At 39.0% G+C, this 57,671-nt stretch carries 60 protein-coding genes and 1 pseudogene (1 of these 61 running past the window's edge); 30 read left to right on the forward strand and 31 right to left on the reverse strand.

The genetic code is table 11. From position 1 onward, the window contains the following. Positions 1-216: 216 nt before the first annotated feature. Positions 217-702: a GNAT family N-acetyltransferase gene (locus C9J42_RS15315; RefSeq protein WP_199189329.1), complete on the reverse strand. Its 486-nt coding sequence runs from the start codon at positions 700-702 to the stop codon at positions 217-219. Positions 703-1,127: 425 nt separating this feature from the next. On the opposite strand from C9J42_RS15315, the gene C9J42_RS15320 reads away from it, so the two are divergent. Both C9J42_RS15320 and C9J42_RS15325 read left to right on the forward strand, forming a co-directional pair. After that, a complete protein-coding gene (locus C9J42_RS15320) occupies positions 1,128-2,378 on the forward strand; it encodes an MFS transporter (RefSeq protein WP_107302123.1) in 1,251 nt (416 codons plus the stop codon). Beyond that, positions 2,375-3,061 (forward strand): peptidoglycan DD-metalloendopeptidase family protein, encoded by a 687-nt coding sequence (locus C9J42_RS15325; protein ID WP_107288121.1) that lies wholly within the window; start codon positions 2,375-2,377, stop codon positions 3,059-3,061. The genes C9J42_RS15320 and C9J42_RS15325 overlap by 4 nt, the downstream gene beginning before the upstream one ends. Before the next feature lie 52 nt (positions 3,062-3,113). On the opposite strand, the gene C9J42_RS15330 is transcribed toward C9J42_RS15325, so the two are convergent. The 4 genes from C9J42_RS15330 to C9J42_RS15345 form a co-directional block, all read right to left on the reverse strand. Continuing rightward, positions 3,114-4,298 (reverse strand): MFS transporter, encoded by a 1,185-nt coding sequence (locus tag C9J42_RS15330; RefSeq protein WP_107302124.1) that lies wholly within the window; start codon positions 4,296-4,298, stop codon positions 3,114-3,116. A 45-nt stretch (positions 4,299-4,343) separates the two neighbouring features. Next, positions 4,344-5,132, reverse strand: coding sequence for a helix-turn-helix domain-containing protein (locus C9J42_RS15335; RefSeq protein WP_107208720.1), 789 nt, complete (start codon positions 5,130-5,132; stop codon positions 4,344-4,346). 39 nt (positions 5,133-5,171) lie between these two features. Further along, positions 5,172-6,347 carry a PcfJ domain-containing protein gene (locus tag C9J42_RS15340; protein ID WP_107208721.1) on the reverse strand — a complete coding sequence of 392 codons (1,176 nt, stop codon included), beginning with the start codon at positions 6,345-6,347 and terminating at the stop codon, positions 5,172-5,174. 346 nt (positions 6,348-6,693) lie between these two features. Beyond that, positions 6,694-7,470, reverse strand: coding sequence for a helix-turn-helix domain-containing protein (locus C9J42_RS15345; protein WP_107208722.1), 777 nt, complete (start codon positions 7,468-7,470; stop codon positions 6,694-6,696). A gap of 212 nt (positions 7,471-7,682) precedes the next feature. Here C9J42_RS15345 and C9J42_RS15350 point away from each other — a divergent pair, with 212 nt between their 5' ends. After that, positions 7,683-8,855 carry an MFS transporter gene (locus C9J42_RS15350; RefSeq protein ID WP_107208723.1) on the forward strand — a complete coding sequence of 391 codons (1,173 nt, stop codon included), beginning with the start codon at positions 7,683-7,685 and terminating at the stop codon, positions 8,853-8,855. Between the two features lie 112 nt (positions 8,856-8,967). Here C9J42_RS15350 and C9J42_RS15355 read toward each other — a convergent pair whose 3' ends face one another. The 4 genes from C9J42_RS15355 to C9J42_RS15370 all read right to left on the reverse strand — a co-directional run bounded on the left by C9J42_RS15355 (position 8,968) and on the right by C9J42_RS15370 (position 12,567). Further along, complete coding sequence (locus tag C9J42_RS15355) at positions 8,968-9,621, reverse strand: DUF2913 family protein (RefSeq protein WP_107208724.1); 654 nt, start codon at positions 9,619-9,621, stop codon at positions 8,968-8,970. Between the two features lie 346 nt (positions 9,622-9,967). Further along, positions 9,968-11,158 carry a Bcr/CflA family multidrug efflux MFS transporter gene (locus C9J42_RS15360; protein WP_107302125.1) on the reverse strand — a complete coding sequence of 397 codons (1,191 nt, stop codon included), beginning with the start codon at positions 11,156-11,158 and terminating at the stop codon, positions 9,968-9,970. Between the two features lie 235 nt (positions 11,159-11,393). Then, complete coding sequence (gene rsuA, locus C9J42_RS15365; protein WP_107247922.1) at positions 11,394-12,089, reverse strand: 16S rRNA pseudouridine(516) synthase RsuA; 696 nt, start codon at positions 12,087-12,089, stop codon at positions 11,394-11,396. Positions 12,090-12,201: 112 nt separating this feature from the next. Further along, entirely contained in the window at positions 12,202-12,567 is a 366-nt protein-coding gene (locus C9J42_RS15370; protein ID WP_107294657.1) for a hypothetical protein, read from the reverse strand. Positions 12,568-12,797: 230 nt separating this feature from the next. Here C9J42_RS15370 and C9J42_RS15375 point away from each other — a divergent pair, with 230 nt between their 5' ends. From C9J42_RS15375 to C9J42_RS21800, 5 genes are all read left to right on the forward strand, one after another. After that, positions 12,798-13,637, forward strand: a complete 840-nt coding sequence (locus C9J42_RS15375) for an isopenicillin N synthase family oxygenase (RefSeq protein ID WP_107247924.1) — start codon at positions 12,798-12,800, stop codon at positions 13,635-13,637. A 310-nt stretch (positions 13,638-13,947) separates the two neighbouring features. Next, on the forward strand, positions 13,948-14,442 hold the full coding sequence (locus C9J42_RS15380; protein WP_107247925.1) for an N-acetyltransferase: 495 nt from the start codon (positions 13,948-13,950) through the stop codon (positions 14,440-14,442). Between the two features lie 165 nt (positions 14,443-14,607). Next, the gene (locus C9J42_RS15385) at positions 14,608-15,171 is read left to right on the forward strand and encodes a LemA family protein (RefSeq protein ID WP_107302126.1); all 564 of its coding nucleotides are present in this window, start codon (positions 14,608-14,610) and stop codon (positions 15,169-15,171) included. 20 nt (positions 15,172-15,191) lie between these two features. Then, complete coding sequence (locus C9J42_RS15390) at positions 15,192-16,148, forward strand: DUF3137 domain-containing protein (RefSeq protein WP_107302127.1); 957 nt, start codon at positions 15,192-15,194, stop codon at positions 16,146-16,148. Between the two features lie 33 nt (positions 16,149-16,181). Continuing rightward, on the forward strand, positions 16,182-16,304 hold the full coding sequence (locus C9J42_RS21800) for a hypothetical protein (RefSeq protein ID WP_255418318.1): 123 nt from the start codon (positions 16,182-16,184) through the stop codon (positions 16,302-16,304). A 126-nt stretch (positions 16,305-16,430) separates the two neighbouring features. On the opposite strand, the gene C9J42_RS15395 is transcribed toward C9J42_RS21800, so the two are convergent. Continuing rightward, on the reverse strand, positions 16,431-16,844 hold the full coding sequence (locus C9J42_RS15395; protein WP_233217923.1) for a GNAT family N-acetyltransferase: 414 nt from the start codon (positions 16,842-16,844) through the stop codon (positions 16,431-16,433). Between the two features lie 226 nt (positions 16,845-17,070). Then, entirely contained in the window at positions 17,071-18,141 is a 1,071-nt protein-coding gene (locus tag C9J42_RS15400) for an FAD:protein FMN transferase (RefSeq protein WP_107302128.1), read from the reverse strand. A 175-nt stretch (positions 18,142-18,316) separates the two neighbouring features. On the opposite strand from C9J42_RS15400, the gene C9J42_RS15405 reads away from it, so the two are divergent. Then, positions 18,317-20,062 (forward strand): DEAD/DEAH box helicase, encoded by a 1,746-nt coding sequence (locus C9J42_RS15405; RefSeq protein ID WP_107262114.1) that lies wholly within the window; start codon positions 18,317-18,319, stop codon positions 20,060-20,062. 309 nt (positions 20,063-20,371) lie between these two features. Here the strand turns inward: C9J42_RS15405 and sugE are convergent, their stop codons facing one another. Beyond that, positions 20,372-20,704: a quaternary ammonium compound efflux SMR transporter SugE gene (gene sugE / locus C9J42_RS15410; protein WP_107302129.1), complete on the reverse strand. Its 333-nt coding sequence runs from the start codon at positions 20,702-20,704 to the stop codon at positions 20,372-20,374. A gap of 221 nt (positions 20,705-20,925) precedes the next feature. On the opposite strand from sugE, the gene C9J42_RS15420 reads away from it, so the two are divergent. Both C9J42_RS15420 and C9J42_RS15425 read left to right on the forward strand, forming a co-directional pair. Beyond that, positions 20,926-21,711 carry a site-specific integrase gene (locus C9J42_RS15420; protein ID WP_233220749.1) on the forward strand — a complete coding sequence of 262 codons (786 nt, stop codon included), beginning with the start codon at positions 20,926-20,928 and terminating at the stop codon, positions 21,709-21,711. Positions 21,712-21,718: 7 nt separating this feature from the next. Beyond that, entirely contained in the window at positions 21,719-22,603 is an 885-nt protein-coding gene (locus C9J42_RS15425; protein WP_370445024.1) for a transposase, read from the forward strand. Positions 22,604-22,836: 233 nt separating this feature from the next. On the opposite strand, the gene C9J42_RS15430 is transcribed toward C9J42_RS15425, so the two are convergent. Both C9J42_RS15430 and C9J42_RS21805 read right to left on the reverse strand, forming a co-directional pair. After that, the gene (locus C9J42_RS15430; protein ID WP_005530754.1) at positions 22,837-23,361 is read right to left on the reverse strand and encodes a GNAT family N-acetyltransferase; all 525 of its coding nucleotides are present in this window, start codon (positions 23,359-23,361) and stop codon (positions 22,837-22,839) included. A gap of 528 nt (positions 23,362-23,889) precedes the next feature. After that, the gene (locus C9J42_RS21805) at positions 23,890-24,015 is read right to left on the reverse strand and encodes a hypothetical protein (RefSeq protein ID WP_255419064.1); all 126 of its coding nucleotides are present in this window, start codon (positions 24,013-24,015) and stop codon (positions 23,890-23,892) included. A gap of 459 nt (positions 24,016-24,474) precedes the next feature. Between C9J42_RS21805 and C9J42_RS15435 the strand changes: the two genes are divergently transcribed. Beyond that, on the forward strand, positions 24,475-25,266 hold the full coding sequence (locus C9J42_RS15435; protein ID WP_107206890.1) for a nitroreductase family protein: 792 nt from the start codon (positions 24,475-24,477) through the stop codon (positions 25,264-25,266). A 360-nt stretch (positions 25,267-25,626) separates the two neighbouring features. Here the strand turns inward: C9J42_RS15435 and C9J42_RS15440 are convergent, their stop codons facing one another. Next, the gene (locus tag C9J42_RS15440; RefSeq protein ID WP_107247275.1) at positions 25,627-26,265 is read right to left on the reverse strand and encodes a glutathione S-transferase family protein; all 639 of its coding nucleotides are present in this window, start codon (positions 26,263-26,265) and stop codon (positions 25,627-25,629) included. Positions 26,266-26,700: 435 nt separating this feature from the next. Beyond that, entirely contained in the window at positions 26,701-27,156 is a 456-nt protein-coding gene (locus C9J42_RS15445; RefSeq protein ID WP_107302130.1) for an Ivy family c-type lysozyme inhibitor, read from the reverse strand. 265 nt (positions 27,157-27,421) lie between these two features. On the opposite strand from C9J42_RS15445, the gene C9J42_RS15450 reads away from it, so the two are divergent. The 3 genes from C9J42_RS15450 (at position 27,422) to C9J42_RS15460 (ending at position 30,372) form a co-directional block, all read left to right on the forward strand. Beyond that, entirely contained in the window at positions 27,422-27,943 is a 522-nt protein-coding gene (locus C9J42_RS15450) for a hypothetical protein (RefSeq protein WP_107206887.1), read from the forward strand. A gap of 162 nt (positions 27,944-28,105) precedes the next feature. Beyond that, positions 28,106-28,642: a heme NO-binding domain-containing protein gene (locus C9J42_RS15455; protein WP_107247274.1), complete on the forward strand. Its 537-nt coding sequence runs from the start codon at positions 28,106-28,108 to the stop codon at positions 28,640-28,642. Further along, positions 28,642-30,372: an ATP-binding protein gene (locus tag C9J42_RS15460; protein ID WP_107206885.1), complete on the forward strand. Its 1,731-nt coding sequence runs from the start codon at positions 28,642-28,644 to the stop codon at positions 30,370-30,372. Before C9J42_RS15455 ends, C9J42_RS15460 begins: the two co-directional genes overlap by 1 nt. 111 nt (positions 30,373-30,483) lie before the next feature. Here C9J42_RS15460 and mrdA read toward each other — a convergent pair whose 3' ends face one another. Beyond that, on the reverse strand, positions 30,484-32,469 hold the full coding sequence (gene mrdA / locus C9J42_RS15465; protein WP_107206884.1) for a penicillin-binding protein 2: 1,986 nt from the start codon (positions 32,467-32,469) through the stop codon (positions 30,484-30,486). Between the two features lie 219 nt (positions 32,470-32,688). Here mrdA and C9J42_RS15470 point away from each other — a divergent pair, with 219 nt between their 5' ends. Then, entirely contained in the window at positions 32,689-33,312 is a 624-nt protein-coding gene (locus C9J42_RS15470) for a PolC-type DNA polymerase III (protein ID WP_107247273.1), read from the forward strand. Positions 33,313-33,390: 78 nt separating this feature from the next. Further along, positions 33,391-34,449: an endonuclease/exonuclease/phosphatase family protein gene (locus C9J42_RS15475; RefSeq protein ID WP_107292219.1), complete on the forward strand. Its 1,059-nt coding sequence runs from the start codon at positions 33,391-33,393 to the stop codon at positions 34,447-34,449. A 136-nt stretch (positions 34,450-34,585) separates the two neighbouring features. On the opposite strand, the gene C9J42_RS15480 is transcribed toward C9J42_RS15475, so the two are convergent. Beyond that, positions 34,586-36,079 (reverse strand): DEAD/DEAH box helicase, encoded by a 1,494-nt coding sequence (locus tag C9J42_RS15480; RefSeq protein WP_107206881.1) that lies wholly within the window; start codon positions 36,077-36,079, stop codon positions 34,586-34,588. A 147-nt stretch (positions 36,080-36,226) separates the two neighbouring features. Continuing rightward, positions 36,227-36,433, reverse strand: a complete 207-nt coding sequence (locus C9J42_RS15485; RefSeq protein WP_039871979.1) for a DUF2986 domain-containing protein — start codon at positions 36,431-36,433, stop codon at positions 36,227-36,229. A gap of 177 nt (positions 36,434-36,610) precedes the next feature. Here C9J42_RS15485 and C9J42_RS15490 point away from each other — a divergent pair, with 177 nt between their 5' ends. Next, positions 36,611-37,228: a DJ-1/PfpI family protein gene (locus C9J42_RS15490; protein ID WP_107302131.1), complete on the forward strand. Its 618-nt coding sequence runs from the start codon at positions 36,611-36,613 to the stop codon at positions 37,226-37,228. 4 nt (positions 37,229-37,232) lie between these two features. Here C9J42_RS15490 and C9J42_RS15495 read toward each other — a convergent pair whose 3' ends face one another. From C9J42_RS15495 to C9J42_RS15515, 5 genes and pseudogenes are all read right to left on the reverse strand, one after another. Further along, positions 37,233-37,580 carry a DUF1840 domain-containing protein gene (locus C9J42_RS15495; protein ID WP_107206879.1) on the reverse strand — a complete coding sequence of 116 codons (348 nt, stop codon included), beginning with the start codon at positions 37,578-37,580 and terminating at the stop codon, positions 37,233-37,235. Between the two features lie 50 nt (positions 37,581-37,630). After that, entirely contained in the window at positions 37,631-38,224 is a 594-nt protein-coding gene (locus C9J42_RS15500) for a rhomboid family intramembrane serine protease (protein WP_107292217.1), read from the reverse strand. A gap of 219 nt (positions 38,225-38,443) precedes the next feature. Then, positions 38,444-39,922 (reverse strand): aerolysin family beta-barrel pore-forming toxin, encoded by a 1,479-nt coding sequence (locus C9J42_RS15505; RefSeq protein ID WP_107206877.1) that lies wholly within the window; start codon positions 39,920-39,922, stop codon positions 38,444-38,446. Between the two features lie 475 nt (positions 39,923-40,397). Further along, a pseudogene (locus C9J42_RS21740) lies at positions 40,398-40,691 on the reverse strand (transcriptional regulator); the annotation flags it as partial. Between the two features lie 452 nt (positions 40,692-41,143). Then, positions 41,144-41,617, reverse strand: coding sequence for a hypothetical protein (locus C9J42_RS15515; protein ID WP_107206875.1), 474 nt, complete (start codon positions 41,615-41,617; stop codon positions 41,144-41,146). A gap of 278 nt (positions 41,618-41,895) precedes the next feature. Between C9J42_RS15515 and C9J42_RS15520 the strand changes: the two genes are divergently transcribed. Next, on the forward strand, positions 41,896-42,084 hold the full coding sequence (locus C9J42_RS15520; RefSeq protein WP_045082326.1) for a hypothetical protein: 189 nt from the start codon (positions 41,896-41,898) through the stop codon (positions 42,082-42,084). Between the two features lie 95 nt (positions 42,085-42,179). On the opposite strand, the gene aroG is transcribed toward C9J42_RS15520, so the two are convergent. Beyond that, positions 42,180-43,232, reverse strand: coding sequence for a 3-deoxy-7-phosphoheptulonate synthase AroG (gene aroG / locus C9J42_RS15525; protein ID WP_107206874.1), 1,053 nt, complete (start codon positions 43,230-43,232; stop codon positions 42,180-42,182). Positions 43,233-43,683: 451 nt separating this feature from the next. Between aroG and C9J42_RS15530 the strand changes: the two genes are divergently transcribed. From C9J42_RS15530 to C9J42_RS15550, 5 genes are all read left to right on the forward strand, one after another. Next, a complete protein-coding gene (locus C9J42_RS15530) occupies positions 43,684-44,424 on the forward strand; it encodes an amino acid ABC transporter ATP-binding protein (protein ID WP_369917496.1) in 741 nt (246 codons plus the stop codon). 7 nt (positions 44,425-44,431) lie between these two features. Then, positions 44,432-45,250, forward strand: a complete 819-nt coding sequence (locus tag C9J42_RS15535) for an amino acid ABC transporter permease (RefSeq protein WP_107206872.1) — start codon at positions 44,432-44,434, stop codon at positions 45,248-45,250. 29 nt (positions 45,251-45,279) lie between these two features. After that, positions 45,280-46,092, forward strand: a complete 813-nt coding sequence (locus tag C9J42_RS15540; protein ID WP_107206871.1) for a transporter substrate-binding domain-containing protein — start codon at positions 45,280-45,282, stop codon at positions 46,090-46,092. Positions 46,093-46,096: 4 nt separating this feature from the next. Continuing rightward, the gene (locus C9J42_RS15545) at positions 46,097-47,032 is read left to right on the forward strand and encodes an amino acid ABC transporter permease (protein ID WP_107206870.1); all 936 of its coding nucleotides are present in this window, start codon (positions 46,097-46,099) and stop codon (positions 47,030-47,032) included. Positions 47,033-47,451: 419 nt separating this feature from the next. Then, complete coding sequence (locus C9J42_RS15550; protein ID WP_199187113.1) at positions 47,452-47,784, forward strand: SMR family transporter; 333 nt, start codon at positions 47,452-47,454, stop codon at positions 47,782-47,784. A 73-nt stretch (positions 47,785-47,857) separates the two neighbouring features. Here the strand turns inward: C9J42_RS15550 and C9J42_RS15555 are convergent, their stop codons facing one another. Next, on the reverse strand, positions 47,858-48,361 hold the full coding sequence (locus C9J42_RS15555) for a GNAT family N-acetyltransferase (protein ID WP_107247266.1): 504 nt from the start codon (positions 48,359-48,361) through the stop codon (positions 47,858-47,860). A gap of 27 nt (positions 48,362-48,388) precedes the next feature. Beyond that, complete coding sequence (locus tag C9J42_RS15560; protein WP_107302133.1) at positions 48,389-49,078, reverse strand: SDR family oxidoreductase; 690 nt, start codon at positions 49,076-49,078, stop codon at positions 48,389-48,391. Positions 49,079-49,272: 194 nt separating this feature from the next. Between C9J42_RS15560 and C9J42_RS15565 the strand changes: the two genes are divergently transcribed. From C9J42_RS15565 to C9J42_RS15580, 4 genes are read left to right on the forward strand one after another with little or no spacing between them, the layout of a single operon-like run. Further along, positions 49,273-50,184: a metal ABC transporter substrate-binding protein gene (locus C9J42_RS15565; protein WP_107302134.1), complete on the forward strand. Its 912-nt coding sequence runs from the start codon at positions 49,273-49,275 to the stop codon at positions 50,182-50,184. After that, complete coding sequence (locus C9J42_RS15570) at positions 50,184-51,041, forward strand: manganese/iron ABC transporter ATP-binding protein (protein WP_107287822.1); 858 nt, start codon at positions 50,184-50,186, stop codon at positions 51,039-51,041. The genes C9J42_RS15565 and C9J42_RS15570 overlap by 1 nt, the downstream gene beginning before the upstream one ends. A gap of 17 nt (positions 51,042-51,058) precedes the next feature. Further along, positions 51,059-51,949: a metal ABC transporter permease gene (locus C9J42_RS15575; protein ID WP_107247262.1), complete on the forward strand. Its 891-nt coding sequence runs from the start codon at positions 51,059-51,061 to the stop codon at positions 51,947-51,949. Continuing rightward, entirely contained in the window at positions 51,942-52,799 is an 858-nt protein-coding gene (locus tag C9J42_RS15580; RefSeq protein ID WP_107302135.1) for a metal ABC transporter permease, read from the forward strand. The genes C9J42_RS15575 and C9J42_RS15580 overlap by 8 nt, the downstream gene beginning before the upstream one ends. Positions 52,800-52,920: 121 nt before the next feature. Here C9J42_RS15580 and C9J42_RS15585 read toward each other — a convergent pair whose 3' ends face one another. After that, entirely contained in the window at positions 52,921-53,286 is a 366-nt protein-coding gene (locus tag C9J42_RS15585; protein ID WP_107287820.1) for a DUF3703 domain-containing protein, read from the reverse strand. A gap of 276 nt (positions 53,287-53,562) precedes the next feature. Here C9J42_RS15585 and C9J42_RS15590 point away from each other — a divergent pair, with 276 nt between their 5' ends. Beyond that, positions 53,563-54,375, forward strand: coding sequence for a DUF2797 domain-containing protein (locus tag C9J42_RS15590; protein ID WP_107206861.1), 813 nt, complete (start codon positions 53,563-53,565; stop codon positions 54,373-54,375). A gap of 53 nt (positions 54,376-54,428) precedes the next feature. Here C9J42_RS15590 and C9J42_RS15595 read toward each other — a convergent pair whose 3' ends face one another. The 3 genes from C9J42_RS15595 to C9J42_RS15605 all read right to left on the reverse strand — a co-directional run bounded on the left by C9J42_RS15595 (position 54,429) and on the right by C9J42_RS15605 (position 56,898). Continuing rightward, positions 54,429-55,064, reverse strand: coding sequence for a RimK/LysX family protein (locus tag C9J42_RS15595; RefSeq protein ID WP_233218491.1), 636 nt, complete (start codon positions 55,062-55,064; stop codon positions 54,429-54,431). 87 nt (positions 55,065-55,151) lie between these two features. After that, positions 55,152-56,048: a phosphotransferase gene (locus C9J42_RS15600; protein ID WP_107302136.1), complete on the reverse strand. Its 897-nt coding sequence runs from the start codon at positions 56,046-56,048 to the stop codon at positions 55,152-55,154. A gap of 382 nt (positions 56,049-56,430) precedes the next feature. After that, a complete protein-coding gene (locus C9J42_RS15605) occupies positions 56,431-56,898 on the reverse strand; it encodes a GNAT family N-acetyltransferase (protein ID WP_107206859.1) in 468 nt (155 codons plus the stop codon). A gap of 148 nt (positions 56,899-57,046) precedes the next feature. Between C9J42_RS15605 and C9J42_RS15610 the strand changes: the two genes are divergently transcribed. Further along, positions 57,047-57,671, forward strand: partial view of a S9 family peptidase gene (locus tag C9J42_RS15610; protein ID WP_107302137.1) — the beginning only. Its footprint extends 1,304 nt past the window's final position; only the first 625 of its 1,929 coding nucleotides appear in the window; its start codon is at positions 57,047-57,049; its stop codon lies off the right edge, out of view.

The raw sequence follows: 57,671 nt of genomic DNA on the forward strand, positions 1-57,671 counted from the left end.
GTAGGTGCGCAAACATCAAAGGCTAGGAGGTAGCTCCTCCAATAAGAAGCCGAATATACGTACGCATCTTAACTTTTACTGATTTTTCACTTTGTAAATACGTGGATTCCATATACGTTTTGGGGCAAATATGAGTTAGCCTAGTAGCTAACTCAGTTGTGATCACCAAGCGATTCTGTCAGATTATGAAAGGTATTTTGATTTCTTGACCGTTTGTTAGTCGTACATTGCCCAACGGAAATACGGACGCTGACCATCCATCCGTTCAACTTCTGCGCCTAGCTTCTTATAGAAATTATGGGCTTTGGTGTTGTAGGGGCTAGCTGTCCATGAAATGTGAGAAGCTAACGACTTTCCTGCTTCAATTTTCAAAGCATGCATAAGTTCGGCACCATACCCCTTTGACCTATGCCGACCAACAACTAGCAAGTCATCAAGCCAAATAGATGGCTCACCTCGGAAGGAAGAATAGCGATAATGAAATAAGGCGAAACCCAGAACTTTGCCGTCGACTTCCAATAGCAAAGCGTGAGCAAACGGAACGTCGCCAAATAAGGTTCGTTCAATCTTGCCTTTATTTGTGGAGATTTCGCCGTTAAACCCTTTCATACTTCGGTCAAACTCAGCTTTATACCCAATAAGTTCTAGCAACTTACCGGAGTCTTTTTTGTTCGCTTTCCTTACGTTCACTCTGTTCTCCATAACTCAAATTTCGGGTTATCGGCTAACGCTTTATACGACTTTTAGCCGCCTTTAAAACACCTATCATGCAGCCTTTTCGATTACAGTTAAATTTTCCATCAATAAGTTAATGAAAGGTAATGAATATTAGATTGTATAAGGACACATATTTTTAAAACTTACTTCGAAACTCCCTCAGGTAACTATAGCTAAGGGAAACTTTCCGCCAAAAGAAGCTAACTCACTTAGCTTCTTACTAATGTAGACAGTAGATAACTCAAAACAAAACGGAGTTAATGGCAAGTGTCTGAATACGAATTACTTTCAGTTGCATGAGTTTGCTTTTTACCAATAATTGTTAAAAATTAATTTCAAAACTTAACGATAGTGTTTGCCAATTACCCCAAGAGAATTAGAATAGCGCGCATATTCACTGGGAGAATAAGATGCACAACCAACACCGCACCGCTCAACAGCTGCCCTTATTTACGCTTATAACGCTATACATCATTATCTTTCTTGGATCTGCCGGATTTTTTATTACGATCCCCGCATACGTCAGCTTATTTTTAACTGATCATTCGTTGGAATTTGCCAAGAGTATGCCAATTGAACAGCGTCGTATGTTGTTTGGTACAGTAATGTCTGCCGCCCCATTTATTTCGATGTTCTTTACCCCTTTTATTGCGCGTTTTGCCGATAAGTTCAGTCGTAAGACCGTGATTGCCATTTGTTTGATTATTGCAGCTATTGGTTTCGCCTTACCGATTTATGCGATTGTGGTTAGCTCGGTGATCATTTTGTTTGTCGGTAATATTATCAACAGCTTAGGCTCGGCAAGCCAACCTATTGCACAAGCGATTTTGGCTGATAACAGCAAAGGGAAAAACAAAGCAACATTGATGAGTTTAGTTGCTGTTGTTATGACAGCAGCCATGTCATTTGGCCCAGCACTTGGCAGTAAATTATCATCTAGTTATGGCGCTCAAGCACCATTTTATGCCTGCCTCGTCATTGCACTTATTAGTTTAATCTTGATGTTTGTGGTGCGTTTACCTGTTCAACACATTGTAAAAACAGAAAACCCTTTCTCGTTTGTAAAGCCGTTAAAACGTAGTCAAAAAGGCTTAATGAACTGTTTGTTTATCGTTTTTATTTGCCAATTTAGCTGGAGCCTCTATTTCCAAAACATTGCGTTTATCTTCCCGCAGAAATGGAATATTTCGGTAGAAAGTGCGTTCTACCAATACTTTATGATGGGAATTGGTGTCGTAATGATCCTTTCACTATTACTATTGCCACGTCTGATCTTATCGCGTTTTTCAGTTAATTCGGCACTACGTACAACAACAGCATTATCTGCCATTGGCATGTTATTACTTGCGATCACTCCAACCCCGACCTCTCATGTGGTTGCGATGATCTTTGCAGCATCCATGGTTGCGTTATGTTTTCCTCTTTACATCACTGCCCTTTCAGATCGCGCGAGTGATATCGATCAAGGTTGGGCTATGGCGCTTTCTAGTGCAATGGTTGGCTTAGCGTGGACATTAACTGGTTATTTGACTGCTATGATGGTCAATGTGCACTTATTATTACCAACGGGGATTGCTGTCATCGGCTATCTTGCCGCAATGGTGGTGGTACCAACGAAGAGCACGAATAAAAACACACAATCAGATTTGGAAGCAGCATGACACAAACGAAAACCCCTTTCGAAAATGTACTCAGTGCACATGAGTTTCATCCTGTGATACCCAAAGAATTACAATTCGGTACAGGATACGTTGTCGATTTAACACCAAGTAGTCATTTATGGCAGCAAGTAACTGACGAGCATACTTTCGCTGATGAAATCGTAAAACAAGCCATTGCCACCAATGCACAAATAGTCATTGGTCGATATGCTGAACACCGCTTGATTTATCAAGATAAAGAGAACTTTTCCGACTCTCCTAATCGCACTGTTCACATGGCGATTGATTTAGGCGTACCTGCTGGCGTTCCTGTTTATGCCCCACTTGATGGTGAAGTTTATGGTATCGCAAATCATGCAGCAAACGGTGACTATGGCCCTACTGTTATTTTAAAACACGTGCTCGATGGGCATGTTTTTTATACTCTTTACGGACATACAGCGACTGAGTATTTATCGCAATTAACTGTTGGTCAGCATATTAGTCGAGGCCAACAATTTACAGCTGTGGGTAACACGGAAGAAAATGGGGGGTGGGCGCCTCATCTGCATTTTCAAATCATCAAAAACATGGGTGATTACAGTAATGATTATCCTGGTGTGATTGATCCTGAGCAGTTTGATTTTTACCAAGATAATTGCCCTAATCCTAATTTAATCCTAAAACGTAGCGATTTAGATTAATCTGCATACATAAAAGCGCCTATTTGCCTTCAAGCCAATAGGCGCTTTTTATTTACGCTTTTGCCAACACGACTGAGTTATCATTCCACCAGCGTTGTACAGACATATTAAGTAATGCCATCGTTGTAAGTACACATGCCATCACCCATTCAACACTGGCTAAATGACTCACAATAAAGGTTAACGTAAAGATCCCAACCATTTGTAATGAGCCAAACAGTGCTCCCGTTTGTCCTTTATGCTTAGGGAATAAATACAGCGCACTGACAGCCACGACAGAGGTTGTTAAACCCGCGCCAAAACAATAGATACCCATGCCGATAATGATCGTCGCCATGCTGTGAAATACCACATTCGATAGTATCGTCAGCGCGCCAAGCAACATAAGACCACTTGCTGCTTTAATGATTCGCCCTTCTGTCGTGGTATATTTTAGAAAACGAATATAAAAAATACGCGCGCACAAACTACAACCAATTAGCAACAATGAAGACAGACCAAAATATTGCACAGGTAAATGGTATTGTTCATTCGCAATAAACGCCCCCATCAAATAAAACACCAGCGCACCACCATTCGCCATCACCATCATGATTAAATAGCGTAAGAACTGCGGATTAGTTGCAATCATGGAGTAATCACGAGCAACAACCCTTGGTTTTGTCGCATGAATATTCTTTTCTAAGTGGGTTTCTTTTAAACCTAAGACAATAACCACAAATAGCAGTACTGCTAACCCCAACATAAACCAGAAGCTACTATGCCAGCCAAAATGGCTTTCTAAATAACCACCAATAGCCGGTGTAGAGGCGGGTAAACACATAAATAAAATACTAAACCATGACATCACATCCACTAACTGCTCTTTAGTTAATGAGTCTTGCATTATGGTTCGGCATAATAAAAACAACGCCCCAACACCCATACCTTGTACGGCACGTCCAATAATTAAACCTGATAGTTGATCAGCGTGTAAACAAAGCGCTGAGCCGATGATAAATATCACCGCACCTAATATCGCGATAGGACGACGACCGAAGCGTTCTGCGACAGCGCCGCACACTAATTGACTTAAACCTAACGCAATGAAAAACGTGCTCACCGTTTGTTGTACTGCTGTCGATGACACATTCAATGCCTTAGACATTACAGGTAAGCTAGGTGCATACATATCAGAGGCGAAGAAATAGCTGCACGCCATTAATAAACTGATAGAAAGTAAACGTAGTAAAGACATGACAACAATCTCCTTAATTGATGTCATTATCTTAAACAGATGTGTTTAGTCTTGTTGTTGAACTAGCGACAACGAGTTGTGATTTTTCGCCAACTTCTGGCTAGCTTTGTGTTGTTTAAAACGATTAAAGGCATGAGAAAAGGCAGATAAGCTGTTGTAACCTAAATCTAATGCGATATCTGTATGCGCGACACCTGCGCGACTCAACTGCCATGCTTTTGCCATAACCAACTGCTGTCTTATTTCGCGAAATGGTTGATCAAATGTGCTGATAAATAAACGATTGAGAGTACGAGAAGATGCACCACAGTGCTCAGCAAAACGGTCTAAAGACAGTTTAATATCAGGTTCAATAGTCAGCGCTTCAATAATCGGCAACAAGCGTTTATCAATATCATGATTACTTTGATAAGCATCGCTCTGGTAATTTTGTTTCTTGAGTTGATCGAGAAATACCGCTAAATAATGGTGTTGAACATCGCTATTGCTGTCAGCACCTTGCTCACAGCCAATGTCTTGCGACTCAATTTCTGCCATCACCTGCACCATTAAGCGATTGGTCGAGATGATCGCCATCTCATTGTAAAAATGAGGAATAACATCTGGTGAAGCATGAATAATACTTAAGCTGGTATCTTTCAACACTTTCAAGTGATGACGGTGATTTAGGGGCACCCAAATAAGTTGTCCACTAACAGCCAGTATGCTTTTATCCTCTGTTCTAGCAATACCGCAACCTTGGTGGATATAAAAAAGTTGTACAAAATCGTCGTGAGAATGCGGTGCTTTTTCTTCTGTTGGGGCATAACGTTTTATCGAATGAAGTAACCGCATTGCTTTCCTTTAAGAGTAACCCAATAAATTCAACCCGTATTATGGCTTAGCTGACTTCATACTGTCTAACCAACCATAAACAGCCTCTAATGTTTCAGAAGATGGCATCCTATTATTACGGGCTTGGATTTGATCCACTGTATATATCCCACTAACTCGTCCATTAACGAAATAATGACGTTTTAAACCAATGGTAACACGCTCTGGCATGAACATTTTATAAACCAAATATTCGCCTTTAATGATCCGGTTGTGATAAATCGCCACACAGTGGTTTTGTTCAATCCCCTCTTGTTCAAGTTCTTGATAATCGCGAATAGGTACAATGTTGTTATTACCTTCAAAAGGGATCACGTAAGGCTTATTGGAATTAGCATCGGGCACAAAATTGATACTGTGTTGCGCCACCACCCACCTGTCGTGTAACGCTCGTAACTCTTCATAAGAAGTCACTGCATGAATACGCTTGATTGAATCAACATCTAATACGCGATAAGCAAGCTGGAAAACGTCAGATAAAATTTGATTAATTTGAAAACGTTCACGCTGATTGGTTTGCGCTATATGCCGTCCAAGCGGCGTACCTGTTAACGTTGGCCATTGCAGATAGATCTGCAAGGTTAAGTTAGTGATCGTTTTATAATGTTTAAACAGTTGAAACGACATCAATTCAGGATCGAGCAAGCGGTGAATAATAATCACAATCGAACGGGTTGAAAAATCACTCTCAATCCGATCAAGAAAACGCAATGCTGAACGACTCGAAGCTAAGCCAAGTTGAGTAAGGATTTCACGTTGACCTAATTCGCACAGTGCTAACACTTCATCTTGATCTAACGGATATTGTTCGCATACCAAATACAATAAGGTAGGACGTTGGAGTAATAGCTCTCGGGCTTTCTGACTCATTGCTGCAATCTTGAGCATGTACACCCCAAATTCAGCATAGCCTCGGGCTTTTTCAACTAAACCAGTAGGAATGCTATCTACCCATGCTTTCCCCCCTTCTAATGATTCGATGTGCTCAATATAGAATGAACAGCTCCCCTCTAACGGTTCCCGGTGCCCATCTGGGTATGCTCGATACATAGCAAGACAGTCATGCCAGTCATAGAACTCAAGCTGAAAAGGAAAAAAGGTTAAGGCTTCATCAAATGATAAAACTAACGGCGCTGAGTGATGAAACTCTTCGCGCTCAGCACAACAAGCAAGCATAAATATCCATATATGTCTGTTAGCCTTGAATAATGATTATCGTTATCTGCTCAATGTGTCTTGATATGAAAAACAATAATAACTGATAAATATATCATGCCTTAGCGAGATGAAGATTCAACTGCAAAACGACAAGGATGAGAACCTAGTACGGAAAATATATTAAATAATATGAAGGCGTTATTTATGTTCACCAATGGTAATTCTTTCGCAAAAATCAGGTCAAGGATGGCGTCAATTCAAACGATTATTTAAGTAGCTTACCTTATATGAATAACGTTTTTATTTTTTTGCTCGTCACAGTTAAGACCAAATAAAGCAGACAGTTTAAGAACATCGAAAATTGTTACTTATACTCTGTAATAAAATTAGAGGGTGTAACGCCAGCCTTATCATGAAAAAAACGAATAAAAGCACTATCACTTGAAAAATCTAGCCGATGAGCAATATCTGTCACTCGCCAATTTGATGACAGCAATTCAATAGCGGCTAATAAACGCCACTGTTGGCGCCAACTTTGATATGGCATACCCACTTCTTTATTAAAAATACGGGTGATGGTTTTTGCACTCGCTCCTACGATAAGGCTAAGTTCTGCTAATGATGGAGCAACAAACCCCTCATCATCAATATCAGCTAACCATGAGGATAAACGAGGATCGGCTGGAATAGGTAAATTCAAGTGACTATCTTTCGCAAGGTTGAGCTCTTCAATTAAGAGGTTCACCGAATTAACTTGCTCATTATTGGGTTTATCAAACGCCCAAAACGCCATACGCTCCATTAATGCCGACATTAAAGGATTAATATCAAATATTTTTAGTTCTCTCGGCAATTGTGGTTGTAAATCTTGGTCAAAATACAAAGAACGGTATTGCGTAACATTGGATGTTTGTGCTTTGTGCTCCACTCCTGCTGGGATCCAAGCTGCACGCATTGGCGGCAACACACACTTGACACCATCTAAACTAATGACCATGCAACCATGATGAGAAAACAATAACTGATCTTTGCTATGAGTGTGATAACCAGAATCATGCTCTGCTAAATCAGCAGCAAGCCCAACAACAAGACCATGATAATCATCAGCACAAAACTGATCTTCCATTCGAATATAAGCCATATTAGCAGCTCCTTTCTGCAACCTGTCCTTAAAGTGACATTTGTTGTTCTTATATTAATATTACACCACCCATGAACACTATATACTTCTCATCATTGAAATAACAGTCTCGCACTTCACGAATTAGCGATGGCAGTAATACGTATCATCCACTGAACAATATCGGTTTTTTGCCTTTCGTCGGTGGATGATCAAGCGTCAAAGAGGAAGTCATGAATAAAAAAACAATCTCGACATTATTAGCGATTTCGCTGTTAATGTTTCCACAGCTCATAGAGACGATGTATAGCCCAGCGCTAACATCGATTAAGAATCACTTTTCAGTAACCACCTCAGATGCAGCTCAAGCGCTATCGATCTTTTTTATGGTCTTTGCCGTTGGCGTCGTATTCTGGGGAACCATGTGTGATGTGATTGGACGTCGTTTATCAACCCTATTAGGTTTAGCAATTTGTATTGCTGCCGCACTATTTTGTTACTTTGCACCAACATTTCAGGGGTTACTTTACGGTTTTGGTGCGTGTGCTTTTGGTGCAGCTGTTGGCTCTGTATGTACCCAAACCATTTTACGAGATAGCTTTGAAGGCGCGAGTTTAGCAAGAATTTTTTCTATTGCTTCGACAAGTATTGGTCTTAGCCCTGTGATTGGTATGTTACTTGGTAGCTGGTTGACGGCTCACGGTGGCTATACTTGGGTTTTCGCAGCTATGGTGATCATGTTATCACTACTATTACTTTGGGGTGGCTTTGCATTACCAGAGACAAAACCAAACCACATTAAACGTGATAGCTTGTTTTTAGTGGCAAATAAAATGCTCCGTGACAGCCATATTTGGTATATCGTATTAATGATAGGGCTGGCAAATATTGCCCTGTTCTCTTACTACAGCATTGCACCATTTATGTTTGAACACTTAGGAGCTAGCGTTAAGTTTTTTGGTAATACGAGCTTTGTTTTAGCTGCTGGCTCAATTTTAGGTTCACTACTTAATATTCGTTTGATACGCCTACATATTCGCGGTGAACTCATCGTAATGTTATCGACATTAATGATGCTGACAGCTGGTTTAGGTGTTTACTTACTACAAGAAACTGTTTGGTTCTTCATTCCAATGGCATTGGTATCACTGTCATTTGGTTTAACATTACCTAACTTGTTAAGTACTGCTTTAATCAATTACCGAAACCACCTAGGAACAGCGGGTGCATTACTTGGCTTGTTCTATTACTTAATCATCGGTTTTGGCCTAGATCATGTCGCACATGTCGGCAATCTAGCATTAACATTACTGGTTTGTGGTGGTGGTTCATTTGTACTTGTACTATTAAAATTGATCACGGCAAAAGCCAATAAACAAACCAGTGAAAACGCAACAGCAAGTTAATCGACAAGTGAGTTGAAACTCACCGTAAAGTTAACTTCTCTTAACAAAAAAGCCGCATAAGGTCATCTTTTTAAAAGAGTCTTATGCGGCTTTTCTTTTTTTCTGTAAGCGATTAATTCGTCACAGTGGGTAATTCAGGTAAATGTGTACCAGCATTATCAGGATAAATCACATACTCACCGTGGAATTTCACTTTAGATTTGTAGTCGGTGATCTTAAACAGCAAGATACCTTGTTGGTAAGCCAAATCGATAAATTGCTGCGCATTACCACGAATATAAAAAGAAAGGGGTTTTATTAATGTACCCTGCTCATTCATCGCAGACTTGTATTGCGCAGCACACACCACTAATGATGCTTGACCATCGGTATGATGAGACACTTTGCGGTTCACTTCATACTCGTTAGTCACTAACCAATCTGCGGCTTCTACAACACGATAGAAATCATCTATTAGCTCAGCGGTAATAACCGTTGAATGACCATCAGCATCATTTAACGCACTAAGGGTATTTTTAATACGCTCAAATTGTACTTTAAGCTGCGCATTTTTGCCCATTGTGCGAGATTGTTTCTGCCATTGCAGTAATGTCTTAGACACACAGTGATCAAAACATTGTTGTTTGATCATCTTCGTCACCCACGCGCTTAAAAAAACCGTCTCACTGACCGGGTTTTTCTGGGTTTTACCAGACTCTTGCGCAGTAACCAGAGTTGATAACCCTTCCGTTACCACATGTAGAATTTCGTTATAAAAAGAAGTCATAATTTTAGAAAATCAAAAATAAATACGGCTAAAAACAAGCTTACGAATGTTTAACCAAGAACCAAGGTTCCTGTTAGAAATTTCCACTTATCGTACGCTACTGTCAGGTGAGATAGGTGGCAATAATAACGAGTTATACCCTAATAAAAAAGTAGCAATGTATTGAAAATCTTAGCTGGTTTTATCTATCAATTAAGATGGAATCAACCAACTAACTAACTAACACAGAATATTAATCTGCAAAATAAATCTAATTATTACAATTAACTCGGTTGATTATAATAAATACGCCAGAGAATCTTCTCTGGCGTACTTTTTTCAGCGACATCTGTAAAAATAAAATGCTTTATGCGTCTTTTGCTAAGAACCAGTAAAAACCCGCAGACAATACTGCACAAACGGCCATCGTTCCTGCCATTGGCCATGCCGTACTGTCTGGCATTAACGCAACAATACTACCGACAATAGATGCAACACCAAAACGGAATGTGCCGCCTAATGAAGAAGCCGTACCAGCCATTTGTGGATAACGTGCAAGTAAACAAGCCATAGAGTTACTACCAATAATCGATAGCACACCAACAAATAACATAACAGGGATAACAACGCCCCAGAGCCCGAAATTAAGCCATTGACCAATAACAATTAACGCACCGGCAAACAGCTGAATAACTAATCCAAGGCGTAACATCCAATGGGTGCCTTTTTTCCTTACAAAACGCCCATTTATACTGGTCATTAGGATTAAGCAAATGATATTTAAACCAAAGTAAAAGCCAAAGTTTTCAACACTTACACCATAAAGATCAATGTAAACAAACGACCCCGCCGTTAAGAAAGTGAACATGCCTGAAAATGAAAAGCCGCTACACAGTATCAAGCCGAGAACCACAGGATTAGACAGTAGTTTTATATAATTGCGGATAATAGATAAAAAGTGGAAAGGTATACGTTTTTCTTTTGGTAATGTTTCTTTAATTTTAAAAACAATAGAAAGTAAAACAATGACAGCAAAAATAGACAAAAACCAAAATACCGCACGCCAGCCAAACCATACCGATAAATGACCACCAATCATAGGGGCAAGTAAGGGGGCCACTGTCATCACCAAAGTAACAAACGACATAGTACGAGAAAACTCTTCACGCTCGAACATGTCACGTACTAATGCACTAATGATGACGGCTGCGGCAGCACCTGCAAAACCTTGTAAAACACGAATAACAGTCAGTTCTGTGATACTCGTACTCAACGCACCTAATACGGTTAAAACAGTAAAACTGATAGTACCGAGTAACAAAATTGGACGTCGGCCATAACTGTCAGCCAGAGGCCCATGAATCAATTGACCGAAAGCAAAACCTGCGGTGAATACGGTTAATGTAACCTGAACTAAACTGGGAGAAACTAAAAAGTCTTTGGCAATGTTCGGCATTGCGGGCAGGTACATATCAATCGCTAAAGGCGTAAGCGCAGCTATTGCGCCAAGGATCAATATCAATTGCAGGCTCAACCTTGGGCTGTCTTGCTGGTTCATAGCACCTCTTATGAGCTAATATTCCATATGAAGCTTATATTTTACGATAAAACACGTATACAGAACCTTTCTAATATGGAAAAGAGCTATTTCCTTTTCCGCATCCCCTTCGCTACACGTATTCTGTATTTATCTAATAAAATAAAAGGCATAAACAATGCAGACTAAAAACAAGTCTTCATATTTACGCCTATTATTACAGCATATAATTTATAAAATTAACATCACCAACTAATTATTTTAGAAATGATGCAATTTCTTCTGCTGTTAGTGGTCGGTACTCACCAGGCGCGAGATCTTCATCAAGCTCAACGGTACCAATACGCTCACGGTGTAAGCCAACCACTTTATTACCCATCGCTGCGAACATACGTTTTACTTGGTGGTACTTACCTTCAGATATTGTCAGCAACGCCTCACGCTCGCCAAGAATTTCTAATTTAGCTGGGCGTGTTAATTCTTTCTCACTGCGAAGTTGTACACCTGCTTCAAATTGCGTGATGTAATCTTCAGTGATTGGATCGGCCGTTTCAACAAAATAGGTCTTTGAACATAAATGACGTGGCGAAGTGATACGGTGAGACCATTGACCATCATCGGTTAACAACACTAAACCCGTTGTATCGCCATCTAAACGACCTGCTACGTGCATTTTCTCTGGGCTTACTTCATCAAACAAAACAAAAACAGTTGGATTGAAGTCATCAACATGAGAGCAGACGAAGCCTTCTGGCTTGTTAAGCATAAAGTAACGAGGACCTTGCAGCTTTAGCGGGCGACCGTTAAATTCCACATCGTTATCGTCACTGACTGAAAACGAAGCACTACGGACGATTTCGCCATCAACTTCAATCATTTTATCTCGAAGAAGTTTACCGGCTTCTCTACGGGTGATACCCAATGTGGTACCTAAGAATTTATCAAGCCTCATTAACTGGCTCCGCTAATTGCTACAAAAGAGCGGTATTATAAGACCAAATAACAAAGATGCATTAAAAACTTATTGCTCCCATCAAAGCGATAAATGCCTTATTGTCCTCATTTTACTCTGATTCGTAATGTACCTTGATGCTATTAGCCAACAAGGTAATGCTATTATCTTGCTCTTTTCTAACCGTTACCTTATCTGAGGTTATCACCACGAATTGATTTTTCTCATTGGTGAAAGGAAAGCTCACCGCTACATCACCTTGATAAATCGTTTCTAGTTTATCGCTATGAATATGAGCACTGGCGATTTTAACCGCTATACCACGCCGAATATGCATCACCACGTTACCGCTATAGGTTTGATAATCCTTATAACCTTGTTCATACTTTGACGAGATCGTAAATGGATTAATCGTACCTGCGAATATACTCATACTAATGAATAAGCAGGAACATAGTATTGCTAATTTCTTTTTCATCTTCTGCCTTCTCCATCATTTTTATCCTATTTTGTTAACAACTCCCTTAACCTTTACTTAACTGCACGCAAGATAAATACCACTATTATTGATTATTTCCTCTCATGGATACTATGTTTCTGAACTTTACCCGCCACATCCTTGTTACATCTTTGTTTCCAAAATAGAATATATGGCGCTCAGCTAAACGATTACTACAAATAAAAAGATACCGTTGGAGAATCATATTAATGAAACTGGAAGCAGTAGATTACACAGCAGATAATGCAAAGCAGCTTTTTGTCGAATCCTTACGAGAGACAGGCTTTGGGGTACTAAAAAATCATCCTATCCAACAAAAATTAGTCCAAAAAATCTATGATAAGTGGTATGACTTTTTTAATAGTGAAGAAAAAACTGCGTTTCATTTTAATGTAGAAACCCAAGACGGGCTGTTTCCAACCGACGTTTCAGAAACCGCCAAGGGGCATACCCAAAAAGATATTAAAGAATACTTCCACTACTACCCTTGGGGTCAGTGCCCAGCTGAACTTAAACAAGATATTCAACAGTACTATCAAGAAGCCAATGCGCTTGCGACAGAGTTACTAAGTTGGGTTGAACAATATTCACCTAATGAGGTTTCCGCTAAATACACTCAATCACTATCAAGTATGATTGATGGCAGTGAGAAAACATTGCTTCGCATCCTGCATTACCCTCCGCTGCAAGGCGACGAAGAGCTAGGCGCGATTCGTGCGGGAGCCCATGAAGATATTAACTTATTAACCATTTTGCCTGCTGCTAACGAGCCGGGGCTACAAGTTAAAGCCAAAGATGGTAGTTGGATTGATGTGCCTTGCGATTTTGGTCATTTAATTATCAATATCGGTGACATGCTACAAGAAGCTTCCGGTGGTTATTTCCCATCCACAACTCACCGTGTGATAAACCCAGAAGGCGCAGATAAAACAAAATCACGTATTTCATTACCTCTGTTTTTACACCCAAAACCAGACGTTATCCTTTCAGAAAAATACACCGCACATGAGTATTTAATGGAACGTTTACGTGAACTTGGTGTTATCTAATTTCTAAGACATAAAACACTAAGTGTAGAAATGGCTCTCGGCTTTGATCTCTGTTTTGATACTAGGGTTCGGTCAGTCGAGAGACTTCATAAAAAAATTATGAGGTTACAATCTAAAATATGAACATTTTTTCGTGTTTCTGGTCTCATTATCGAAGAGTTACAAATCTATTTATTATGCAAACAATCTATTATTAGCATATCGAACAATACATCATTTATTTTTTGATTACGTTTACATTCAGACTTTCAGATCTATAGTTCATTGATAGCTTAATTGGTTGTGTATAGATCTTACTTAGGGACTCCGTATGAAAATCTCGTTAACGAAACCTGTGCTTTCATCTCTTGATACTTTTCTCAATCTCATTGACGAATTATTTGCTTACGAAGCCCTACCGCAAAAGGTAGAGCAAACAGCAACAGCGGTAAAACAACTATTATCAACACCAGAGCTTGGGCAAGCTTGGTTTATTGAAGTTGAAGAAAATGGTGAGACCTGTGTCGCAGGACACCTTGTGGTGAGTTATGCCTTCAGCCTTGAACATGGCGGTAAAGTAGGGTTTATTGACCAATTCTATTTAAAACCAGAGTGGCGACAAAAAGGCATTGGCGCATCATTAATGCCGCAAGTTGAAGATCGTGTTATGAACGATGGTGTTAAAGCCCTATCACTGGAAGTAAATATTGGTAATGCGGGTGCTCGTACTTTTTACGAACGCCATGGCTTTGTGCCACGTCGCCAGTTCTGTGTTATGACCAAAAACCTTGCTGAAAAAACAGTGCCACTTCACGTCGCATCGTAACGGCCTCCCTTTACTTTATGTAAAAATGGATTGAACCATGTCTAAAGCCTTGCCATTCGCAGGGCTTTTTCGTAACCCCTTAAATATAAACAAGCATATCAATTAATTACGTGCTTATTTATAATGCTATATCATGTCTTTTCAATATAAATACCAAGGAATTTTATGGGTCTTTTCATCACTATCGGCGTTATTGTTATTATTGCCCTTGCCTACATCAGCCTACGTAACGGTTTAATTGGTAAAAAGAACCAAGTTGCCAATGCAGAATCAAGCATTGATGTAATGCTGAAAAAACGTTTTGACTTACTACCAAATTTAATTGAAACCGCCAAAGCATATATGCAACATGAAAAATCGGTATTAACGGAATTAACAGAACTTCGTAACCAAGCGGGCAATGCCACCAGCACCGATACAAAAGCAGCCTTAGACAAGCAAGTTAGCACTGCACTCTCTCATTTCCGCGTGGCTGTTGAAGCGTATCCAGAATTAAAAGCTAACGATAATATTGATACTGTAATGCGTTCCATGAATGAAGTTGAAGCTCAATTATCAGCAGCGCGACGTACTTTTAACGCATCTGTCACTAATTTCAATAATGCTGTAGAAATGTTTCCATCAAGCATAATTGCTAATCATATGAACCTAACAACATTACCTTTGTTTGACATTCCAGAAGTAGAGCGTCAAAACGTGAATGCTGCTGAACTGTTTAATAACAAATAACCCAACAATTAGGTTTCACCATGGAAGATCGTATTTCAACCTTATACGAACAAAAGCTAAGAACACAGTTGTCCTCGTTAGAGTCTACTCGCTTAGATGTCGTCAAACAGTTATGGATTGCGCTTGCGGTTGGAGGTATTACAGCTGCTATCGCGATCCCAACAGCACTCCATTTCAATGCGTTACCTTTTGGTATTATTGCGACCTTTATTGTTGCTACTTTCATGTTGGTTCGATTTTCAAAACAGAAGCAACAATACTGCGTCAGTTATAAACAGAAGGTTATTACCGCCCTACTCGCTAACATCAATGAGAGTTTTGCTTATCAGCCTCTCGGCTCTATTTCCGAACAAGATTATAAAGCCTGCCAACTCTTTCCACAGCATTATGATAGCTTTCGTGGTGAAGACTTTGTCCAAGGTACAATCGGAAAAACGACACTGCGTTTTTCAGAGTTAGAGACACAAATTAAAAAGCAGCGCGTGAATCAAAAAGAAAAACGCGAGGAATGGGAAACCATTTTTCATGGCATTTTATTTATTGCCGATGCCAATAAACACTTCAATAGTCAGACACTCATTTTACCGGCAAAAAACGCATTTATTACGGCAATTGGTGATGCCGTATCTCACCTGTTTAACCGCGAAAATAGACGTGTAGATCTAGAAAATCCAAACTTTGAGCAATACTTTTCGGTCTATAGTAGCGATCAAATTGAAGCGCGATACTTATTAACGCCTGCGATGATGGAACGATTAGTCGATTTTGTTACTAAAGCTAAAAATCGTGTCTCATTATCATTCATCGATCATAATATTTATATCGCGATGAATAGTCATAAAAACTACTTTGAGCCCGCATTGTTTACATCCTCGGACTCACTGGAGTCTGTTAAAGCGATTGCCCAAGACTTACAATTTGTCATCGATATTGTAAGCGATTTAGATCTCAATACTCGCATCTGGACGAAGCGCTAATCCATATATTTAAACCGTAATGGCACACTGCTGATGAATAACATTACTTATATTCTTGCTCTTAGCGATGATGATCCTACGATTATTGATCGACAAGCACAGCAGCAAACATTTGAAGAAAATAAAACGAACATTCATTACACCGAACTATCTTAATCACCATCTTCCCCAGATCATCAAAATGAGCGATCCCAGTGACGGCATGGCATATGGATAGAAATAAAGAATCATAATGCCGATATGTTTTCTCAACTAGCGCAACTCGTTAAGTTAATAAAAACCTCACAGCAAGTTTAAGTTACACCCCATTTTGACATATTCCACATCTGACTTATAAAACCTATCACCAGATGTGGTCATCCCTAAACGCTGGTAAAAGCCAATAGCACTCGTTCGAGCATCGAACCAAAGAAGCTCTGCGTCAGTCGTTTTTAGATAAGTAAAGAGCGCTTGGATCATCGCAGTACCAATACCTTTACCTTGATATTCAGTGAGGGTGGCAAACTTACGAAGTCGTGCTACGTTTCCTTCAATATAAACCGAAGACACACAGACGAGCTCATTATGAATAAACACCCCAAAATGGGTTGCTGTCTCATCCCCTTCCACTTTACAAAACGACTCCGGTTTCGACGGCCATAGAACACGATGTCGAACTGTTATTGCCTGCTGCCAAGTAATTGGTTTTATTTCCATTAACGTGAAATCCATATAAAAAAGATGCTACAACTTACCAAGCCATAGCTTCTATTAATCCTTAAAATTAATCTACCCTTTCAAACGTAAACGCCCCTATATGTCGTTTAGTTTGGTTTAGCTGGCGTATTAAAACACCGAAGCCTTATCTAGAGAGTTACTCTAAATAAGGCTTCTTCTTAAATCAGAAATTTCAACATCGCATTGAAATTTCTAAACTAACACTTTATTTCTGCTGGCTTAATGTGATGTTTTTATCTTGGATCAACGCATTACTTTTTGAGCTCTTAAACGCACCATCAACATCTTGAATATAATAAACCGGTAATGACTCTTCATTTGCTACCGCTTTCCCTTCATCAGGGCCCAAGCACAGCATGGTTGTTGCCCACGCATCACCTTGAATAGGATCATTACCAAACACGGATGCTGAAACAAGATCATGAGTGATCGGCGCACCTGTTCTTGCATCAAGAATATGTGAGTAATCTTTTTTGCCATCCTTAAAGTTATGGTGATACGTACCTGAAGTGTTTAGTGATACGCCATTCTCATCATTAATCGTCACGATTTGATAAGGATGAATACCGTCTTTGAGTGCTACAGGCTGCTCAATCGCCACACGCCACTTCTCACCCATTGGCTTATGACCTTTAATCTTCATATCGCCACCGAACTCAACCAAGTAATTCTCAACACCATCCGACTCTAAAATTTGGCTTAAACGGCTAATCGCATAACCTTCACCCATTGAAGATAAATCAATCTGCAACTGGGGAATGGTTTTTCTAATACGTAAGTGTTCAGGATCTATTTCAATTTTATCAATACCAATATCAGCACGTACCTTTGCAATCTCGGCGGCTGTTGGCACATTTAATTTATCGCTTTGGAAGCCCCAAAGTTTATATAAAGGCTGAATAGTGGGATCATAACAACCATGACTTTCTTTATTGATCGCCTTTGCTATAGACAACATATAAATAAAATCTTTCGACGCAGGTTGCCACTCTGTTGAAGTGCTCTTATTAAACTTAGAAATATACGAATCACCGCGATACGTTGAATATTCTTTATCAATCGCGTCTAATGCTTTATTAAACTGAGCTTGTACCTTCGCCGATGAAACATCATCTTTAGACCAATAACTCACATGGTAGCTAGTGCCTTCTGCATAGCCCGCGATTTTTTCTAACTTTGGAGGCTCACTACAACCCGACAATATCATAGTTGCAGACAGTGTAAATAACGCAGCGCAGCTTCGCTTCAGGAAAACATTCGACGTTTTCGTAAACATACAAAAACCTTATTGATACATAATGTATGTAAAGTTTACCAATAGTTACCAAACACTACTAGACAGAGGCAAAACACCGCATCTAACGTCACCTGCGAACAATGAATGAAGGCTTTGCCAAATCACTGGTTAAATGTACACTAGTTAGGTTTTCAGTTACGCCAGAATAGTTTCTATGTATACCCTTCGTCCTTATCAGCAAGACAGTGTTAACGCCACTATCCACTATTTTCGTAAACACAACACCCCAGCAGTATTAGCCCTACCAACAGGCGCAGGTAAAAGCCTTGTCGTCGCAGAGCTTGCACGTATTGCTCGTGGGCGTGTTCTCGTGTTAACCCACGTAAAAGAGTTGGTAGAGCAAAACCATGCCAAATATGAAAGTTACGGTTTAAAAGCCTCTATTTTTTCTGCTGGATTAGGGCGAAAAGAAACCGACCAACAAGTGGTATTTGCTTCTGTGCAATCAATGGCAAACAGCTTAGATAAATTCAAAGAACAATTTTCATTATTGGTCATTGATGAATGTCACCGTGTACCTGACGATGAAAACAGTGCTTATCGCAAAGTTATCAAGCACGTTCAAGACGTAAACCCAAACATTAAAATTCTTGGCTTAACTGCGACACCTTATCGCTTAGGCATGGGCTGGATTTACAAATACCATACCCGAGGTCAGGTTCGTACTGAACAAGATCGCTTCTTCCGAGACTGTATTTTTGAATTACCGATCCGCTACCTATTAGATGAAGGCTTTTTAACCGAGCCCAAAATCATGGATATGGCAGTGATTGGTTATGATTTCTCATCTATTACCCCTTCATCGACAGGCCACTACAAAGAAGCCGATTTAGATAGCGTGATTGGAAAATCAGAGCGTGCAACACCAATGATCATTGAACAAGTGATTGAGTACGCCAAAGATCGTAAAGGTGTGATGATATTCGCCTCAACCGTTAATCACGCCCAAGAAATCATGGGCTACTTATCCGGTGAAAATGCCGCGTTGGTGATTGGTGATACCCCTCTTGATGAACGCGATCGCATCATCAGTGATTTCAAAGCGCAAAAGATTAAATACTTAGTTAACGTTTCAGTATTAACGACTGGCTTTGATGCGCCGCATGTAGATTTAATTGCTATCCTTCGCCCAACAGAATCTATCAGCCTATATCAGCAAATTGTTGGTCGAGGCTTACGTTTAGCTGATGGTAAAAAAGACTGTTTAGTATTGGAGTATGCGGGTAACTGTTACGATCTATACCAACCTGAAGTAGGTGATCCAAAACCCAACTCAGACAGTGAAGTCGTAATGGTACCTTGCCCTGCTTGTGGCTTTAAAAACAGCTTTTGGGGCAAACTCGATCCCGCAGGCTTTTTAGTTGAGCACTATGGGCGTCGTTGCCAAGGCTATTTTGAAGATGATGAAACAGGCGAGCGTGAAGAATGTGGTTATCGTTTCCGCGCTAAATACTGCGAAGAATGTGGCGCTGATAACGATATCGCCGCAAGACGCTGCCATCTTTGTGATGCGGTCATGGTTGATCCTGATAAAAAACTGCGTGAGGCGTTAAAACTTAAAGACGCCATGATCATGAAGTGTACTGACATGCGCTTAGAGCCAGGCAAGAATAAATTCGATAAACCTCAGTTAAAAGTGATTTATGTCGGCGATGAAGGTAATGAAATTAACGAAGTGTGGACGCTTTCCAATAAAACCCAGAAGCAAGAATTTCTTAAGCGTTTTATTAATCCTCATTTAGTGGATCGTCACCGCCCATTCACCGATACCGCCCCAACAAAAGTGGCCAATAACGAGCACCGTTTACGTCCACCTGAAATTGTAATCGCTCGTAAAAATGGTCGATTTTGGGCTATTCGAGACAAGTTGTTCGATTTAGATCAATATCAGAAAGACTGAAGTCGTAATACTTTTTTAGATGAGACGCTGAATCTCTTTTTTGAATGAATCAGGCGTTTTATTACTAGGCGTACGGCCAGTGTTGCCATGAATCACAAATCAACCCCTTTCTTGGTGCTCACAAGTGAGTTAGCTTAACTACTAACTCATTTGTGGACAAAACTTTGTTAGATAGCTAGCTCTATTCAGGCTTGTTGATATTAGGAAAAGTAGGGATAACGCCTAAATAAGCGGCGTATAAACGTTTGGCTATAATCAGCGAGGAACGAGCGCCAGCCAAACTTTAAACGTCCGTTCTTGATTTACTTGTTATACAACGACTGAATCGGAACTTAATAACTTCAAACCAACTATACCGATGACAATTAACCCTATACATGCAATACGCTTAATATCCGCTACTTCGTTAAACCAAACTATTCCAACAATTGTCACACCTACAGCGCCAATACCAGTCCAAACTGCATAGGCATTGCCCATTGGAATAGTTTTTAAAGCATAGGAAAGACAACCAAAACTGATCCACATGGCTGTTATTGTTATTACAGAAGGCCACAATTTAGTAAATCCTTCAGTATGTTTAAGGCCAACTGCCCATACGATCTCAAACAATCCAGCTATGACTAACACTATCCAGCCCACTCGAAACTCTCCTTAGTTGTATAACGCCTTGTTAAGGGGTGAGCAACGCAATACCGATGCCGCCGCATACCGCCTTAAACACTAAACCCAACGCATAGTAAAAATGCCACGCGTTGCGAATCCCTCTTGAACAATTTGTTGAACGAAGCCGCTGCGCGGCAGAGTGAAAGCCCATAAGCTCGACTACGGTAAATATACCTTTAAAAAAAGGAACATTTATCATGAATAAAACACAGCAACATCGTTCAGATTATCTTTATGAACAACACCTTACCCATCTCACCTTGCAAGGTAAACGCCCCGCTACGATTGATGCTTATAGTCGTGCTCTACGTCGCATTACCCATCAACTGGATAAATCACCAGACACATTAACTACCGAAGATCTTAAACAACATTTTACACAACTGATCAAAACACATTCATGGAGTACCGTGAAAATTGATCGCAATGGCTTACAGTTTTTCTTTAAGCATGTCCTTCAACGTGATTGGGAGTGGCTGAACATTGTAAAGCCGCCACACGTGAAAACCTTACCTGACATTTTGACGCCAACCGAAGTGAGCCTATTGATCAATGCCACTTCGCAACTGCGTTACCAAGTGTTTTTTCTGACCTTATATAGCCTCGGGTTACGGCTAGGTGAAGGGTTAAATCTCACAGTGGGTGATATTGATAGCCATCGTATGTTTGTCCATATTCGACAAGGCAAAGGAGGTAAAGACAGGTTCATCCCACTACCAAGGCGAACCCTGTATGCCCTGCGATATTATTGGCAAACCCACAAAAATAGTCGTTATCTTTTTCCTTCACCGTTCAATGTTAACCATACCGTGATGGATCGCGGTGGCGTTCAAAAAGCAATGAAAGCCGTCATTAAAAGCTGTGGGATCACGAAATCTATCAGTCCTCATAATTTACGTCATAGCTATGCCACTCACCTGTTAGAACGAGGCTTAGATTTACGTTCAGTGCAGGCAATGTTCGCATTGCGAACATCAATCTGAATATGCGATGTCTTGTGGACACCGTCATTGTTCTCAGTGTCAGCACCAAACAACATCCGATTGGTTAGCAAAGCAGCAACAGAAATTGTTGCCTGTTGATTACTTTATGGTGACATTCACGCTGCCAGCTGAGCTTCGATATCTGGCAAAAAAGCATCCCAAAGCACTCTACCAAGCCATGTTTACTGTGACAGCCAGTGTGATAAAAAGCTTTGCTAACAATGATAAATACCTTGGTAATCGCATCGGTTTTACTTCTGTTTTACACACTCATAATCGGCGTCGAGATTTACATCCTCATATTCATATGGTGATCACTGGCGGTGGCTTTGATGACAAGAAACGACAATGGAAAAATTGTAAAAACCACTACCTCTTTAATGCATTTGCTCTCGCAAAAGTATGGCGAGCAAGATTGTTAGCCTATCTCACTACTGAACTAAAGTGGGCGTTACCCGATCACATCACGAAAAAGTGGGTGGTTGATTGTCGGCATGTAGGGCAAGGAAAGCCTGCATTATTGTATTTATCGACATACCTTTATCGAGGGGTAATTGCGGATAAAGACATTCTGTATATCAATAATGAACAGGTGACATTTCGTTATAAAGATAGCCAAACTCAAACGATGAAGACACGCACGTTACCTGTGTTGCAATTTCTCTGGTTGATATTGCAACATGTGTTACCAAAAGGATTTCGTCGAATACGTGATTATGGTCTGCTGCGGGGTCATGAAAAGAAGCTGCTTCAAGCAATCCAATTTATGTTCATGATAGCCGGGCAACTAACGTTGCCCTCACCGAATAAAACGGTACGTATAAAAGCCCAACCCTTTTGCCCCTGCTGCCAACATGTCATGCAATTAACGGGAATATTTCGACCCAGATAACCGACGTTCAATAATAAGGATAATGGCTTTCACGCTTCATAATTAAAGAGGATTTTATTATAAATCAGAGTATTAAAATGATTGGTTCACACCAAGGATAACGTTCGACTTATTTTTGGCATCCCCCTTCATGATATTTCCAATATTTACTTATATAAGGTGGCTTGGGCTTGTCCAACACTTCGGATAGGTGTCGGCTTCGCGACACATATCCTTATTTGTTAGGCGAATTTTCAAAGGCTTATGCGCATATCTGCACAATTGAAAAGACCGTCACCTAAAGTTGGAAAACGCGCATAGTTTTTTAGCGTTCCATGATTTGAAAAACCTGACTTTTCTAAAACCCTTACACTTGCTATGTGCCCAACAAATGGATTTGTTCTTACTTCCTTGATACCCAAGCTGTTTAAATATTCCAAGCCAGTACGACACAATTGCGTCGCAATTCCACGATTACTAAATTTGTCTGATATACCAAAATGGATCTCAGCATGCTGTTCATTGAACACAAACACAACCACCCCAAACACAAAGTCATTTTGGCTTTCTGCGACACCATAAACTAGCACTTTGGGACGGCTTTCCAAATAGGATTTTCTCCATTGCTGAATTTTTGAGAGCGTAGTTCCCACCGTATCATGAGGCAATGTCGAAATGTACTTTGCAGAAGAAATTGAGCCAGAGTACAAACTAAACAATGAGTCTGCATCAGTTTCTCGAAGCTCCCTAATTCTAAAAACGTCATTCTCGTAGTTCATTATGCCTCCATTCGCCTAACAGTATATTAATAAGCATTCTTACTTTCGCTCAAAAATACACGCATAAAAAACCTTTATCTTACTAGATATAATCTATATATATCATGAAGTTGATAACAATTTTTCACGCCTGACGCTCAATGAGAGAATGTGATAAGTAAGAAATGTATTTAATCAGTCTTATTAAATACAAACTGAAATGTTAAATGATATAATTTTCAATTGGTTATGATTCCTCTTCTGTTTTTAACAAGAAATATTTCTTATTAAAAACAGAACTAAAGCGATAAAATCACCACGTTTCATTATAACTGTTGATATACACAGTAAATAAAACTAATCCAAAATCACGTTAATGCGATATGAATGAGTATCTGTTCTAAATGGTAATGGGGCAAAAGCGTGTTAGATATTTTACCCTATCAAAACTGGTCAATATTATAAAAAGTATGGATAACTCTTCCATAAAGTACCTTTTAGGGTACAAAAAGACCGTCTATATGAACGGTCTTTCCAAGACAAAGCTATTTATGCGCAATATCCGCCCTTGTGATGAGAGCCAGTTCCCCCGTAAGGATGTTGTCCTTTAGGGCAAGCATTAGCTGCACCCGCAACAAAAAGACTAGCCAATAAAACAACAATTAGCTTTTTCATCTAACTCTCCGAATAATCTAAAATAAAATACAAAATATGAGTAAATTCTCTTGAAAGCACTTCTATTTAAAAATAAAAATCTTCCATGATTAAAACTCAAGGCAACTGTACAGAAAACAATGCATTTCAGCAATGTGGAGTATAGAAAAAGTAACAAGATAGATGTTATGATTTTGTTAATGATGTTACTAACTTCAGAATATTCAATCAGGACGATGTTTGCGCATGAAAGCCCCAAACGTGATATTTTACTAACAGATAAAATTATAGTGACTTGCTTAATAAGGCTAATCCAAAATCACGTTAATAAGATATGAATGAGTATTTAATCTAACAAGTTTTGGGGCAAATATGAGTTAGCCGAAAAGTTAACTCATTGTAATCACCGACTTGCTTCACAACCCAATAACAGGTAGAAATACGCTCAACAATTTTCATATTACATAGGTTGTTTAAAACATGAACGATACACTTGAACAAGAACGCTCTGCGTCTCATTCACCAGCATCTTCACCATTAACAACATCATCTAAAGCCGAGCAATATGCCGAGTTGGTGCATAGCCGTCGTTCGGTACGTAAATATGATGCAGACAGTGCTTTTGATCATGAAGCGGTAACCCGTGCACTTAACCTCGCCACCTTGTCCCCTAACAGTTCAAACATGCAATTGTGGCAATTTCATCGTGTCATCAGTGACGATAAACGCGAGCAACTGGCAAAGCTGTGTATGGGGCAAAATGCGGCAAAAACGGCACGCGAGTTAATTGTTATCACCACTACGCCTTATATGTGGAAACAACGGGCGAAAATGAATGCGGCACAAATTCGTGATGCCTTTAATGGTCGTGAAGATGCAACATCTAAGCGTGCCGTTAAATACTATGAAAAGCTGATCCCATTTTTATACCGTAATGATAGCTTTGGCATTATGAGCACTATTCGTAAGGTAATTGTGGCGTATTTAGGGCGTAAAAAGCCGATGGTACGTGAAGTGAGTAAAGCGGATTTACGTGTGTGTTTACATAAAAGCACATCCCTTGCGGCGATGACCTTTATGACCGCAATGCGCGCGGAAGGTTACGATACCTGCCCAATGGAAGGTTTTGATTCTAAGCGCGTTAAACAACTGCTTGGTTTAAACCCTAAAGCTGAAATCACAATGGTGATTGGTTGTGGCACTCGTGCTGAAGACGGCATTTATGGCGACCGCCATCGGGTAGACAACAGCGAAGTGATTATTAAGCACTGATCCCCTTGCCTAACAATATGGCGGAACGAATCAGTATTCCGCCAGTTCTCCCCACCTTCTGCTCTCTCATCACAAGGTAATTTGTTACTTACCACAATAAATACCACCTACCGGCATCGGAATACATATTGGCGATCCCTTATGTGGGGTTAAGCTACAAGCCGACAGAAATAAACAAGGTATAAGTAGTAATAGTTTCATGGTTAATGCGCGCTTTTTGTAATTGAATGGTGTTTTATCTAAAACTACTTCATTTAAAAAGCACTTGAATATAGCGCATAAACATCTTGTTACAGTTACGCGCTAATTCAATCTGCAAGTCAGCCTAGGTACAGAAAACAAAGTCACAACAGGCGTTTGTTATTTAAACGGCGTGAGATCGATACCTTCTATTTCACACACGGCTTTAATGGTTGGGTTATCACAAAGGTTCGTTAGGTACTTTGCAAGATATGGAAATGTCAGTGGTGATTGTTTTATTGGTAACGACCACTCTGCCAACATAAACAAGAAGTAATCACAGGCGGTTAGGCTGTCACCAAGCAAATATGTATTGTGTTTAAGTTGGTTATTAATAATAGAGAGTGCATCGGCAATTCTGTCATCTTGCGCAGCAACAACATTCGGGATCGTCGCGGCATCATTGGTATGGCGGTGTGGGTAATACCGTACCATTAATTCAGCTTGTAAGGTGTTATTTAGAAACGCTAACCATTGATAAAACATCGGCCGTAAAGGGCTGCCAATTGCAGGCATTAATCCAGACTGTGGATGGAGTTCGCAAAGATGAATACATATAGCAGAGCTTTCAAAGATCGCTTGCTCCCCTATCACCAATGTGGGTATGCGCCCTGCTGGATTGAGTTTCAGGTAGTCGGCTGACTTTTGAACGTTGGACTTTTTATCCACCAGCAATAGTTGGTAATCCGCTTTTACATGATGAAGTAAAAAATGCGGCGCTAAACTCGCGTTATTGGGGTAATAGTAAAGCTTGAACAATCTTGGCTCCTTGCCTGTAAAACAGATCAATCATTCGTTTTAAAAAACACACATCTATCTTACTAAATAAAGCATGAATTTAATGAAACGATCGTTTTATAACCCGTTGTAACTCGTGAGATAAATCGCATTTCTGCGTAGCTGTCACAAACATAGCAACTTGATTGCATCTCATTTAAGGGCATTTATCGATGAAAAGTAGATTGGATAATGTCTTGTTTACACATTCATTCACACGAAGATCATACCCATGGCCTGTTGAGTGAGTATAAGGTTCGATATTTGAGTTTAGAATGTTGCCAACAAAAGCGATGTTGCGCTTACTCTTCTCTTCATTGATGACGTATCGTGCTGAAAAATTCAGGCATAAAAAAACGTGCTGTCACTAGCACGGCACGTTATATCATTCTTACTTCAAACCTTAGCTCAATGTATTTATTTCCAGTTCGGATTTTGTAGCAACGCTTGTTGTAGTAGCCCTTTCATGTTGTCATCAGGATTACCAATAAATTGGTAACTCGCGTATTCACTAGGCTTGGTAATAGCACCATTGGTATCTTTAACATGTACTATCATGGAATATTCTTTGTTGTCTTTACCCGTTAGGGTGATCATAAAGTTACCGGCACAATCATGCGGCTTACAATAAGAAACGGCTTTGTAAGTTTCATTGCCATCTACAATATTATCTAGCGGCGCTGTCACTTTATTTTCTGATACCCATTTAGGGATTTTTTGCGTTTCTGGCGCGACAGATTGGGTTTGCTCTACAACGGTTTCAGTTGTGGCGACAGTTTGCGTTTGATCGTTTGGCGATTGCTCTTTAGGTGCTTGGTCATTACAACCTGCAAGTAACAAAACAATGGAGGTGGCTAGTAATAGCTTTTTCATTTTATTCAGTCCTAAATTTGAGTACCGCTCAAATCATTTTACGCCTGCGGCACTAATACTTTTACAAGATAACGCTTATTAGGCTCACACCCTATCCAATATAAGAGCAAAAAGTATCTAAATTTTGGCAAACATTATTAAACAAGCAAAATACTGACGTTACACTTACATATGTGTGTGTTTTTCACTCAATTACTTGAATTAACATACCTTCTTTACCGTAATTAAGTTAAGGTATCAGCAATTAAATAAAAGAAGCGACGATATGCAGGTTATTACAGAACAACTAATTACTTTAAAAAACGCTTGGATGGCAAGCCATATTACTGATGCTGAGTTTCCAACACCGCTAAGTGTAAAGGGATTAGAACTGTATCAACTATCTCAAACTGATTTAACTACGCATTGCATCGATACTTCGTTACCGACACCCGAACCCTCTTTATCTTTCTACCCGGTTGATTGCCACCCTCTTACTATTCGCTATTCTTTAGTTCGTGCCTCTCAATGGGAAAATGAACAAGAAAAAGAAGCGGTTATTGAGTATTTAACTCAAATTATGTTTGAGCCTAATGCAGAAGCGACGCTTTATGTTGGCTTTTTCAAAGGTAAACCGGCCGCTTGTGGCATGATTTATACTCATGCAGAAGATGGTGAGCAATATAGCCTGGTGTCTGACGTGTATGCATTGCCATTACCGAACCAGCAGCAATTAATTACAGATATGGAAGATTACCTTATCCATTCTGCGCAGCAATTCTCGCAAGCTGTCATTATCCAAAAATAAAAATGATTACGAAGCTAATAATCAGCTTCGTAATTTAGCCCTTTCTTCAACAACTAACCTGTTGTTTTTGACGAACCTTCAATCTCTGCCATACTAAATTACAGACTTTAATTCCTTTATTACGTGTTTAAAGTCTGTATCTAGAATACATCGGAGAAGAGTATGAAAGGGATCATTTTTACTGAATTTCTCGATATTGTTGAACGTACTTTCGATCTAGAAGTGTGCCAGTCAATGCTAGATATGGCTGACGACCCAGGTGTTTATACCTCTGTCGGTAGCTATGAGCACCAACGGTTAGTCAAGCTGATTATTTGTTTACATAAGGTTACCGGTGTCTCCGCTGAAAGCCTTCAACAAACTTTCGGTCGCGCTGTTTTCCCTCGCTTACTCACTTTATTACCAAATCATGACTTTACCGATTCCAACACCTTCGACTTTATTCGCAGTGTGGAGTCATACATACATCAAGAAGTTAAAAAGCTTTACCCGGATACAACTCCCCCTCGCTTTGAATTCTCTAATGAAACAGAAACCACCCTGACAATGGATTATTATTCAGCGCGATGCATGGGTTATGTCTGTTTGGGGTTATTAGAAGGATGTGCCGATTATTTTAAGCAACATCTTGCTATCGAACTGGTACCAACAACAAGCAAAAACAGTGTCCGCTTTCATTTGTCATTGAGTGATAATTAATGATCGATCCTGAAAAACATATTGCTTTATTAAAACAAAAACTCCAACGCGAACATGCATCAAGATTAGCCGCTGAAAAGTTATTAGAAGCGAAAAGTCATGAGCTTTATAATGCAAATCAAATGCTTAATGATTCGTACGAAAAATTACAAATGCAGGCGAAGTTTGATTCTGAGCTTTTAACTTATCAGAACAAAATGGAAAACTTGTTACTTCTTTATGCCCGATTATTCTTAAAGCACAGTGCGACGAGGGAAAGTATTCAACAATTGTTAGACAGCCTCGTTGATGGTAATTACATATCAGGTTGTCATATCACCATTTACCCTGCCGATAATATTAATATATCAGGGAGCTACTCCAGCGGCCGTTTACAGCAATGGACACCTCCAGCTGAGCTAGAATCGACCCATTCATTATGGGATAAAGGCGGCCATACTCTTTGGATAAATATTGTTAATAACAGAGGGCAAATAGGTATATTAGCCGTCAGAATCATATGTACCGATGACCGATTGCCAGCGATTCAAAAACATATGGCGCTGTTTGGTGAGTTATTTCGATCCGCTATTGGTAGGCAAATAACGTTTAATCAAGCTATTGATGCTAAAAAACGGGCAGAAGATTCAGAGCGTTCAACCCGTGATTTTCTCGCTATGATCAACCATGAATTACGGACACCACTTAATGGGCTGCTTGGTGCTGCGGAATTACTGCAAGATACACCGCTTAATAACGACCAACAGAAATTGTTAACCACATTGAATCATTCAGGTGAATTGCTACGGGCGATCATTAATGACTTACTCGATTACAGCAAAATAAATGCAGGTATGTTGGAGCTGATTGAAAAACCCTTTGATTGCCATTTATTAGCAGTAAAATTGGAAGATATTTTTACCCATCGTTCCCACGAAAAAAGATTAGATTTTAACATTTATTACTCCCATGACTTACCAAGATTTTTCATTGGTGATGAAGATAGGATTAAGCAAATATTTGTTAATTTGATCTCTAATGCGATTAAATTCACCCCTGCAGGTTTTGTGCACGCTAAGTTCTGGTGGCAAAACAAACAGCTACAATTTACGGTAAAAGACAGCGGTTGTGGTATTGATCACTCAAACCAACACAAGTTATTCAAACCTTTTAGCCAAGTGGATAATACCAGCAAACGAAGCCATGAAGGCACAGGGCTAGGTTTAGTGATCTGCAAACAGCTATGTGAACAAATGGGTGGCTCTATCCGCGTTGAAAGCTCGCTCGGGCGTGGTGCATGTTTTAATGTTTCCTTACCCTTACCCACAAGTGATCATACTCATTTTAATGCCAAAGTGAGACAACCGCATAAAACGCCAATTAAGCATTTAAAAGTGTTAGTGGTTGAAGATTTAAAGACCAATCAAATGATCATTAAGCTGATGCTAAACAAAATCCAAATTGAACCAACCATTGTCGATAACGGACAAAAAGCATTAGATATATTAAATGCGGAATCCTTTGATGTGGTGTTTATGGATTGCAGAATGCCGATTATGGATGGCTACACCGCAACTAGAGAATTACGAAAGCAAGACTATTCCAAACCCATTATTGCCTTAACCGCCGGTACCACAAGTGCTGAACGTGAAGCCTGTATTCAAGCGGGTATGAATGACATTTTATGTAAACCTTATTTGGCTTCCGAGCTTCATGATATTTTAACCATTTGGGGCAGTGTGATTGAATAATCCTCTCTCTATTACGGTTTAAATTACGGTTTAAAAAATCACATCGCTAAAAAGTAAAAAAGGCCACTGACGTGACCTTTTCGTATTTTAATCAATGTGCGTTTATCGTCACTAGCTGGCCTTTATCTCAGCCGTTTTCGACACATCTACAGGCGTTTCAGCCTTCGTTTTATCACTCTTCGCCTGCTTCTGTACGGCGGGATCTAGGGTCGGTTTGACTAACACGTAATCCATGATTTTACGAGCAAGTGGTGCGGCGTTACGTCCCCATCCACCGTGTTCTAAAATAACGGATACCAGTACTTTAGGATCATGTAACGGTGCATAGCCGGTAAACAATGCATGGTCACGTAAATGCTCCGCAACTTCATTCGCATCGTAATTTTGAGTATCAGACATGGTATAGACCTGACTGGTACCAGTTTTACCAGCGGCTTCATACGCTAAGTTTTTAAACTCTTTACGTGCCGTCCCTTTCGTCGTCACTAAGTGCATGCCTTCTTGTGCAATTTTCCAATCTTTTAATGGCACAGGCTCGACTTTTGGAAAGTCTTTAAATTTAACAATATCTTCTTTCTTGCCATCAAGAATCGCATATAGCAAGTGAGGGCGATGAACGACACCAGAATTTGCCACAACCGAGGTTGCTTTGGCTATTTGCATCGGTGTTGCTGTCCAGTAGCCCTGACCTATACCAATAGGGATGGTGTCACCTTGGTACCAAGGTTGTTTGGTATGTGCGAGCTTCCATTGGCGAGTCGGCATATTACCGGATGTTTCTTCTTTAATATCAATACCGGTGAGTTCGCCGTAACCAAATTTGTTCATCCATGTCGATAATCGGTCAATGCCCATGTCATAAGCCACTTGGTAGAAGAAAGTATCTACTGATTGTTCAATCGCTTTATATACATCAACGTTACCGTGTCCCCAACGAACATCATCACGGAATTTACGACTTTTGGAATTAGGAATTCGCCACCAACCCGGGTTATTACGTACTGTGTTAGGTGTGATAACCCCTGTCGCTAATGCCGCAACCGCAATTTGTGGTTTAACCGTTGAACCCGGAGGATATACCCCTAATGTGGTTCGGTTTACCAACGGGTGCGCAGGACTATTCAATAATTTGCTGTACTCTTTGGACGTAATACCATGCACAAACAAGTTAGGATCATAACTAGGACTTGATACCATCGCTAATACGCCGTCGTCCTGCGGGTTTAATACCACAATCGCACCACGACGAGTTTTCGTCACCATTTTACCTGTTTTGGGATCTTTGACTTCTTCCGTTAATAGCTTGTTGGCGAACAACTGTAAATTAAGATCGATCGTCAACTTAATATCTTTACCCGAAATAGGCGGAACATATTCTAAGGTACGAATAATACGACCACGGTTATTCACTTCGACTTTTTCATAACCAGATTGACCATGAAGTAAATCTTCATAGTAGCGTTCAACACCGAGCTTTCCGATCGTACGCGTGGCCTTATAGTTATTATAAATACCCTGTTCTTTTAATGACTTAATATCACGATCGTTGATTTTAGCCACATAGCCTAACGTATGTGTTAATGCTGAGCCATAAGGGTAATAGCGCTCTAAATGTGCATCAACATCAACACCTGGGTAATGAAATTCATTAACGGAAAACTCTGCAACTTGCTTTTCCGTCATCTGATCAATTAATGTCACCGGCATAAACGGACGGGTATGTTTCTTATCCTTCATAAAAGAGTCTATTTCATCATCCGTTACACCCAGTAAGGTTTTTAAACTGTCGAGTGTTTCAGTGAGGTGTGCGACTTTTTCTGGAATAATTTCTAAAGAATAGACCGGTATATTCTCTGCGAGAATAACGCCATTTCGATCGTAAATACGGCCTCGATTCGGTGCCACTGGGATAATTTTAATGCGGTTATCATTCGAACGAGCAGTATATTCGCTGTAATCTTGCACTTCTAAGTGGTACAAATTACCGATTAACACAAACGATAAAATGATAATCCCAATAAACCCTGCAAGCGCTCGACGCTTAAATAGCGACACTTCAGCTTGGTGATCACGAAATTGACTTCTTTCTTTCTTCATAGATGCTTATGAGATCTCAATGGCCATATGTGCCGTCGTTAACAAAGAATTGTACTTATACCCAATCCGTATAATGCGTGATCTCTCGCTAGAATGTAATAACTGGTTGCCTGTTTGACGATAATTTAACCTCAGTTATCGCGATATAATGTGTTTGAGGAGTTTACAAGCCCTCTACGACCATTAAAATGACCACCTTCTCTCTCTATAGGTTTTACCATGACCCTTTCTCGCTCCGCTGACAGCGTGGTTGTTCTCGATTTCGAAACGACTGGTTTATCTCCCAATCAAGGCGATCGCGCTATCGAAATTGGTGCTGTTAAATTAGTTAATGGCGAAGTTGTTGATCAATTCCAACAGCTCATGAATCCTGGTTTTCGTGTCAGTAGCTTTATTGAAGGTTACACGGGGATCAGCAATAACATGTTACGCACTGCACCACCATGTAATGAGGTAATGGATGCCTTTGCTGATTTCATTGGTGATGCCAACCTTGTGGCACATAATGCCTCTTTTGATCAGCGTTTTTTAGACGCAGAGCTGGCGGATATTGGCCGGCACTATACAGGTGCATTTGCCTGTTCAATGCTGATTGCACGACGTTTATATCAAGATGCACCGAATCATAAATTAGGCACGTTAGTGGATTACAAACACATTGAGCACAATGGTGTATTTCACCGCGCGTTAGCCGATTCTGAAATGACAGCTCGTTTATGGTTAGTCATGCTTGAAGATATTAAGCGACAATATCATCTTCACTCTGTCTCTTTTGAATTAATGATAAAACTAGCAAAAACACCAAAAGCCAAAATCGATACCTTATTTCACCGTTACGCTTAACAATAAGTCGTATATTCAACGTAACAAGTATGCTAAAACAGCTATACAGTTTTTAATAACTTCACTGAGAGTTCGATTTTGCAACAGTCAGATGCTGAACATTTCCCCCAAGTGCCTATCGCTCAGTCGGAGATCAAAATCGCAAGTTTTAATTTGTTGAATTATCTTGCTCCCCCTAATGCTTATTATGATTTTGAAAATATTTATAGCTATGAACAATGGCATAAAAAACAGCATTGGCTAACTTCGATTTTAGAAGCCCAACAACCGGATATTATTGGTTTTCAAGAAGTGTTTAGCGCAGAGGATTTGCAAGCATTATTGCGCGATATTGGCTATCCCTATTTTGCAGTCGTTGATGAACCTCAGGTAGAAGGCGATTTTATTTATCGTAGCCCCGTTGTCGCCATTGCTTCTAAATTTCCCATCACTGAAGTTATCGCTGTTGAAGCCGATAAGGAAGCGGCACAATTACTGGGCTGGACTGAGTTTTCATTTAGTCGCAAGCCACTGCGGGCGACGGTTGATATGCCTCATATTGGCGCAACAGACTGCTATGTCACTCATTTAAAATCCAAGCGTTCTCTATTTGATGATCCACTACCTGAGACAATTGCGAAATCAGGCAGTGCGCTTTCTTCTTTTCTTGGTCAACGTTTAGGGAATTGGGGTTCATCCATGCTACGGGGCACTGAAGCGGCATTACTGCAACTTGCAATGGTGAAGCGACGTGAGCAAACCAGTCATCCGATGGTGCTGTGTGGCGATTATAACGATGTTATTTCGAGTAGTTGTTTAGAAGAGTTAACGGCAAGTCGTGTTTATGGGATGTCAGAAAGTGACACTGAGCGCTTAATTAACTTCTATTGCCTTTACGATGGTTGGCAGCTTTATACTCAAGTCAATCCACAAAATGAAGAAACAACTCGCCCTTCTACCCATTACTTTAATGGCAAAGGATCGGTATTAGACTACATTCTGTTATCACAGGAGTTCAATGCGAGTTATTTAGGCTCATTATTTGAAGTTAGCCATTATCACACTGAAGATAAGCATTTGGTCAATTCAAGCTTTGATATTGACGGCTACAGTACTGATCACGCTATCCCTATTGTGACCTTATCACTGCGCTCCTAGTACAAAGCTAACTTTCGGTTCGCTGATAACGGCTTATAACCACGGTTTGCTAAAATAAGCAGATAAAAAAACGACTGATATACCGTTTTTGTAAAAGGTATTTATCAGTCGTTTTTATTTAACGTGTTAAACGTTATTACGCTGTCGCTTTTGGTGCACGACTACGCTGTGGAGAGCGACGACGACCATCTGATTTCGGCTTTTCATCGTTGAAACGACGACGAGGCTTATCACCATTTGATTGTGGTTTCGCATCTGTGTTGCGTGGCTTACGTGCAGGTCTTGCACCTTGCTCTGAACGCTTCTCGTTGTTTGTAGCATCAGTAGACTGACCCTGTGGACGACGAGAGGCAGGTTTACGCTTTGCGCCACCGTTATTATTGTTTGCGCTACGCTTTTCACCTGTCGCTGCACCTTCACGCGCCACAAACGTTTTCTGCTTTTTAGGCTTCTTCGGTTTAATTGGGCGTGTATCTAGCTTAGCTTGTGGTAATGCGTTAGTTGGCTGAAAACCTTCAATAATTTCACGATCAAACACTTGCTGTGTTAAACGCTCAATTGCAGCAAGATCTTTTGCTTCTTCTGCCGACACTAATGAAATCGCTTCACCAACACAACCGGCACGACCAGTACGACCAATACGGTGTACATAGTCTTCTGCTACGTGTGGTAAATCAAAGTTCACAACTTGTGGTAGTTGTTCAATATCTAGGCCACGAGCTGCAATATCTGTCGCAACGAGTACGCGAATATTACCAGACTTAAAGTTAGCAAGTGCCTTAGTACGCGCACCTTGGCTCTTATTACCATGGATAGCGGCCGCAGAAATTCCACGACTTTCTAAATGAGTAGCAAGTTTATTCGCACCGTGCTTGGTTTTAGTGAAAACAAGCACTTGTTTCCAATTACGCTCATTAAGTAGCTTAGTTAATAAGTTAGGTTTTTTCTTTTGATCAACAGGGCAAATCCACTGCTTCACAGTACGTGCTGTTTGGTTACGTGGGTTAACATCAATCTCTACTGGATTATTCACTAAGCCTTTTGCAAGCTCACGAATTTCATCAGAAAAGGTTGCTGAAAATAGTAAATTTTGACGCTCTTTGGGTAGTAACGCTAAAATTTTACGGATATCACGGATAAAGCCCATATCTAACATACGGTCAGCTTCATCAAGAACCAAAATTTCAACATCACGGAATTTCACAGCATTCTGGCTATGAAGATCCATTAAACGCCCTGGTGTTGCCACCAATACGTCAGCACCTTTACGCATACGCAGCATTTGTGGGTTTACTTTAACGCCACCAAAAACAACGGCAGAGCTTAAACGTAAGTTTTTACCATAAGTCGCAACACTCTCCCCTACTTGAGCGGCTAGCTCACGTGTTGGGGTTAACACAAGTGCGCGTACGTGATTTGAACGAGCAGGTCGACCATTCGCTAAACGTTCTAGCAAAGGTAAGGTAAAGCCTGCTGTTTTGCCTGTACCAGTTTGGGCCGCCGCCATTACATCTTTACCCGAAAGGATAGCTGGGATCGCTTGCTCTTGGATCGGTGATGGTTTTTCGTAGCCTTGCTTTGCAACAGCTTCAAGAATTGGGGCAGATAGGCCTAAAGAGGCAAAACTCATAGCATCTCTCTTTTATATAAAACGCCAATTTGGCGATAGTAGTGGCTAATTTAAGCCAGCTATTGAACAAACGTGCTGTTCAATGAGAATAAAACAGGGAAGGTAATGCTTACCTTCCCTGTTGAAAATTTACTGATAAATACGTAGTTATGAAACCGTTGTTTCTGTACTCATAGTTTCAGTTTCTGATGGTGAAATGGTTTCTTCGGCAGACACTTGTTGTGCTGCTTCAGCGTCTAACTTGGCACGTTCCGCTTTAGAGATGTAGCGAGGCTTATTACTTTTATGTAACTTAGCATTCGCCTTTTTCATTCTCTTTTTAAGCGTTTCGTTAATTTTCTTTTTTCTATTCATAATCGCGCCAGCTGATATTTTCATCATTTTTAAACAAGGCGCTGATTGTAATGGTTCAGCGCTGAATAACAAGCTTTATCCATCAACAGGCCTCGAAAACCATCTCAATATCGGACAAATGGTTTCAAAATCTTAGCTATGCTAATCGTTAAAAGGCATATAAAAGGTTTTATAACAATGAAAAAGCCACAAACAGTCACGCTATTTTTGTTTGATCATTTTCAACTGCTTGATGCTTTTGGACCGTTACAAATGTTCGGCTTGTTACCGGACCTTTATCACGCTCAAACAATCTCTGTTGATGGAAAAACAATCTTAAGCCAACAACATATATCGATTACACCGCAACTCAATTTTAATGATACGTTCGGCTCTGATATTTTGCTCATTCCCGGTGGCAGTGGGATTAAATCGGTAATTAACAATCCAACGGTGTTGTTTTGGTTGAAACGCATTGCGCCTAAACAAAAATTAATCTGCTCTGTTTGCACAGGCTCAGCATTATTAGCAAATGCGGGATTACTCAACTATTGCCAAGCAACAACAAATAAAAAGCAATTTCATTGGGTTAAAAAGCTTGGACATCATGTAGATTGGCAATCGTCAGCCCGATGGGTGCGAGACAGCAATATCTTTACTGCCTCAGGCTGTTCGTCAGGTTTAGACATGGCATTAGCGGTTATTGCCTACCAATTTGGTGACAATGTTGCACGAAAAGTCGCTATTGAAGCAGAATATTTGTGGCAAAACGATCCTGACGATGATCCTTTTGCTCCGCTACATATTGTTAAATAGTTTCCTATTCCCACATAACATAACTTTTTTCATTTACTGCTGATTCTAATAAGGTAATCAACGGCATAGCACGTACTGATAAAGAAATTTCTGGCTCAAATTCAGCGTCATCTAAATCGGCATCAAGCGGGTTTGGCTCTATTGCGGGATCAGCAGTAATGCCACTCTGCTTATTCTCTTGTTTAGCTTTATTAATACCATCTTTTAGGTTTGTTAGCGCTTGTGCGATATCTTCTTCTCGAATAGCACCAGGGACTGTTTCGCAAAACCCCATCATATGAATCAATTGCTGTGCGATATCACCAAACATTGTAATATCGTTACTTCCTTTACTATGAAATGTAATTAACATAACTCACCTATCCTTTTTTATTCATATAGCTATTAGACCATTATATTCTGTTAGGGTTTCTGATCGTAATGGCAATTTAATTTTCCACGGTCTTTTTTGCCAAGAAAGTAACCAATAAAGCCACCAGCGATAGCACCAAATAAATGGCTTTCAAAGCTCACCAAATAATTAAATGGGAAGACACCCCAAATCATCGAGCTAAAATAAACCAGCACTAAAAATGTAATAATTAATGACATGATACTTCTTAAGACTAAACCATAGATAAGCAAGTAGCCCCAAATGCCATAAATGATCCCACTTAATCCGACATGGTAACTGATACGTCCAAACAACCAGACACTGATACTGCCAAATAACCAGCACAACAAAATGACATTAATTAACCGAGCAACACCATTAATCCCCACCCCAAGAGCCAATAGTGTAAAAGAAGTAAGATTAAAAATTAAATGAGACCAACTGCCGTGGATAAAAGGATAAAACGCAATGTTGCTAAGATGGCTAACGTGGCGAGGTAATAAACCGTAGCTATTTAATGCGCCATTAAAACTATGATTGATAATAAAAGCAACAAACGAAATCCCCCAAAAGAATAGAATGACAAAAAAGACATCTCGCCACTTCTTTTTAAAGTCAGACATAAAAATACACCACGGATTATAAAACATTCATGTAACGTAACATTATCCCTACTATTATAGCTAACTATCTTATGTCTGATTGATAGTCTAAAAACAATACATCTCCCCATACAGACACTTAAAGCATCAAATGGATAATAAACAGATTATTTTTAACAACGATAAAGCCCGCAACACGTAGTTACGGGCAAACAGTGAATACCGCTTTATACGATGACGTTAATTTACTGCATGTACGCTCAATTCCGCATTAGTAAAACCTAATGAATTAAGTTCATCAGCATCAAAATTCGATGCGACCTCTACATTACCAGCACGTTGAGTCGTAACATTATCTTTTAATGATAGAGAACTTTTGTCTATAGGCTGCGCTTTACCAATATCCATAGTGCCAGCATATTGAGACTCGGCAGAAAAATCACCAGAGACAAAAGAATGGAAAGGACGCAAACTCATACCAAGGGCAGATTGAATATTGCCCAGTCCGATTTCATTTATCGCCCAGCTCCAATCCCACCACTGTACTTCATTTGGAATATATCGATGTTCCCATTGATAAGGAATATTCGCGGGCTTATCACTGCCACGTCCCACGGTAAACGTATAACTTCTATATGGTCGTTTTTCTGGATGTGTATGCCACGCATTACCTCCCCAGCGTAGAAATCCATTGAAATTGACGTCGTAACTTATATCTGCATTAAACTGGTAAGGGTAAGCAATAGATGAGAGATATAAATCGACGCGGACCGGTATAATTGAGTGAGGTGGCACCGTTGGTTGTGCTTCTAACGAAACTTGCTCACTGGTTGATTCGCCTTTAGATTGTGAAAAGTTTTTATTTGCCTCAATGCTAATATTTAGCCTTGTCGTTCCGACGAGTGGCCAATTGAAAGCATCTTCAGTTGTTACTCTTGCAGAAAACCCGTAATTATCAGTTTTTGACCACGTTGTTGATTCATCCAACTTTAAGCTAACGGAAATTTTCTGATCTTGATCACTGTCGTTTCTCGCTAACGCGGTAATGGTTTTTACTAGTTTTTTGTCCGACTCAGTGACATCACCATGCCAGAAACTGTCATCATCTAAACGATAGGCAAAATTATTTACTGTGATTTTAGTCTTTTCATCACACCGATAACCGGTACACGTTCCAATATCATTTCCTTGGATAACCCAGTCATCACCGATATGTTGAATGTTCATATCTTCGCCAGCGTATTGAGCATGATTGCCACCAACCCATGCATAACCCAGATAATCAGCAAGTTGGCTTAAAGGCCGAATAAAATTATCTTGGTCATGTAATAGTGCATATTGAACATCGATTTCATCACCTTCTGGTAGCTCAAGTGCAGTGTAGTTAGGGATTTCTGTGTGGTTTTCATCAGGATAACAAAAAGTGTTGGGAGGGCTAGTTCCTGCGGGTTGTTGTTTTATCAAACCTTTGTAACCCGGTCCCATAACGACCCATAGACCTTTTAGCGAGACGATTTGCCAGTCATCCATAAAAGGAAGAAGAGATTTTACATGCTCCCCAGCTTCATAATGGTCAAGAGGATGGTAGCCTGCTCGGCAAATATTTGAACCTAAGTGATCCAGTACAATTTGATCAGGGTACACCTTCTGTGCATATACACGACTTGTTAAGGTTGGAAGGACAGTAGCTAACAATATACTTATGTAGATACTTCGCATGAACAATCCTCATATATATTAATTTGATGATGCACTCAAAGTAGAGCTATGCCAGTTTTCCATATTAATAAATTTAGTAACAATGAAATTACTTGAAATTTTATGACTATAATTTTCAACATGTTATAAGTGACTTGTAATTTGATAAATCAGTCTTTTTTAAAAAACTTTATCGTAATAAACTGAATTTTGATTAAGATAATTTTTTAACGTTTAATTCCAAAATTTTGTAATTAGGATAATCGTTTAATAAACTTACCCTTGGTTTATTTATCAACGTATTCATTTCAAGATCTGTATTAATGCTATGACCTTTATTGATTGTTACAAGTAGTATGGAAATTAAAATGACAAATAAAAGAAAAGAGCAAACTAAAGGCCGATATCTCTTTCCATGATTGCTTTGCCGTGTATAGTCAGTTGAGAAATCCTTATTTTTTTCGCTTTTCTCTATCAATATTTTAGCATTAAGCACTTCATCAAATAACACGCCTTCAATTAAACGGTATCCAACTTTAGGTACTGTCACTATGGGTGATTCCTTAATACCTAACTTTATCAGTGAAAGTCTAATTTTGCTGATACTTTTCGCTAATGATGTCTCTCCAATACATTCACTGCCCCAGGCAAATTTAATAATATCTTTCTTTGGGACAACATTTGGAGAGTGTTTAAGCAAGAGATAAAGAATCTGTGAATCTCGATATCCTATTTTTAATATTTTTTTACGATTAGAAAGGGTATTTTTTATAGGGTTATATAATACCATGTTACTCCCCCGTAACTTTATCAATAAAGAGAAGATAGATGTATATTTTATAATTGATAATTAGCATATATAAATAGAGCTGAGTGTGATCCAGCTTAAACTTTATCTATCTCATTAATTTAAAGAAAGCAAAGGCATTACTAGAAATTCAGCATTTATATATTTGTAAGGGAAGATTTATAATTAGATATAATTGTTAATAAAGATGAACAGTAATGGGCAGTTAACAAGAATTAAGCCGCTTCATAATATATAGCCTGTAGATAAAATAGAGCTTATAGAAGCTATCTATTATTTAATCTAAAACAACAAACATAGTGTTCTTCCATTTATTTCTCATCGAGCCATCTCTTTAATTAGCTGTAGAGTCTACAGCTAATTTTTAATGCTTTCCTAATATCTGAAAATACACCATAGATGCATTCAACGTTATAAAGCACATCATTCAGAGATTAATAACCAAAAGCAGTCGCTACCTGTAACCAATTCTGTTGTGTTCGCTGATCGTGTTCTACTGAAGGTAAAAACTCAAGAACATGGATTATTGATGCGTTTCCGCCTGAACGACAATCCATACTATGCTGGTTTAATTCTGTATGAAACAACGGCATATTATTTTGTGTGTCCACACACCAATTGCCTACAAGTTTACCGCTGTGCTGTAAACAGTAGCTTGTTACTAGGTGTTGAAATTGTCGTTGATGATTATCGTTAGAATCACAAACGATATTTTCATAATTCGCATAGCCCAATACTGGATGATAAACCGTAATTCCCTGTTGCTGTGTTTGTGATGATTCGTAACTATCAACCGTTTCAATAAAACTTGTTGTTGACTCTAATGGTTTTGAAACGATTTCAGCTTGTATCATCAGTGGACCAAATAAAAACACACCGTACAGAACGCTTAATATCAAACTCTTCATACACACCGACCTATCGCTTATTGGTATACATAGTTTCAATCAATAACTACCCTATCACTTTATATTGTTATAGCAGATATATTTATAAACGTTTAAATTTAAAGATATTTTCCATTTTTAGATAGCGAAAACATTGTCAATAAATCTGTACATCACAAAAGCCGCTATAATTACAACATCCCTTTCAGTCATATTTATTGCCAATAAGACAACTAGGTCGTATCAATTATGATACAGTGCTCATATTGATATCACATATATTTGTTTGGAGTCGATATATGGAAGATAAAACACTCATTGCAGATACTCATGGCATTCTTGAAGCCTTCATCGAAAATGGATTACATCGTACATACCCTATTTATTGTCAATTCCCTCATTGTGAAAGCTTGATAGAAAAGCACCAATACGATGAAAGCTATGATATTGAATTTAATGATGGTTATCGCCATTACAATGAGAAATGATTTTAATTCTGGCTTTTATAAATCTAGATTGGGTATAAAAAAGATATAAAAAAACCGATGTGTAGAAACATCGGTTTTTATTAATATACAAGTTGTTACGCTTGGCGGCGCTTTTGTACATCTGACGCTAATTGACGAAGTACTTTTTCAGTATCTTCCCAACCAATACAGGCATCTGTAATACTTTGACCGTAAGTCGGTTCAACACCATCAACAATATCCTGACGACCTTCAACAAGGTGACTTTCAATCATCACACCAAAGATAGATTTGTTACCACTCGCAATTTGCTCACCAACATCTTGTGATACTAGCGGCTGACGATCAAATTTTTTCAAGCTATTTGCATGACTAAAATCGATCATCACTTTAGAACGGTGACCAGCACCTTCAAGTTGATCTGTCACTGCTTTAACGTGCTCAGCACTATAATTTGGCTCTTTACCACCACGAAGGATAATATGGCAATCTTCATTGCCTGCCGTTGATACAATCGCAGAGTGACCGTATTTAGTCACAGATAAAAAGTGGTGAGGCGCACTTGCCGAACCTATCGCATCTGTTGCAATTTTGATATTGCCATCTGTGCCGTTTTTAAAACCTACTGGGCATGACAAACCTGACGCAAGTTCACGGTGAACCTGAGATTCTGTTGTACGCGCACCAATTGCTCCCCAACTGATCAAATCTCCCATGTACTGAGGTGTGATCATGTCAAGGAATTCGCCTGCTGTTGGGAGGCCTAATTCAGCTAAATCAAGAAGTAGTTTACGACCAATGCGTAAGCCATCATTTAATTGGAAGCTGTTATCCATGTAAGGGTCATTAATCAACCCTTTCCAACCTACAGTTGTACGCGGTTTTTCAAAATAAACGCGCATAACAATTTCTAAATCAGCGTTAAGCTCATCACGTAGTGTTTTTAGCTTTTTACCGTACTCTATTGCTGCATCAGTATCATGTATAGAACAAGGTCCAACAATCACAAGAAGACGGTCATCTTCGTCATTTAAGATATTATGAATGGCATTTCGAGCTTGATATACTGTTTCTGAAGCTGTTTCTGAAGCTGAAAATTTTTCCAGTATTGCAACTGGTGGTAATAGTTCTTTGATCTCGCTAATGCGGACATCATCTGTTTTATGCATGCTTATACTTCCCGTATCGCTACACTACGTCTATGTCGGTCAATCGATGTAGTGTACTTATCTCCAAATAGTCATTTCTTAACTTATCGCCTTAACCCCTTTTGTGCAATGGGTTATGGCTGTAAAGTCGACATTTTTTAACCATTTCACTTCATTAATCGTAATAATACGTATTATGTGCCATAACAAAATAATTACACCCACCCTAATTACCTCACAAAGCAAATACTTTTATGATATAGATCGCTATTAAGTTGATAAATAAATGGGTAATAATCACTCACATAGACATAGATTATTTATTTAAATGATGACTTCTAAAAATTAAAAGTTCATTGTTATATAGTATTGAAATGATTAATTATTTTTAATAGGTACAAGCTATTACATCAATACATTGGTATTTATCATGTATTGTGAAAAGCTACTAATTTATGAGTCGAGGTACGTCTTGTTGGCTAAAGACGAAATAATAGCATTCCAGCATGTGAACAAATGGTATGGCGATTTCCATGCATTAAAAGACATCAACCTAACCATTCATAAAGGTGAACGGTTGGTCATTTGTGGCCCTTCCGGTTCAGGAAAATCTACGCTTATCCGCTGTATTAATGGGCTTGAGCAATATGATTCAGGCGAAATTAGAGTAAGAAATCACTTATTAGATCCTAACAACCTAAAAGCCGTTCGTGGCAAAGTTGGTATGGTCTTTCAGCACTTTAATCTTTTTCCTCATATGACGGTATTAGATAATTTAACCCTTGCTCCCCGACGCACATTGGGTATGTCAAAAACAGATGCTGAAGCGTTAGCGAATCAATATCTAGAACGTGTGCATATCGGGCATCAGGCGAATAAATACCCAGGGCAATTATCAGGAGGGCAACAACAGCGTGTAGCGATTGCTCGTTCTCTTTGTATGAAGCCTGATATTCTTTTGTTTGATGAACCCACTTCCGCGCTAGATCCTGAAATGATCCATGAAGTACTTGATGTCATGAAAGAATTAGCAGATGAAGGCATTACAATGGTATGCGTAACCCATGAGATGGGGTTTGCTCGCAAAGTAGCAGATCGGGTTGTATTTATGGATGAAGGTGAAATTGTTGAAATTGCACCGCCCGCAATTTTATTCGATCAGCCACAAAGCCTACGTACTCAGGCGTTTCTTAAAAAAATTCTAAGTTACTGAGGTAAATATGATAGCGAAACCTCAGTCACCTTCAACAATAGTAAGAATACTGAAACCAGTACTCAGTGGTTTACTGCAAATTTCCGTCATTACTTTCGCCATTATATGGTTACTCAATAGTGGTGCTGATGCAATGAACTACAACTGGCAATGGTACCGTATTCCTCAATATTTGTTTTTTAAAGAAGACGGAGAATGGTTTTCTGCAGAGCTTATTGATGGCCTACTTGTCACCCTCAAAATTTCAGCCATTAGCCTGATTTTTACAATCATATTTGGCTTGGTAACCGCACTGTTACGCGTATCTCATTCTATTATCGGTCGTGGTCTTGCACGGGGGTATATTGAACTCATTCGTAACACACCGCTACTCGTACAAATTTATCTACTGTACTTTGTTTTTGGTCCTGTATTAGGGTTAGAACGTTTTACAACAGCAGTGCTGGCATTATCTTTATTTCAAGGAGCATACACTGCAGAAATCTTCCGCTCTGGCTTAATCAATATACCTAAAGGTCAATTTGAAGCAGCTGAAAGCCTTGGGTTAAGTAAAATAGATAGTTATCGCTATATTATTTTGCCGCAAATGTTACGTCGAGTTTTACCACCATTAACCAATGAGGCCGTTTCTTTGGTTAAAAACTCTTCTATAGTCAGTATCATGGCTATATTTGATCTAACAACACAAGGACGGGATATTGTTGCTGATACCGCCATGCCATTTGAAGTTTGGTTTACTATTGCGGCAATGTATTTATGTATAACGTTAGTTTTATCTGCTTTTGCAACACTGCTAGAGTACAAACTTGCAACACCTAATCATTGATGATTTTTAACGATATGGAGAAAAATATAATGAAGCGTTTTTTGGCGGTTTTATTTACCGCACTCACTCTTTTTTTCACCACAAGCCATGCTTTTGCTGCTGATAAAAGTACCCTTGAACAAATTAAAGAACGAGGCACATTACGCGTAGGTTTATCAACTTTTGTACCTTGGGCAATGCGTGATAAACAAGGTGAACTCATTGGCTTTGAAGTCGATGTCGCTAAACGTGTCGCTAAAGATGCGGGTGTAAAAGTAGAGTTTATACCTACAGCATGGGACGGTATTATCCCAGCCCTGCTAGCAGGTAAATTTGATGTTATCATTGGCGGAATGTCGATAACACCACAACGAAATCTGAGTGTTCTTTTTACAACACCCTACTCTCATTCAGGTGTTCAACTTGCCGCCAATAAAGAGTTAGCTGGCGATAAGCTCTCCATTGCTGATTACAATAAACGTAGCGTAACGCTAGCTGTGCGTCGCGGTGCTGTAACAGTACAAACGGCGAAGAAATATTTCCCGAAAGCGAAATTACGTCAATTCGATGATGAAGCACAAGCATTCCAAGAAGTTTTAAATGGCAATGCGCAAGCTGTATTAGCATCAACACCAAAACCAGAGCAAATGGCTCTGCAATACAAAGATAAGCTATTTCTACCATTTAAAGAGCGTCTAAGCCAAGGCTCTGAAGGTTTTGCTATCCGCCAAGGTGATTTCAACTTGTTAAACTTCTTTGATAACTGGATTTTACTTCGAACTCAAGATGGTTGGTTACAAGAGCGTTATAACTATTGGTTTACCACAGTTGATTGGCAGAACCAGGTAAAAGAAGGTCAATAAATTAATGTCTTCTTGCTCAACTGCAAAGAAAACACTCTCGCAGCCAGAAAAAATTCTGGCTGCTAAGTTTTCATTAAAAAAACTTAAACCACTTGATTACATTCTCTTAGTGATAATGAGCTGTTTCATCGGGTGGTTATATTATCGTTCATCTGTTGGCATTAATTACCACTGGCAATGGCATAAAGCCTTTGATTTGGTTTTTACCCCTGGCCAAAACGGAGAGCTTCCTTATTTCTTTCAAGGTATTATCAGTACTATTCGATTAAGTTTGTGGGGTATGCTGTTTGCTGCGGTATTCGGGCTGCTTTTAGCTTTAGGGCGTCGTTCTTCTTTTATCTTTTTCCGTCTGCCAGCTAATGCTTATATTCAATTAGTCAGAAATATCCCGCCACTGGTTTTTGTTTTCATTTTCTATTTCTTTATATCTAGCCAATTAGTTCCATTGCTAGGACTCGATAATCTATTTCGTAATTACCATGGTAACGAGAATCTTCTGCAAGATATCCTCTTTGGTAATAGTCAGTTATGGGAAAACCTTTTTTCTGGCATTCTATGCGTTGGCTTAATAGCTGCTGCTTATATCGCTGAAGTCATTCGCTCTGGGCTTGATGCAATAGATAAAGGACAATGGGAAGCAACCAGCTCTCTTGGGCTTTCTCGTCTTGATGGTTTCCGCTTTGTTATTTTCCCGCAAGCAATCGCAGGCATAGTACCAGCACTGGCTGGTCAATTTATCTCAATAGTGAAAGATTCATCAATTATTTCATTGATCTCTATACAGGAGATAACCTTCGTCGGCAGTGAAATGGCGAACTCATCGGGGTTAATCTTTGAAATTTGGTTACTTGTTGGCGCTGTCTACTTAATTTTATGCCTATCTTTATCTCTTTTATTCACCCAATTAGAGAAACGTAGCTTACGTCATCTTCAGCGTTAGATATGACAAATAAGCCCTGAATACATATTGAATGAATATATCATTGTATTCAGGCTTATTTGACTCACAACTTCATCTATTAAGATCAATGTAATATCAGCATTTACTTGTATATGCTCTTGTTTGTTTAATGCCAATTTTTGTCGCTATTTCGGATAACGAATAATTAAAAAATAATGATAAATACAATCTTCTAACTACAGAATTCTTACGAAATATAAGCATACCTTTAAGCTGTCGTGCTGTTTAGTATTCATTTGTTGTTTTATATCAATAGTAAAACCTCGTTAGTAATTATTATTACTAGATGGTAATAATGATTTGTATAAATATCACTTGGTGAAACGTATTCTTTGACACTAAAATGCGCATCTCTTTTTTAATGATAGATAATCGTAATGTTTAAACTATTAACTTCTATGCCACCTTTTTTAGCTTTATCTATTGCCATTGTGTTTGAAGTGATCGCAACATCTTTCATTCCTAAAGCCGAGCAATTTACTAAACTCGTTCCAAGTGCGGTTGTACTTGTCGGTTACGCTGTCGCTTTTTTTCTCTTATCTGTCACCGTTAAAACCATGCCTGTTGGTATTGTTTATGCGATTTGGAGTGGCGCTGGTATTGTCCTCGTTGCAACGATTAGCTTTTTTATTTATGGGCAGCGCTTAGATTTACCCGCAATTGTAGGTATTGGTTTTATTATTGTTGGTGTTTTAATTGTTAACCTATTGTCGAAAACCGTCGGCCATTAATAAATCACTTCAATAAAAAAGGCAGTAATCATTGCGTATGATTACTGCCTTTTTACTTATCCACTTTATCGAATCATACAGTGTATGTTCGTAGCCTCGCCATATGGTATACATTGGCATACTCGCCATTACGAAACGCAAAGTTTTTCGCCTCGCCTTCAATTTCAAAACCATGTTTTTGATAAAGCTTCATTGCAGCAATGTTGTCTGTATACACTTCTAACTCGATACGTTGAACATTGAGCCATTTATCTGCCAACATCAATGCCGACTGTAACAATTGCCCACCAACACCTCTACCTTGAAATGTCTCTTTCACCCCCATACCAAAGCTCGCAACGTGCCTGCGCCTTGGGTTATCACAAACCGACAGTCCAAGTTGCCCGACAATTTCTCCCTCATATTCCGCTACCAAGCTATAACAGCCTTGAGGTAAATTCGACAATCGAGAAGTCCAACGATCGAGTGAAGGAAATGGGAGTTGAAGTGTACCGCCATAGGCAATTTCAGATTCATAAATAGCTTTAACACCCATAATATCTTTATCTTCGCTATGTCGAATAATGATATTTTCCATTAGTACACTCCTTTTTGTTCAATTAAATTACCACGCGATACGTGTGCCGTCGTAGTTTATAAACTCCCCTGAATGGTTTACTGAAGTATGTTCAATAACATCAAACAATCCTTTAGCTGAAGTTTCTATATCAATAAGTGCATTAGGGCCGCCCATCTCTGTTTGCACCCAACCAGGATGTAAAGCAATAACCGTAAACCCCTCGTCACGAAGATCATTGCTTAAACTTTTTACTACTGAATTAAGTGCTGCTTTTGATGAACGATAAATATAACCACCACCTGAAGTGTTCTCTTCCATGCTGCCAACTTTTGAAGATATGCAGGCTATTTTTTTTGTAGTGCCACTTTTGAGTAATGGGTACAAGCGTTCTATTAATTTTAAGGGTGCAATCGTATTTATTTCAAAAACACGACGCCATTCTTCAACATCAGTCTGACCAAAGCCGTAGCCTTTTGGACCATAATAACCAGCATTATTTATCACAAGATCGAGGCTTGGTAATCGCGTGGCTAGCTGATCAAGCTGCTCGTAATTGGTTACGTCTAATGAATGAATAATGAGATCAGCATTATGGCTAGCAAGATCTTGCAGATCTACCGCTGTTTCTAATGTTCTCGAGGTTGCATGAACCAACCAGCCTTGCGATAAATACTGCTTCACTAGCCCTAGGCCAATACCCCGATTAGCTCCTGTTATCAATACGCTTTTTTTCATCGTCTCCCCTTACTCATCAACAATAAATACTATTAGTTATCAATCCAATATACCGATTGAATATATACAAACAACCTTAAAAGCCGACAAAAGCAAGAAACACCGTATTGATAATAATTATCAATTGCATTTAAAGGGTGCGTTTGTTATAACTTTGAAAAATTTAAATTACTTTCTTTATAGGGATAAAAAGGATGAACTTTCATCAAAAGCAACGATTACGATACGTGACAAATGCTGTACTGCTATCTGTTGGATTGTTTATGAGTACAGTCAGCCATGCTAATGATAAGTTTAAAGTAATTACAACATTCACAATCATTGCTGACATGGCAAAAAATGTCGCAGGTGACGCCGCTATTGTTGAATCTATTACTAAACCCAATGCGGAAATTCATAATTATCAAGTAACACCTGGCGATCTTAAACGGGCACAAGGTGCCGATTTAATACTTTATAACGGTTTAAATTTAGAACTGTGGTTTAATAAGTTTTTCCAAAACCTCCACGATGTTCCTTCTGTAACGGTAACTGAAAATATCACGCCATTAAGTATTACTCAGGGCCCTTACAACGGAAAACCTAACCCTCATGCTTGGATGTCACCTGAAAACGGTATTATTTATGTTGAAAATATTCGCCAAGCACTGGTTAAGCATGATCCTAAAAATGCGGGTATTTATAATAAAAACGCTCAACAATATACCCAAGAAATTAAGCAGACAATTGCACCTATTCGTAATCAGATTAATACCATACCGGTAGATAAGCGTTGGCTTGTTACCAGTGAAGGGGCTTTTAGCTATCTTGCTCGTGATTTTGGACTAAAAGAACTGTATTTATGGCCTATTAATGCTGATGCCCAAGGCACGCCTCAACAAGTTCGTCAACTTATCGATGCTGTTCGTCAACATCAAATTCATGCGGTTTTCAGTGAAAGTACTGTTTCAGCAAAACCGGCTCAACAAGTCGCAAGAGAAACAGGCGCTAACTATGCAGGCGTGCTTTATGTTGACTCGTTGAGTGCTAATAACGGTCCTGTTCCTACCTATCTAGAGCTAATTAAAGTGACCTCTCAAACCATCGCTAAAGGGCTGAGTTTATAATGATAGGATTAGATATAAACAATATTACGGTTACATACCGTAACGGACATACTGCTCTGCACAATGCCACATTTAGCGTTCCTCAAGGTTCTATCGCAGCCCTAGTCGGGATGAATGGCAGCGGAAAGTCCACACTTTTTAAAGCCATTATGGGATTTGTATCCACCAGCCAAGGTAGTGTAAAAATCCTTAATAATACAGTCAAAAACGCGCTAAAAAGTAATGTGGTAGCCTATGTTCCGCAAAGTGAAGATATAGACTGGAACTTCCCTATTCTGGTTGAAGATGTCGTTATGATGGGGCGTTATGGTTATATGAATATGTTGCGTATCCCCAAAAAAATAGATCATGAAAAAGTGAATATCGCTCTCGAGCGGGTCAATATGACTGACTTTCGTAAACGTCAAATCGGAGAACTTTCTGGTGGGCAACGTAAACGGGTATTTCTTGCTCGTGCACTCGCGCAAGAAAGTCAGGTGATATTACTCGATGAACCCTTTACAGGCGTTGATGTTCAAACAGAAGATCAAATTATGGCATTGTTACGCGAACTTCGTAATGAAGGCAAAGTCATGCTTGTCTCTACCCATAATCTTGGCAGTATTCCTGACTTTTGTGACCGTACAATTTTAATTAACAAAACCATTTTGGCGTCAGGAGAAACAACCGAGATTTTCACGCCAGAAAATTTAAAACTCGCATTCGGTGGTGTATTACGCCACTTCATTTTATCAGGGAAAGATCTTCACGAAGACGACGATAGCCGTAAATTATCGGTTATTTCCGATCATGAACGCCCTGTTGTTATGTATGGTGAAAATGGCGAACAGCAATCTCGCTCCCTTTCCCGTCAATAATAAAAGGAGTGATAATCGTGGACCAATTACTTGAGCCGTTTTTATATAGCTATATGATCAACGCCATGTGGGTTAGTGCGTTAATAGGTGGCGTTTGTGCTTTTCTTTCCTGTTATTTAATGCTGAAGGGCTGGTCACTTATTGGTGATGCACTATCACATTCTATCGTACCCGGTGTTGCCGGTGCTTATATGATAGGCCTCCCCTTTTCTTTTGGTGCCTTTTTTTCTGGCGGTTTAGCGGCTGCTGGTATGTTATTTTTAAGCCAGCGTAGTAAATTAAAAGAAGACGCTGTTATTGGCTTAATTTTTACTGCTTTCTTCGGGCTCGGTTTATTTCTTGTCTCGCTCTATCCTAGTGCGGTTAATATTCAAACTATTGTAATGGGAAATATTCTCGCAATAACCCCTATAGATACATTACAAATCGTCATCATTGGCTGCCTTTCTCTTTTCGTTTTATGTGTAAAGTGGCGTGATTTCATGGTTGTTTTCTTTGATGAAAACCATGCTAAAACCATTGGGTTATCACCAACATTTTTAAAAATTGTATTTTTTAGTATTTTAAGTGCTTCAACCGTTGCCGCATTGCAAACTGTAGGCGCCTTTTTAGTTATAGCTATGGTTGTAATACCTGGTGCAACTGCTTATTTACTGTCTGACCGTTTCTCAATGGTCATTATCTACAGTGTATTTATTGGTGTGTTCAGCGCTTTTCTTGGTGCATACCTTAGCTATTTTATCAATGGCGCAACAGGTGGGATCATCGTGTTATTACAAACTGTTTTCTTTGGTTTAGCTTTTATATTTGCGCCTAAATATGGTCGATTAGCAACGTATAGAAAAACCAAACAAGCATTAAAAAAAGCACAACGTTTTAAGCAAACGAAAGGAGTTCAACATGGCTAATCTAATAGAGACATTGTTATCGCCTTTTGAATTTATTTTTATGCAGCAAGCTTTTCTGATTGTTTTTTTTATCGCGATACCAACCGCATTACTCTCTTGTTTTTTAATTCTCAAAGGTTGGTCTTTAATGGGTGATGCCATTTCCCATGCTGTTTTACCGGGGATTGTTATTGCTTATATCTTATCAATTCCATTTACAATTGGTGCTTTTATCGCAGGAATGTTTTGTGCGTTAACCACAGGGTATTTAAGAGAAAATAGCAGAATTAAAGAAGATACAATTATGGGTGTTGTTTTTTCAGCTATGTTTGCGCTCGGCATTGTAATGATGACGAAAATTCACACAGATATTCACTTAGACCATATTCTATTTGGTGATCCTCTTGGGGCGAGTTGGCGTGATATTACAGAAGCAGGCGTAATTGCACTCATTGTTGGATCACTGTGTATTATAAAAGGTAAAGATTTACTCTTACTTATTTTCGATCATCAACATGCACAAGCAATTGGACTTCCGACCAAAGTATTACATTACGGACTGCTTGCCCTACTCTCGTTCGCGATTGTTACCGCACTCAAAGCCGTTGGCATGATACTCGTGATTTCAATGCTGATTGCGCCAGGAGCAATAGCCTTTATGCTTAGCCGTCGTTTTCAAACCATGATGATAATATCGGTATTCATTTCTATTATAAATTGCTTCTTAGGCGTTTATCTTAGCTTCTTTATCGATAGTGCTCCTGCACCAACAATTATATTATTACTGACAATAAACTTTATTGTGGTATTTATTTATCATGCAATAAAACAGCGAGCCGTCATAAAACAAACGCCCGTAAGTTTAATATAATTCCTACTACGCTGTTATATTCAATAATGGCTATCAAATCCGATAGCCATTATTCGCAATAGACCTCAGAATCATTTCACCGTTCAGCGTCGCCCTTTTCTCATTGAACGTATTAACTGTATTACATTTGTTTCGCGCGAATAATTTTTTGTTGCTGTAAAGCTGAAATAGGTAAGCGTTTAAAAGGGCTTACATTACTTCCCCCTGTATTTCCTTCAGGCACAAGACCCACAGCTGTTTTAGTTAATGCGCCAAAGACTCTTAATAACTGCCCTCTTAGCTCTTTGCTATCACCATTACGTCGTGCCCAATACAGCATATGACAATGGATTCTAGTATGCCAGTAAGTAGAATGTTGTCCCAAAACGTGAGCGTTTTCTAAATGGCTGAACTCTAATACCACATCATTATTACGTCTCGCTTTCCTTGCTAAAGATAATTCTTTTATTACGGCATAAGAGATATTTTGTGAAAATCGATTGAGCATAACTCTCTCCATGATGATGATGCTTGATATCTATCTCTGACATTAGAACACACAAATAAATACACCAGTGTTTATCACTTCTCTCTAGGTAACGATCACTTTTTACTTTATGGCATTTACATATTTCACCCATAAACACTGATTGTTTTGCTGATTGTCTCTCCGATTTAAAACGTCGAAGAGGGAATTCATATTTTTCCGTTGTGCTTTTATAGCCGCTTCCCTCTTTCACCTGCTAAAATCACCGCACTATAAAAACAAACTACTGAGCAATGTATGCAAGGAACATTAAGTAAAATGAAGTCAACGTTAAATGACGTTGTTGACTATCATCTCCCTGTCGGCGATCAACAACTGCATTTAAACCCTTTGATTGGTAAGTCACTTAAATTGACTCATACAGGCAATATTTTTTGCCAGTCGTGTGGCAAAAAAACCAAGAAAAGTTACTCTCAAGGTCATTGCTTCCCTTGTATGAAAAAATTAGCGTCATGCGATATGTGCATTATGAAACCTGAAACTTGTCACTACGACAAAGGTACGTGCCGTGAGCCACAATGGGGTGAAGAAAATTGCATGGTGCCGCACTATGTTTACCTATCAAATACTTCGGGTTTAAAAGTGGGTATTACTCGACATAGCCAACTACCGACACGATGGATTGATCAAGGTGCCACACAGGCACTTGCTGTACTAAAAGTAAAAACACGTCAAATTTCAGGTTTAGTGGAAGTGGCTATTGCAGAGCTTGTCGCTGATAAAACCAACTGGCGTGCAATGCTCAAAGGTGATAATGCTGAGATAGATTTAACAGAAAAAGCCTCGGTTTTATTACCAGAAGTAAAAGCTCGTCTTGCAGAAATCACTGCAGAATATGGTGAAGATGCGATTGAATATCTTGATAACGATATTGTTGATATTCATTTTCCTGTTGATGCCTTCCCAACCAAGATTAGCTCACACAACTTTGATAAAGAGCCTGTGGTTGAAGGTATTTTGCAAGGAATTAAAGGTCAATATCTGATCTTTGATACTGGCGTGATCAACATTCGTAAATTCACCAGCTACGAAGTAATTGCTGAAGCATAATTAATCATAAAAGCGAAGTGTCTCGGATAAGAATAGAGAGTTTAAGCTTCGCTTTATTTCTTTACTCTCCCCTGAATATAATCATATTTTCTATTTTGTACCGCAAGATCACGTAAAAAGTTCTCACCCAATACAATACCGCTACCGCCATTGATTAGCACATATTCAATTTCTTCATTAATGTCACCAAGCTTGGTTCTTAACTTTACAACAGGTAAAGATTTATCGCTTTTGTCCGGTACTTTAACTTTTTCATGAATGGCAAATTTATACTCTTTATCAAGCAGTTTAAACGTAACCCAATCTTTTCCATTACGCTCAAATTCAACTAAATCACTTACGCCAATGCGTGAATTTTCTGATAGAGGATCAATATAAGCCGAAAAATACTGTGTTGATGACGCAAGTAAGATCCACTCATGCCGTCCTAAAATAAACAACCCATCTTGAGTTTCTTTCTTTACTGATGAATTCGCTGATTTTGTACTGTTATGTGCAAGGATTAAATCGCTTGAAGCATTAAATTGAGTATCACTGGCATGACGAAGAGAAAGATCAGAGGGCTGGCTCAAAAGATCTGGGATAAAAGAAACAGGAAACTTAGATGATGTAACATGATTACCAGCCACAGATTGATAACTGACTAACAGTAAAACAAACGCAGATACTCGACTTACTTTATTCATCATAAGTTAACCTTTTCGTTCTTCTTTTATACCCCTACCTTACAAAACATAATACTTACAAAGGGAAATAGGCAACTATTTCCCTCAAACTCATTGCATACTCATGGCTGCTTCAAACTTATTAAACTTATTCGCTAACCAGTTTTCATCATACCAACCCATATTTCGACTGTGTTTCGCATCATCCCACAAACTAAAGAAATAACGTAGTGCTTTAAAGCCATCATCTAATTGACGTTTTTCAATATAGCGTTCGGCGATATGCGTATCACCACGCACATCAAATAAATGGATCACATCGAGTTCACGGTGTTTAAAACCGCTATCACAAGGATCAAGCAATCCCGCCACTTTAAACGTCTTAGGATCAAACAATACATTCGCTAAATGACAATCATCATGTACGAAAGAAGACGCTTCATGAGCTATCGGTGCTAATATTTCTCTACGACGTTCCCATAGCTCAGTATATTGATCTTTGATCTTTGAACTAAATGGCGATACTGAACAAGAAAGGTATCTATATACATCTTTCATCCAGTCATCGAACGCATTATTAAAATCACCGTCAAAGCCTCCGTTATTTAATTCAAAGCCTTGTGGATGATTATGCTCATGTAGTGCGAGTAAAATATCTGTGTAATCTTCACGGAATGTCTCTATCGCGAATTTATTATTGGGTAATTCATTCGCAGGTCGACCTTCGAGCCAATCTAGCACGATATAGTCATACCCTTCTTCACGACCAAATAAATAGATCTGCGGTACAGGACAGCTCACAATACAACGTAACTTCTGTAAACACGCAACTTCTTTACTTATTCGACCTACTTCTCGTGAAAATTTAACAACAATCTTTGCCTTCCCTGTGGCAAGAAATACAACCCAACCATAAAAGGTTTCCTGAATATCACATACATCAGCTTTTTGTCGGAACATTGCGAAAAACGATTTTTCAGCAATATTTTTTAGCTGGGCTCTATTCATATTTTGTACCTTGGATTTTATCTAGCAACTGTAACCAATAAATACCAAATAAGTATAATTATCTTTTTTTATTGGATATTTAATCTTTATTATGGGTTAAGAATGCAACATAACAGCCAATATGACCAGTAGATACGACAAATAAAGCTTAAAATATTTCACTTTTGGTTACATTTGATTTTATTTAGAGCTTTGCAACCGTAAACCAGCTAAAAATTAGCGAATAAAACTCTTTTTTAGCAATAAATAAAAAGCGCGCTCCAACTCACAAAATATAAGCAAAAGTAAAAACAATACACATAGGAATGTGACTTACATCTTATTATTCCAAATAGGACTAATGTGAAATACTACCAATTAATAATAACGTTATTCGGCTACCTTAAATATCATGATACATGATTTCTTGTGGCCCAAATAAACCTCCTAGATAACGCTCACCTGTAAAAGTGAAGCCAGCCGTTTCATAACAACGCTTTGCCACTGTATTTTTGCAATTTACTGTTAAATAAATCCTTTGATAATTTGAGTAGTTCTTCGCTAAATAAGTAAATAAAACCATTAATGCTTGTTTACCAATACCCTTGCCTTGTAATTTTTGGTCTATAACAAAGGTTCGCAAACCAATACAATTTTCAGAGCAAAAATCCACATCATGAGAGTAAGCAATATCTATTTTAAAGAAACCTACTATTTGGCTGTTCAACTTAATCACATAAAGATGCATTGTTGCAGATTCACTTTCTAAAAAGTCATCTGCTGTCGCGGCAAATAGAATTTGATCCTCAAATAAAGACACCGCTTTCACACCCTCTTGATCCTTCTCTGTATACCTCAAAATTACAAGCATATTAAGTCCTATCAACTGCATTTTAAATAAGCACTATTCCGATCGCAATTTTACTATAAACAGTATGTAAAACATTCATTATTCACAATAAAGACATAATAATGCATTTATTATCTTTTTATATTTAGTTGGCTATATTGAGAACATCATGAAACTTATCATATTCATAATACAAAGCTTTGCTCTGATTTTATTAATTTCTGGTTGCGCACAGCCCAAAGAAGCAACGCACCAGTCTTTGACAACTCAACAGCTACCTATCTTGCTAGATTTTAAAGCTCTGACTACAGCAACAAACGGTACACACTCATACAAAATCTCACCTGATGGTAAAAAATTGGCCTGGCTAAAAGAGAGTTTCGACAACAATGGTAACCCTTATACTGCGCTACACTTTAAGAATTTAAAAACTGGTGAAACAGGTAAATTTAATTACTGGGTTTCATCCTTTGAATGGATGCCTGATAGCCGTAACCTTATTTATGTGCCTCACTTTGACAATATGAAATCTAAAATATTCTTTTTTGATATTGAGCATCCAACACAATTCGTTAAAGCTTTTTATGATAAAAACAATCAGATCAATGTTGTCGATATTTTATTTAACGACCCAGAAAACATTCTTGTTAGACATAACGGTGGCAATGCTAAAATTTTCAACTTATACCGCTTAAACATTAAAACAAAAAAAGAAAAATTATTATTTAAAGTCGATAAAGAATTAACAATAGATGGGTTCATTATTGACGACAGAGTTAAAGGTGGTTCAATTT

It is taken from the genome of Photobacterium sp. GB-56, from assembly GCF_003026105.1.
In the GTDB taxonomy this organism is placed as follows: Bacteria; Pseudomonadota; Gammaproteobacteria; order Enterobacterales; family Vibrionaceae; genus Photobacterium.

Coding starts and splice junctions, on each gene's coding strand:
- C9J42_RS15315 (WP_199189329.1), bottom strand. CDS start 702: ATGGAGAACAGAGTGAACGTAAGGAAAGCGAACAAAAAAGACTCCGGT.
- C9J42_RS15320 (WP_107302123.1), top strand. CDS start 1,128: ATGCACAACCAACACCGCACCGCTCAACAGCTGCCCTTATTTACGCTT.
- C9J42_RS15325 (WP_107288121.1), top strand. CDS start 2,375: ATGACACAAACGAAAACCCCTTTCGAAAATGTACTCAGTGCACATGAG.
- C9J42_RS15330 (WP_107302124.1), bottom strand. CDS start 4,298: ATGTCTTTACTACGTTTACTTTCTATCAGTTTATTAATGGCGTGCAGC.
- C9J42_RS15335 (WP_107208720.1), bottom strand. CDS start 5,132: ATGCGGTTACTTCATTCGATAAAACGTTATGCCCCAACAGAAGAAAAA.
- C9J42_RS15340 (WP_107208721.1), bottom strand. CDS start 6,347: ATGCTTGCTTGTTGTGCTGAGCGCGAAGAGTTTCATCACTCAGCGCCG.
- C9J42_RS15345 (WP_107208722.1), bottom strand. CDS start 7,470: ATGGCTTATATTCGAATGGAAGATCAGTTTTGTGCTGATGATTATCAT.
- C9J42_RS15350 (WP_107208723.1), top strand. CDS start 7,683: ATGAATAAAAAAACAATCTCGACATTATTAGCGATTTCGCTGTTAATG.
- C9J42_RS15355 (WP_107208724.1), bottom strand. CDS start 9,621: ATGACTTCTTTTTATAACGAAATTCTACATGTGGTAACGGAAGGGTTA.
- C9J42_RS15360 (WP_107302125.1), bottom strand. CDS start 11,158: ATGAACCAGCAAGACAGCCCAAGGTTGAGCCTGCAATTGATATTGATC.
- rsuA (WP_107247922.1), bottom strand. CDS start 12,089: ATGAGGCTTGATAAATTCTTAGGTACCACATTGGGTATCACCCGTAGA.
- C9J42_RS15370 (WP_107294657.1), bottom strand. CDS start 12,567: ATGAAAAAGAAATTAGCAATACTATGTTCCTGCTTATTCATTAGTATG.
- C9J42_RS15375 (WP_107247924.1), top strand. CDS start 12,798: ATGAAACTGGAAGCAGTAGATTACACAGCAGATAATGCAAAGCAGCTT.
- C9J42_RS15380 (WP_107247925.1), top strand. CDS start 13,948: ATGAAAATCTCGTTAACGAAACCTGTGCTTTCATCTCTTGATACTTTT.
- C9J42_RS15385 (WP_107302126.1), top strand. CDS start 14,608: ATGGGTCTTTTCATCACTATCGGCGTTATTGTTATTATTGCCCTTGCC.
- C9J42_RS15390 (WP_107302127.1), top strand. CDS start 15,192: ATGGAAGATCGTATTTCAACCTTATACGAACAAAAGCTAAGAACACAG.
- C9J42_RS21800 (WP_255418318.1), top strand. CDS start 16,182: ATGAATAACATTACTTATATTCTTGCTCTTAGCGATGATGATCCTACG.
- C9J42_RS15395 (WP_233217923.1), bottom strand. CDS start 16,844: ATGGAAATAAAACCAATTACTTGGCAGCAGGCAATAACAGTTCGACAT.
- C9J42_RS15400 (WP_107302128.1), bottom strand. CDS start 18,141: ATGTTTACGAAAACGTCGAATGTTTTCCTGAAGCGAAGCTGCGCTGCG.
- C9J42_RS15405 (WP_107262114.1), top strand. CDS start 18,317: ATGTATACCCTTCGTCCTTATCAGCAAGACAGTGTTAACGCCACTATC.
- C9J42_RS15420 (WP_233220749.1), top strand. CDS start 20,926: ATGAATAAAACACAGCAACATCGTTCAGATTATCTTTATGAACAACAC.
- C9J42_RS15425 (WP_370445024.1), top strand. CDS start 21,719: ATGTCTTGTGGACACCGTCATTGTTCTCAGTGTCAGCACCAAACAACA.
- C9J42_RS15430 (WP_005530754.1), bottom strand. CDS start 23,361: ATGAACTACGAGAATGACGTTTTTAGAATTAGGGAGCTTCGAGAAACT.
- C9J42_RS21805 (WP_255419064.1), bottom strand. CDS start 24,015: ATGAAAAAGCTAATTGTTGTTTTATTGGCTAGTCTTTTTGTTGCGGGT.
- C9J42_RS15435 (WP_107206890.1), top strand. CDS start 24,475: ATGAACGATACACTTGAACAAGAACGCTCTGCGTCTCATTCACCAGCA.
- C9J42_RS15445 (WP_107302130.1), bottom strand. CDS start 27,156: ATGAAAAAGCTATTACTAGCCACCTCCATTGTTTTGTTACTTGCAGGT.
- C9J42_RS15450 (WP_107206887.1), top strand. CDS start 27,422: ATGCAGGTTATTACAGAACAACTAATTACTTTAAAAAACGCTTGGATG.
- C9J42_RS15455 (WP_107247274.1), top strand. CDS start 28,106: ATGAAAGGGATCATTTTTACTGAATTTCTCGATATTGTTGAACGTACT.
- C9J42_RS15460 (WP_107206885.1), top strand. CDS start 28,642: ATGATCGATCCTGAAAAACATATTGCTTTATTAAAACAAAAACTCCAA.
- mrdA (WP_107206884.1), bottom strand. CDS start 32,469: ATGAAGAAAGAAAGAAGTCAATTTCGTGATCACCAAGCTGAAGTGTCG.
- C9J42_RS15470 (WP_107247273.1), top strand. CDS start 32,689: ATGACCCTTTCTCGCTCCGCTGACAGCGTGGTTGTTCTCGATTTCGAA.
- C9J42_RS15480 (WP_107206881.1), bottom strand. CDS start 36,079: ATGAGTTTTGCCTCTTTAGGCCTATCTGCCCCAATTCTTGAAGCTGTT.
- C9J42_RS15485 (WP_039871979.1), bottom strand. CDS start 36,433: ATGAATAGAAAAAAGAAAATTAACGAAACGCTTAAAAAGAGAATGAAA.
- C9J42_RS15490 (WP_107302131.1), top strand. CDS start 36,611: ATGAAAAAGCCACAAACAGTCACGCTATTTTTGTTTGATCATTTTCAA.
- C9J42_RS15495 (WP_107206879.1), bottom strand. CDS start 37,580: ATGTTAATTACATTTCATAGTAAAGGAAGTAACGATATTACAATGTTT.
- C9J42_RS15500 (WP_107292217.1), bottom strand. CDS start 38,224: ATGTCTGACTTTAAAAAGAAGTGGCGAGATGTCTTTTTTGTCATTCTA.
- C9J42_RS15505 (WP_107206877.1), bottom strand. CDS start 39,922: ATGCGAAGTATCTACATAAGTATATTGTTAGCTACTGTCCTTCCAACC.
- C9J42_RS15515 (WP_107206875.1), bottom strand. CDS start 41,617: ATGAAGAGTTTGATATTAAGCGTTCTGTACGGTGTGTTTTTATTTGGT.
- C9J42_RS15520 (WP_045082326.1), top strand. CDS start 41,896: ATGGAAGATAAAACACTCATTGCAGATACTCATGGCATTCTTGAAGCC.
- aroG (WP_107206874.1), bottom strand. CDS start 43,232: ATGCATAAAACAGATGATGTCCGCATTAGCGAGATCAAAGAACTATTA.
- C9J42_RS15535 (WP_107206872.1), top strand. CDS start 44,432: ATGATAGCGAAACCTCAGTCACCTTCAACAATAGTAAGAATACTGAAA.
- C9J42_RS15540 (WP_107206871.1), top strand. CDS start 45,280: ATGAAGCGTTTTTTGGCGGTTTTATTTACCGCACTCACTCTTTTTTTC.
- C9J42_RS15545 (WP_107206870.1), top strand. CDS start 46,097: ATGTCTTCTTGCTCAACTGCAAAGAAAACACTCTCGCAGCCAGAAAAA.
- C9J42_RS15550 (WP_199187113.1), top strand. CDS start 47,452: ATGCCACCTTTTTTAGCTTTATCTATTGCCATTGTGTTTGAAGTGATC.
- C9J42_RS15555 (WP_107247266.1), bottom strand. CDS start 48,361: ATGGAAAATATCATTATTCGACATAGCGAAGATAAAGATATTATGGGT.
- C9J42_RS15560 (WP_107302133.1), bottom strand. CDS start 49,078: ATGAAAAAAAGCGTATTGATAACAGGAGCTAATCGGGGTATTGGCCTA.
- C9J42_RS15565 (WP_107302134.1), top strand. CDS start 49,273: ATGAACTTTCATCAAAAGCAACGATTACGATACGTGACAAATGCTGTA.
- C9J42_RS15570 (WP_107287822.1), top strand. CDS start 50,184: ATGATAGGATTAGATATAAACAATATTACGGTTACATACCGTAACGGA.
- C9J42_RS15580 (WP_107302135.1), top strand. CDS start 51,942: ATGGCTAATCTAATAGAGACATTGTTATCGCCTTTTGAATTTATTTTT.
- C9J42_RS15585 (WP_107287820.1), bottom strand. CDS start 53,286: ATGCTCAATCGATTTTCACAAAATATCTCTTATGCCGTAATAAAAGAA.
- C9J42_RS15590 (WP_107206861.1), top strand. CDS start 53,563: ATGCAAGGAACATTAAGTAAAATGAAGTCAACGTTAAATGACGTTGTT.
- C9J42_RS15595 (WP_233218491.1), bottom strand. CDS start 55,064: ATGATGAATAAAGTAAGTCGAGTATCTGCGTTTGTTTTACTGTTAGTC.
- C9J42_RS15600 (WP_107302136.1), bottom strand. CDS start 56,048: ATGAATAGAGCCCAGCTAAAAAATATTGCTGAAAAATCGTTTTTCGCA.
- C9J42_RS15605 (WP_107206859.1), bottom strand. CDS start 56,898: ATGCTTGTAATTTTGAGGTATACAGAGAAGGATCAAGAGGGTGTGAAA.